The sequence below is a fragment of the Pseudomonas fluorescens genome (assembly GCF_005938625.1).
Taxonomy (GTDB): domain Bacteria; phylum Pseudomonadota; class Gammaproteobacteria; order Pseudomonadales; family Pseudomonadaceae; genus Aquipseudomonas; species Aquipseudomonas fluorescens_BD.
Genome location: NZ_VCNJ01000040.1, coordinates 229,115 through 283,098 on the forward strand (window position 1 = coordinate 229,115; position 53,984 = coordinate 283,098).

Annotated in this window: 49 protein-coding genes and 2 pseudogenes (1 of these 51 cut by a window edge); 29 read left to right on the plus strand and 22 right to left on the minus strand. The window is 59.0% G+C overall.

Annotation, left to right across the window (positions count from 1 at the left end):
• Both yejK and FGA82_RS23330 read left to right on the plus strand, forming a co-directional pair.
• Positions 1-209, plus strand: partial view of a nucleoid-associated protein YejK gene (yejK, locus tag FGA82_RS23325; protein WP_007909053.1) — the 3' end only. Its footprint begins 796 nt before the window's first position; the window shows 209 of its 1,005 coding nt (coding positions 797-1,005); the start codon falls outside the window, past its left edge; the stop codon is at positions 207-209.
• Positions 209-559 (plus strand): glutaredoxin family protein, encoded by a 351-nt coding sequence (locus FGA82_RS23330; RefSeq protein ID WP_034154584.1) that lies wholly within the window; start codon positions 209-211, stop codon positions 557-559. Before yejK ends, FGA82_RS23330 begins: the two co-directional genes overlap by 1 nt.
• A 102-nt stretch (positions 560-661) precedes the next feature.
• On the opposite strand, the gene FGA82_RS23335 is transcribed toward FGA82_RS23330, so the two are convergent.
• Positions 662-1,597: a glutathione S-transferase family protein gene (locus tag FGA82_RS23335; protein ID WP_141128904.1), complete on the minus strand. Its 936-nt coding sequence runs from the start codon at positions 1,595-1,597 to the stop codon at positions 662-664.
• A gap of 536 nt (positions 1,598-2,133) precedes the next feature.
• Between FGA82_RS23335 and FGA82_RS23340 the strand changes: the two genes are divergently transcribed.
• Positions 2,134-2,517: a DUF6124 family protein gene (locus tag FGA82_RS23340; protein ID WP_141128905.1), complete on the plus strand. Its 384-nt coding sequence runs from the start codon at positions 2,134-2,136 to the stop codon at positions 2,515-2,517.
• Between the two features lie 36 nt (positions 2,518-2,553).
• On the opposite strand, the gene FGA82_RS23345 is transcribed toward FGA82_RS23340, so the two are convergent.
• The 6 genes and pseudogenes from FGA82_RS23345 to FGA82_RS23370 form a co-directional block, all read right to left on the minus strand.
• Entirely contained in the window at positions 2,554-2,787 is a 234-nt protein-coding gene (locus FGA82_RS23345) for a hypothetical protein (protein WP_141128906.1), read from the minus strand.
• Between the two features lie 338 nt (positions 2,788-3,125).
• A pseudogene (locus FGA82_RS32565) lies at positions 3,126-3,352 on the minus strand (phage portal protein); the annotation flags it as partial.
• Between the two features lie 8 nt (positions 3,353-3,360).
• Complete coding sequence (locus FGA82_RS23355) at positions 3,361-3,663, minus strand: GIY-YIG nuclease family protein (RefSeq protein WP_141128907.1); 303 nt, start codon at positions 3,661-3,663, stop codon at positions 3,361-3,363.
• 39 nt (positions 3,664-3,702) lie between these two features.
• Positions 3,703-4,173 carry a nuclear transport factor 2 family protein gene (locus FGA82_RS23360; protein ID WP_077571232.1) on the minus strand — a complete coding sequence of 157 codons (471 nt, stop codon included), beginning with the start codon at positions 4,171-4,173 and terminating at the stop codon, positions 3,703-3,705.
• 238 nt (positions 4,174-4,411) lie between these two features.
• Complete coding sequence (locus tag FGA82_RS23365) at positions 4,412-5,716, minus strand: CynX/NimT family MFS transporter (RefSeq protein ID WP_141128908.1); 1,305 nt, start codon at positions 5,714-5,716, stop codon at positions 4,412-4,414.
• On the minus strand, positions 5,706-6,365 hold the full coding sequence (locus tag FGA82_RS23370; RefSeq protein WP_141128909.1) for a FadR/GntR family transcriptional regulator: 660 nt from the start codon (positions 6,363-6,365) through the stop codon (positions 5,706-5,708). Before FGA82_RS23370 ends, FGA82_RS23365 begins: the two co-directional genes overlap by 11 nt.
• A gap of 166 nt (positions 6,366-6,531) precedes the next feature.
• Here FGA82_RS23370 and FGA82_RS23375 point away from each other — a divergent pair, with 166 nt between their 5' ends.
• Both FGA82_RS23375 and FGA82_RS23380 read left to right on the plus strand, forming a co-directional pair.
• A complete protein-coding gene (locus FGA82_RS23375) occupies positions 6,532-6,840 on the plus strand; it encodes a type II toxin-antitoxin system MqsR family toxin (protein ID WP_141128910.1) in 309 nt (102 codons plus the stop codon).
• Positions 6,837-7,322 (plus strand): type II TA system antitoxin MqsA family protein, encoded by a 486-nt coding sequence (locus FGA82_RS23380; RefSeq protein ID WP_141128911.1) that lies wholly within the window; start codon positions 6,837-6,839, stop codon positions 7,320-7,322. Before FGA82_RS23375 ends, FGA82_RS23380 begins: the two co-directional genes overlap by 4 nt.
• 53 nt (positions 7,323-7,375) lie before the next feature.
• Here FGA82_RS23380 and FGA82_RS23385 read toward each other — a convergent pair whose 3' ends face one another.
• The 4 genes from FGA82_RS23385 to FGA82_RS23400 form a co-directional block, all read right to left on the minus strand.
• A complete protein-coding gene (locus FGA82_RS23385; RefSeq protein ID WP_008080191.1) occupies positions 7,376-8,140 on the minus strand; it encodes an amino acid ABC transporter ATP-binding protein in 765 nt (254 codons plus the stop codon).
• A gap of 11 nt (positions 8,141-8,151) precedes the next feature.
• Positions 8,152-9,246 (minus strand): amino acid ABC transporter permease, encoded by a 1,095-nt coding sequence (locus FGA82_RS23390; RefSeq protein ID WP_141128912.1) that lies wholly within the window; start codon positions 9,244-9,246, stop codon positions 8,152-8,154.
• 10 nt (positions 9,247-9,256) lie between these two features.
• Positions 9,257-10,438, minus strand: coding sequence for an amino acid ABC transporter permease (locus FGA82_RS23395; protein WP_141128913.1), 1,182 nt, complete (start codon positions 10,436-10,438; stop codon positions 9,257-9,259).
• A 66-nt stretch (positions 10,439-10,504) separates the two neighbouring features.
• Positions 10,505-11,536: an amino acid ABC transporter substrate-binding protein gene (locus tag FGA82_RS23400; RefSeq protein WP_007914328.1), complete on the minus strand. Its 1,032-nt coding sequence runs from the start codon at positions 11,534-11,536 to the stop codon at positions 10,505-10,507.
• A 468-nt stretch (positions 11,537-12,004) separates the two neighbouring features.
• Between FGA82_RS23400 and FGA82_RS23405 the strand changes: the two genes are divergently transcribed.
• The 5 genes from FGA82_RS23405 (at position 12,005) to FGA82_RS23430 (ending at position 17,319) form a co-directional block, all read left to right on the plus strand.
• Positions 12,005-12,661, plus strand: coding sequence for an alpha/beta hydrolase (locus FGA82_RS23405; protein ID WP_141128914.1), 657 nt, complete (start codon positions 12,005-12,007; stop codon positions 12,659-12,661).
• 97 nt (positions 12,662-12,758) lie between these two features.
• Positions 12,759-14,237, plus strand: coding sequence for an ATP-dependent RNA helicase RhlB (gene rhlB, locus FGA82_RS23410; RefSeq protein WP_141128915.1), 1,479 nt, complete (start codon positions 12,759-12,761; stop codon positions 14,235-14,237).
• Positions 14,238-14,372: 135 nt separating this feature from the next.
• On the plus strand, positions 14,373-15,323 hold the full coding sequence (locus FGA82_RS23415) for an ornithine cyclodeaminase family protein (protein WP_141128916.1): 951 nt from the start codon (positions 14,373-14,375) through the stop codon (positions 15,321-15,323).
• 148 nt (positions 15,324-15,471) lie between these two features.
• Complete coding sequence (locus FGA82_RS23425; RefSeq protein ID WP_141128917.1) at positions 15,472-16,599, plus strand: NAD(P)/FAD-dependent oxidoreductase; 1,128 nt, start codon at positions 15,472-15,474, stop codon at positions 16,597-16,599.
• 93 nt (positions 16,600-16,692) lie between these two features.
• Entirely contained in the window at positions 16,693-17,319 is a 627-nt protein-coding gene (locus FGA82_RS23430; protein WP_141128918.1) for a helix-turn-helix transcriptional regulator, read from the plus strand.
• Positions 17,320-17,429: 110 nt separating this feature from the next.
• Here the strand turns inward: FGA82_RS23430 and FGA82_RS23435 are convergent, their stop codons facing one another.
• The 6 genes from FGA82_RS23435 to FGA82_RS23460 form a co-directional block, all read right to left on the minus strand.
• Entirely contained in the window at positions 17,430-18,206 is a 777-nt protein-coding gene (locus FGA82_RS23435; protein ID WP_141128919.1) for an ABC transporter substrate-binding protein, read from the minus strand.
• Positions 18,207-18,491: 285 nt separating this feature from the next.
• Positions 18,492-18,944, minus strand: coding sequence for a molybdopterin synthase catalytic subunit MoaE (moaE, locus tag FGA82_RS23440; protein WP_038357637.1), 453 nt, complete (start codon positions 18,942-18,944; stop codon positions 18,492-18,494).
• A gap of 3 nt (positions 18,945-18,947) precedes the next feature.
• Positions 18,948-19,190: a MoaD/ThiS family protein gene (locus FGA82_RS23445; protein WP_016985014.1), complete on the minus strand. Its 243-nt coding sequence runs from the start codon at positions 19,188-19,190 to the stop codon at positions 18,948-18,950.
• A complete protein-coding gene (gene moaC, locus FGA82_RS23450; RefSeq protein WP_016985015.1) occupies positions 19,187-19,660 on the minus strand; it encodes a cyclic pyranopterin monophosphate synthase MoaC in 474 nt (157 codons plus the stop codon). Before moaC ends, FGA82_RS23445 begins: the two co-directional genes overlap by 4 nt.
• A gap of 187 nt (positions 19,661-19,847) precedes the next feature.
• Positions 19,848-21,242 (minus strand): PhoH family protein, encoded by a 1,395-nt coding sequence (locus FGA82_RS23455; protein ID WP_141128920.1) that lies wholly within the window; start codon positions 21,240-21,242, stop codon positions 19,848-19,850.
• 337 nt (positions 21,243-21,579) lie between these two features.
• On the minus strand, positions 21,580-22,704 hold the full coding sequence (locus FGA82_RS23460) for a polysaccharide deacetylase family protein (RefSeq protein WP_141128921.1): 1,125 nt from the start codon (positions 22,702-22,704) through the stop codon (positions 21,580-21,582).
• A 275-nt stretch (positions 22,705-22,979) separates the two neighbouring features.
• On the opposite strand from FGA82_RS23460, the gene yaaA reads away from it, so the two are divergent.
• The 13 genes from yaaA (at position 22,980) to FGA82_RS23525 (ending at position 41,210) form a co-directional block, all read left to right on the plus strand.
• Complete coding sequence (gene yaaA, locus FGA82_RS23465; protein WP_141128922.1) at positions 22,980-23,759, plus strand: peroxide stress protein YaaA; 780 nt, start codon at positions 22,980-22,982, stop codon at positions 23,757-23,759.
• 809 nt (positions 23,760-24,568) lie between these two features.
• Positions 24,569-25,885 (plus strand): nucleotide sugar dehydrogenase, encoded by a 1,317-nt coding sequence (locus FGA82_RS23470; RefSeq protein ID WP_008087506.1) that lies wholly within the window; start codon positions 24,569-24,571, stop codon positions 25,883-25,885.
• 178 nt (positions 25,886-26,063) lie between these two features.
• Positions 26,064-27,545 carry a mannuronan synthase gene (alg8, locus tag FGA82_RS23475; protein WP_432767187.1) on the plus strand — a complete coding sequence of 494 codons (1,482 nt, stop codon included), beginning with the start codon at positions 26,064-26,066 and terminating at the stop codon, positions 27,543-27,545.
• A 35-nt stretch (positions 27,546-27,580) separates the two neighbouring features.
• Entirely contained in the window at positions 27,581-28,750 is a 1,170-nt protein-coding gene (locus tag FGA82_RS23480) for an alginate biosynthesis protein Alg44 (protein ID WP_141128924.1), read from the plus strand.
• A gap of 9 nt (positions 28,751-28,759) precedes the next feature.
• Positions 28,760-30,268: an alginate biosynthesis TPR repeat lipoprotein AlgK gene (gene algK / locus FGA82_RS23485; protein WP_283242344.1), complete on the plus strand. Its 1,509-nt coding sequence runs from the start codon at positions 28,760-28,762 to the stop codon at positions 30,266-30,268.
• A complete protein-coding gene (locus tag FGA82_RS23490; protein ID WP_141128925.1) occupies positions 30,265-31,746 on the plus strand; it encodes an alginate export family protein in 1,482 nt (493 codons plus the stop codon). The genes algK and FGA82_RS23490 overlap by 4 nt, the downstream gene beginning before the upstream one ends.
• Positions 31,747-31,772: 26 nt before the next feature.
• The gene (gene algG, locus FGA82_RS23495) at positions 31,773-33,344 is read left to right on the plus strand and encodes a mannuronan 5-epimerase AlgG (protein ID WP_141128926.1); all 1,572 of its coding nucleotides are present in this window, start codon (positions 31,773-31,775) and stop codon (positions 33,342-33,344) included.
• Positions 33,345-33,354: 10 nt separating this feature from the next.
• Positions 33,355-34,815 (plus strand): alginate O-acetyltransferase, encoded by a 1,461-nt coding sequence (locus FGA82_RS23500; RefSeq protein WP_141128927.1) that lies wholly within the window; start codon positions 33,355-33,357, stop codon positions 34,813-34,815.
• An 8-nt stretch (positions 34,816-34,823) separates the two neighbouring features.
• Positions 34,824-35,948, plus strand: coding sequence for a mannuronate-specific alginate lyase (locus FGA82_RS23505; RefSeq protein WP_141128928.1), 1,125 nt, complete (start codon positions 34,824-34,826; stop codon positions 35,946-35,948).
• 285 nt (positions 35,949-36,233) lie between these two features.
• Positions 36,234-37,799: an MBOAT family O-acyltransferase gene (locus tag FGA82_RS23510; RefSeq protein WP_141128929.1), complete on the plus strand. Its 1,566-nt coding sequence runs from the start codon at positions 36,234-36,236 to the stop codon at positions 37,797-37,799.
• Between the two features lie 10 nt (positions 37,800-37,809).
• Positions 37,810-38,985, plus strand: coding sequence for an alginate O-acetyltransferase (locus FGA82_RS23515; RefSeq protein ID WP_141128930.1), 1,176 nt, complete (start codon positions 37,810-37,812; stop codon positions 38,983-38,985).
• Positions 38,986-38,999: 14 nt separating this feature from the next.
• A complete protein-coding gene (locus FGA82_RS23520; protein ID WP_103305188.1) occupies positions 39,000-39,656 on the plus strand; it encodes an alginate O-acetyltransferase AlgF in 657 nt (218 codons plus the stop codon).
• Between the two features lie 102 nt (positions 39,657-39,758).
• Entirely contained in the window at positions 39,759-41,210 is a 1,452-nt protein-coding gene (locus FGA82_RS23525) for a mannose-1-phosphate guanylyltransferase/mannose-6-phosphate isomerase (protein WP_141128931.1), read from the plus strand.
• A 76-nt stretch (positions 41,211-41,286) separates the two neighbouring features.
• Here the strand turns inward: FGA82_RS23525 and FGA82_RS23530 are convergent, their stop codons facing one another.
• A complete protein-coding gene (locus FGA82_RS23530; RefSeq protein WP_249384279.1) occupies positions 41,287-44,031 on the minus strand; it encodes an RHS repeat domain-containing protein in 2,745 nt (914 codons plus the stop codon).
• Positions 44,032-44,213: 182 nt separating this feature from the next.
• Here FGA82_RS23530 and FGA82_RS23535 point away from each other — a divergent pair, with 182 nt between their 5' ends.
• Both FGA82_RS23535 and FGA82_RS23540 read left to right on the plus strand, forming a co-directional pair.
• Complete coding sequence (locus tag FGA82_RS23535) at positions 44,214-44,678, plus strand: hypothetical protein (RefSeq protein WP_007914096.1); 465 nt, start codon at positions 44,214-44,216, stop codon at positions 44,676-44,678.
• Positions 44,679-44,715: 37 nt separating this feature from the next.
• Positions 44,716-45,540 carry an SDR family oxidoreductase gene (locus tag FGA82_RS23540; protein ID WP_141128932.1) on the plus strand — a complete coding sequence of 275 codons (825 nt, stop codon included), beginning with the start codon at positions 44,716-44,718 and terminating at the stop codon, positions 45,538-45,540.
• A 108-nt stretch (positions 45,541-45,648) separates the two neighbouring features.
• Here the strand turns inward: FGA82_RS23540 and FGA82_RS23545 are convergent, their stop codons facing one another.
• The 4 genes from FGA82_RS23545 to FGA82_RS23565 form a co-directional block, all read right to left on the minus strand.
• Complete coding sequence (locus FGA82_RS23545) at positions 45,649-46,515, minus strand: efflux RND transporter periplasmic adaptor subunit (RefSeq protein ID WP_141128933.1); 867 nt, start codon at positions 46,513-46,515, stop codon at positions 45,649-45,651.
• A 10-nt stretch (positions 46,516-46,525) separates the two neighbouring features.
• Positions 46,526-46,726, minus strand: coding sequence for a DUF1656 domain-containing protein (locus FGA82_RS23550; protein WP_007914106.1), 201 nt, complete (start codon positions 46,724-46,726; stop codon positions 46,526-46,528).
• Positions 46,716-48,908 carry an FUSC family protein gene (locus FGA82_RS23555; protein ID WP_141128934.1) on the minus strand — a complete coding sequence of 731 codons (2,193 nt, stop codon included), beginning with the start codon at positions 48,906-48,908 and terminating at the stop codon, positions 46,716-46,718. The genes FGA82_RS23550 and FGA82_RS23555 overlap by 11 nt, the downstream gene beginning before the upstream one ends.
• 137 nt (positions 48,909-49,045) lie before the next feature.
• Positions 49,046-50,545 (minus strand): efflux transporter outer membrane subunit, encoded by a 1,500-nt coding sequence (locus FGA82_RS23565; protein WP_141128935.1) that lies wholly within the window; start codon positions 50,543-50,545, stop codon positions 49,046-49,048.
• Positions 50,546-50,820: 275 nt separating this feature from the next.
• On the opposite strand from FGA82_RS23565, the gene FGA82_RS23570 reads away from it, so the two are divergent.
• The 4 genes and pseudogenes from FGA82_RS23570 to FGA82_RS23585 all read left to right on the plus strand — a co-directional run.
• Complete coding sequence (locus FGA82_RS23570; protein ID WP_007914118.1) at positions 50,821-51,789, plus strand: LysR family transcriptional regulator; 969 nt, start codon at positions 50,821-50,823, stop codon at positions 51,787-51,789.
• A gap of 406 nt (positions 51,790-52,195) precedes the next feature.
• Positions 52,196-52,570: a DUF6124 family protein gene (locus FGA82_RS23575; RefSeq protein ID WP_141128936.1), complete on the plus strand. Its 375-nt coding sequence runs from the start codon at positions 52,196-52,198 to the stop codon at positions 52,568-52,570.
• A 339-nt stretch (positions 52,571-52,909) separates the two neighbouring features.
• Complete coding sequence (locus FGA82_RS23580) at positions 52,910-53,374, plus strand: hypothetical protein (RefSeq protein ID WP_141128937.1); 465 nt, start codon at positions 52,910-52,912, stop codon at positions 53,372-53,374.
• 79 nt (positions 53,375-53,453) lie between these two features.
• Positions 53,454-53,675 (plus strand): annotated as a pseudogene (locus tag FGA82_RS23585) (DUF6124 family protein); the annotation flags it as partial.
• Positions 53,676-53,984 lie beyond the last annotated feature (309 nt).

Sequence of the window (53,984 nt, forward strand, 5' to 3'; positions counted from 1 at the left end):
ACAAGGACTACGGCCTGTCGCCGGAGATTCCTGCAGACAAACGCACCCTCAACCAGTTCCGCCGCTTCACCGGTCGCGCCGAGGGCCTGTCGATCAGCTTTGAAGCTCACCTGCTGGGCTCGAAGATCGAGTACGACGAAGAGGCTGGCACTCTGGTGATCAAGGGCCTCCCGACCTCGCTCACCGATCAGCTGAAGCGCCGTAACTGATGCTCGGCAATGTGCTGAAGAAGGTTGCACTGGTTCTGCTGGTGGTGGTCGTCTATCAGAACTGGGGCAAGATCGAGCGGGTGTTCAACCCGTCGCAGATGGTTGCCGAGCAGACGCGGGCCCAAGCCAATGTCGTGCTCTACGCCACCGACTGGTGCGGCTACTGCAAGCAGACCAAGCGTTTTCTCGACAGCAAGGGGATTCCGTTCAAGGAGTTCGATATCGAGAAGGATGCCGAGGCGCGCAAGGCGTATGAGGCATTGGGTGGACGTGGGATTCCGTTGATTGATGTCAACGGCACGTTAATCCGCGGATTTGACCCGGACGAAATCCTCGCCGCTCTGAAATAACCAATGTGGGAGCGAGCTTGCTCGCGAAGACGGATGATCATTCAACACTGTTGTTGTCTGACACACCTCTTTCGCGAGCAGGCTCGCTCCCACAATTGATCTTTAGCGGGCTTCGATACGGAAACCGAAACGCGGGAAGTGCACATGCACCACGCCGCCGCGCTCGTCCTCACGACGAATGATCAGCTCTTCGCGACCGGCAAACAGCAACTCACCAACCACCGGATCAACACCGTAATCCGTCGCGGCAATCGCCACTTGCTGGCCGGCCTTGAAGCCGTTCGGATCAACGAACTGTTCATCCGGCAATGCCGCCGGCGTCGCATCACGTGCCACCGCAAGCGCCTCTTCCGAGGTCATCTCGCTCGCCGCGCCATGGCCAAAGCCCAGCACTCGGCCCAACCAGGCCGCAACAGCCGGATACTCATCCACCAGCGGCGCGGTGACATGAGTGGCCTTGAGGAACCACAGCGGATGCGCCAGCGCGAAGTCGGCAATCGACGGTTCGCCAAACAGGAAGTCACCCTGCTCGCGCTGCAACTGCTGCTCAAGGCGGGCCATGATCGTCGGCCACTGATGCTTGGCTTGTTCGGCAGACAAACGCGTGGCGCTGCCACCACTGAACAGACCAGCGCGGTCGGCAATAAAAGCTTTGATCGCTTCCGGCGGCAACTTGGCGAAACGCACCGCCACTGATTCCGGCTGAAACACCAGGCTCACCGCATGTTGAAACACCACCGAGTCAGCCCACGTGGCAAAACTGGCGGCGGTGAACTCCTGACCCTCGGGGAAGAACGCCGGCAACGCCTTTTCCTGCTCCAGACGACGCGCGATTAACGATGTGTCGCAATAGATGTCAGCGCCAATCTGCAACACTGGGGTCTTGCGGTAGCCGCCAGTGAGCGCGGTCAGATCCGGTTTCGGCATCACCGGCGAGATGTGCACCGAGCGCCACGACAAGCCTTTGAAGCCCAGCAGCAGACGGGCCTTCTCGGCAAATGGAGAGGTCGGGTAATGGTGGAGAATCAACTCGGACATGCTCGGCTCCGCCGCTCAGATAGTGAGCCAGCAGCTTAGCGTGCATTTGCTTAGCAGCCTACAGATCTGGCTGATGGGAACCAATCAGTCAGATTGATAAGAGCTCTGCCGTGATCGCGTCATCGAAACATGGCGTCAGGGCAATGCCTGACAGATAAAGCCATGGAACTCGTCGGCAGTTACACGCAATATTTCGAGTTCGTTTAAAGACACTCAGTGTTACGCGCAAAGGCCCACAAATTCTTGCGCCGCTGCCTACGCGTACGCCAGAATCCGCCGGCTTGTGCGCCTTGGACTTGCTGCGTAATTTGGAACCGTCACTGATTTCCAGTGATCGAGCTTAGCGGCTTGGTTTCGTTCACTTCCGGTTGCACAAGTATCATCCCGTCAGGCATTCGCCTGCGCTTGATGGTGGCTGTGCGCATGGCACCCTCGGGTGCGCCGGGTTTGGGAGTGACCGGTCCGCTAACTTGCGCATAGCCGCCACCCTTTCGCTTAGCGGCGGGAAGGTTACGGCCTCATCGAGGTACACTCCCATGTTCAAGATAACGCCAAACCCGCCGACCATAGACCCGGCAGCCGTCACCAATCCGACGTCTCCCTACGAATCCCCCGATTCGAGAAAACTCAACGAAGCCGCCGAACGCGCACTCGACCATTATTTAGGCCCACCCACGGCCCGGATCATGGACACCCCCTATCAACCCAACCGTCTCTACATGGCCAACCCGCAATCGGACGCTGAGTCCTTGCTGGTCGACGCGTGCGAAACCTTGGGGTCGGCGAGTGTGATGCTCAATGATTTTGCCGGCCAGTTAGAAGGGCCCCGCCGTAAAACGCTGCAAGGCATAGCGCAAATCGTCATGGTGGCCGAGATGGCAGTCAATCAGGTGGTGGATAAATTAGTGCCCACTGAGTAGCAATATAGAGTGGCGAGAGTTAGCTCTCGCCACTAATTAAAGCAGATCATGAGGCGCCGTATCTATGGCAATTACATCCTCCTGAACATGTTTATCTAGAGCAATTTGAATGACCTTATCGCCATCACAAGTAACTGTCGCAACATTTTTTACGCCATTCAAAACAACCTCAATAATTTTATGATTGGGATAGCGCTTAAGAAAGCGCTCCCTCACCGCAACCTCCGTATCTACAGAGTTATCAATTTCCAAATCTAATGTATAAGACATGTCTTGCTCCTCGATAGTGTTTTCCATGCTACAAGCTTTGACCGCAGCCTGACGAGTCGAAATAATCCCATCCCGCGCAGCTATTCACCACTGTCATACTTGACAGGTATTAAGATCGATTGGAAATAACTGATACCCTGATATAGCAATCATGCTCAAAACTGGATTTATAGGGCTCCGTACAAAGCAACAGCACCGCCCCCCTAAATGACCGAACTCAACTGTTCAAACATATCCCGCTGCTTTTCACGCGCAGGTTTCGCAAGCGATCAAGATTAATTCGAACATTTAATAATGTAATTATTTCAGTGACGGTATATATCGCCACTGAAAATCGACTACATCCAGGCCTGTTTCCAACCTACCTCCCTATCCCTCTTATTGAGCGGCATAAACAACTGGCAGATCGGTCCTATATCAATATTCATATACACTCGATCAATTATCTCGACATCACCAACTCCGGCCGCATTCTCAGGCATGCGCCCGCCAGCGCAGGGTTCATCCGCCACGCCGCGATCACGTCATTGCGCGTGATGTTATTGATGCACTCGAACTGGTCTTTTGTTGCAATCAGTCAGATTGATAAGACGCGACCAGACATTCCTTCGCGCTCTTTCTGAGTTTTTTGATCAAACGTTCCTGGCGCAACGCATCACCTTTATCGCGGCACAGTTCGGTGTAGACCAGCGCCATGGCCGGGCTGGAGAGGAAGAACCGTGCGCCTTTGCCGCTTTGATGCTTGGCGAAACGGCGCACCGGATCGTCGCTGATCCCGCAATACAACGAGCCATTGGCGGCGCGAACGAGGTAGACGAACCAGGATTTGCTCACCGGTTCGGCAACATCGACAGATTTTTCGCTAATGCTGGTCACTTCGGGATCAAGACGTGTAGGAAACAGGCGGCGATCTTATCAGCGACCGGCCTGAAATGCCTTCAGTCCCTTCAGCGCCTGGGCACGAACGGCGTTACGCACCAGCGGCGTCCAGCCGAGCAGCAGGCCTTTGAAACCCAGCGCCTGACGCGACCAGCGCCACAAATCGAAATGGTCGTGGTGCTCGCAGATCTTGCCGTCACGGAAGACGAAACGGGCCTGGATATCGTTGATGACGATGTTGCCGGTCTGGCTGAACAGGTAGGTCGCGACCCAATGCGCGCCGCCGCTGCGCTCATCGGCACGGACGTTGTCGAAGGTCAGCGAGAAATCCTTGGCCCGGGTGGTGAGCATGCGCCACATGTCGCCGGCATCGCGCCCGCGCAGTTCGCCGAAGGCCGGGTCGCTGAACACTACATCATCGGTGTAGCACGCGGCCATGGCTTCGGCGTCGAGGCGCTGGAAGGCCTGGTAGAAGCGGGTGATCAACGCGGCGTGGGCTTCGCTCATGGGCAATCTCCAAAATAGGTACAGATTGCCAGCACGATAATCTGCAATGCGCAGAAACACTATCGGCATTCGCCCAGCGAATACCACGCAAGATCTTCAAGGCGCCCCAAAAACTGTGGGAGCGAGCTTGCTCGCGAAGAGGCCGGCACATTCAACATGATCTGTGCCTGAACCACCGTCTTCGCGAGCAAGCTCGCTCCCACATTGGATATCACTGCCCCCAAAAAAGGGTTACGCGTCAGATCTTCTCGCTTTGCACTTGCACGTACAGCGCGCGCCCGGCACCGAGGCCAGCAATGATCGCGCCTGTGCCAATGATGCCGAAGATCCAGCCCACTGCATTCCAGCCCCCGGTCCAGTCATGCACCACACCGACCGCGAACGGCCCCATCGACGCCAGCGTATAACCGAAGCCCTGAGACATGCTCGACAGGTTCGCCGCGACATGGGAATCCCGCGAACGCAGCACAATCAACGTCAGCGCCAGACTGAACGTACCGCCCTGCCCCAGACCCAGCAGAATCGCCCAGCCCCACAAACCTTCGATCGGCGCATACAGGCAGCCGAACAGACCGCCAAGGGTCAGCGCCATGACCACAACGATGGCCAGACGTTGATCCTTGCCGCGAGTGGCCAGCCATGGTGCGGCCAGCGAGCTGGCAAGTTGAATGATCACCGAACCGGACAACACCAAACCGGCCTGGGTTGGCGTCAGGCCACGACCGATCAGGATCGACGGCAACCAGCCGAACACGATGTAGGCCAGCGATGATTGCAGGCCCATGTACAAGGTCACCTGCCAGGCCAGCGGATCACGCAGCAGACCGCGCACGCGATAGGCGACGTTGTGCGCGCCATGTTTCTGCCCGACTTGCGGCAGCCAGAACACCGCTGCAATCAGCGCTGGAATCACCCAGAAACCCAGGCCCATCGTCCAGCTGCCACCAAAATGCTCGCTCAACGGCACGCTGGAACCCGCTGCCATCGCCGCGCCCAGGCACAACGCCATGGTGTAGACACCGGTCATGGTGCCGGCGTGTTTGGCGAAGTCGCGCTTGACGATCCCGGGTAGCAGAACACCGATGATGCCGATGCTCGCGCCGCCCAATACGCTGCCAGCGAACAGCCCGATCTCGCCAAAGTTGCTGCGCAAAATGATCCCGCCAGCCAGTGTCAGCAGAATCCCAAGCACTACACGTTCAGCACCGAAACGCCGCGCCAGAATCGGCGCCAGCGGGGCGAACAAGCCGAGGCACAGCACCGGCAGCGTGGTCAGCAGACCGGCCTGAGCCGCCGACAAGCCGAGGCTTTTCGACACGTCACTGAGCAGCGGTGCCATGCTCGACAGCGCCGGGCGCAAATTCAGCGCGACCAGAATCAAGCCGAGCAGCAACAACCACGGCCGGCGCACCAGCGGATGGCTCTGTTGCACTTGCTCGTCGTCGGCCTCGGCGTCGATCAGCAGTTCTTCGAGCTCTGCCGTACGTTTCGGGGTTGTGGATATCTCACTGCGGGACATGGACTTCTCGGTTTCAAGGTTCATTGATCAATTGCCTCGATAAGGCTTTGGCCCGTTCCGGGTCGCGTTGCTCGACCGCATCGAGCAACTCGATGTGCAGGTCGAACACTTCCTGACGGCGCGGGACGATGTTCAGGGTCTGGCGCAATTGCGCGCCGACGATGCTGGAGAAATAGCGATACAGCTCGCTGAGGGTCGGGTTGTGCGCGGCGTCGACCAGACGCCGATGGAACACCAGATCGCAGGCGATGTAGGTGTCGAGGTCGCCGTGGTAATGGCTGCCGCTGGTGCCGAGGGCATCACGCAATGCGACGAGGTCTTCTTCGGTACGACGTAACGCCGCCAGTCCGATGGCCTCGACTTCGAGGATGTGGCGGGTTTCCCGCGCCTGTTCCAGCGAGCATTGCGACAGCGCTTTCAGGGTATCCATCGGATCGACCACTGCGCGCAGGTAACTGCCGTCGCCCTGACGAATCTCGATCAGCCCGGAAAACGCCAGTACGCGCATGGCTTCGCGCACGGTATTGCGGCTGATGCCCAGTTCGGCGCAGAGCTCGGGCTCGGTCGGCAAACGCTCGCCGACCTGCCAGGCACCGCTGTTGATGCGCTGACGGAGTTGATCCAAGGCCTGATCGACCAGGGATCGTTTGATGAGTGGAGAAATGTCTGACATAGGATTCGCCCTTTCATCCAATCATAGGATGAATTTTCTGACATGTTAGTCAGACCCGTGTAGGACGGCAACCACCTAGGGTCAATCGGAGACACATGAAGCGGTATTTTCGATTGGTCAAAATTACCCTTTAAGGGTAATTTCAGGGACAGGGTTTTGGTTTCTTATGGAAAAGAACACACCCCATTACGACTTGGCGGTGATCAAGGCGGATGTCAGGCGACTTGGCTGGAGGGCTTTCACGCACACGGCAAGAAAAACGGGCACTGCACTCAAACTCACTCTCGAAGAGATGCAAGAAATCGTTCTCAAACTGCAGCGCGGCATGTTGTACAAATCGATGACGACTTATGACGATCACCGTATTTGGCAAGACGTCTATCACATCCAATCACATGGTTTGGAGATTTACATCAAGGTGTCATATCACTACGACAGGCGCCCACCCGTGATCTCTTTGGAGAACCATTCATGAATACGCAGCAGTGTGTCAGTTGCGGCGCCCCGGAAGGCATGGTGCATTTCAAGGGTCGAGGCGAAACCGTGAGCGCCAAGGGAATGGAGCGTCGGATCGACGATTTGTCGGGCTGGGAGTGCCAGAAGTGCGGTGAGGTCGAATTGGACGTTGAGTGCGGGCAGCGGTATTCCGATGCATGCGATGAACTCGTTATCGCCTGCAGAAAAATGGTAGGTGACGAAATGAAAAAAATCCGTCGCAAACTGCAGCTGACGCAAAAGGAAACTGTGCAATTACTTTCAGGGGGCGGGCACAACGCATTTTCACGATACGAACGCGGCGAGGTGCTTCCGCCGAAAGCATTGATGCTGCTCATGCGTCTGCTGGATCGCTATCCACACTTGCTTGCCGACGCGAGAGTCTTGGCCGAAGGGGCTGATTTAAGAGGCGCTTTCAAGTTCACTGAGCACAAAGAACAAGAACCTCTCACCACCTCCTGACCCATAAAAAAACAAACCCGGCACAAGGCCGGGTTCGTTTTACTCACAAACCATCAATGCAAAATCTGACTCAAGAACAACTTCGTCCGCTCATTCTGCGGATTATCGAAGAAGTCATTCGGCGCCGCCTGCTCAACGATTTCACCCTTGTCCATGAAGATCACGCGGTTCGCCACGGTACGGGCAAAGCCCATCTCGTGAGTCACGCAAAGCATGGTCATGCCGTCTTCCGCCAGACCGATCATGGTGTCCAGAACCTCTTTCACCATCTCCGGATCGAGTGCTGAAGTCGGCTCATCGAACAGCATGATTTTCGGCTTCATGCACAGGGCGCGGGCGATCGCTACACGCTGCTGCTGACCACCGGACAGTTGCCCCGGAAACTTGTGCGCCTGCTCCGGAATGCGTACGCGTTCCAGGTAATGCATGGCGATTTCCTCAGCCTTGCGCTTGGGCATCTTGCGTACCCACATCGGCGCCAGGGTGCAGTTCTGCAAGATGGTCAGGTGCGGGAACAGGTTGAAGTGCTGGAACACCATGCCGACTTCACGGCGGATCGCTTCGATCTGCTTGAGGTCGTTGGTCAGTTCCACGCCATCGACGACGATGCGGCCCTGTTGGTGTTCTTCCAGACGATTGAGGCAACGAATCGTCGTCGACTTGCCGGAACCCGACGGGCCGCACAGGACGATACGCTCGCCCTGTTTGACATTGAGGTTGATGTCTTTGAGCACGTGGAACTGGCCGTACCACTTGTTGACGCCCTGCATCTGAATAATGCCTTCAGGACCTACAGGCTTTTTGATTGCTTCACTCATTTACACAACTCCTAACGCTTGTGGCCAGTGTCGAGCTTGCGTTCCAGATGCATGGAATAGCGCGACATACCAAAACAGAAAATCCAGAACACCAGGGCGGCGAACACATAGCCTTCGGTGGCCATGCCCAGCCATTTCGGATCGGCAGCGGCTTGCTTGACGCTGTTGAGCAGGTCAAAGAGGCCGATGATGATCACAAGGCTGGTGTCCTTGAACAGCGCAATGAAGGTGTTGACGATGCCGGGGATCACCAGCTTCAGGGCTTGCGGCAGGATCACCAGGCCCATCGAACGCCAGTAACCGAGGCCCATCGCCGCAGCCGCTTCGTACTGACCTTTAGGGATCGCTTGCAGACCGCCGCGCACCACTTCGGCCACATAGGCCGACTGGAACAGGATCACGCCGATCAGCGCCCGCAGCAGCTTGTCGAAGTTCATGCCTTCCGGCAGGAACAGCGGCAGCATCACCGAAGACATGAACAGCACCGTGATCAACGGCACGCCGCGCCAGAACTCGATAAAGGTCACGCAGACCACACGAATCGCCGGCATGTTCGAACGACGAACCAGCGCCAGCACAATCCCCAGCGGCAAGGCACCGGCGATGCCGACAGTGGCGATCACCAGGGTCAGCATCAGGCCGCCCCACTGACTGGTCGCGACATTGCTCAGACCGAAACCGCCGTGCAACAGGGTGAAAGCAATGATCGGGTACAGCACCAGAAAGCTCAGCCCGTAGATCGCTTTACGCGGCACACGCGAGATGAACAATGGCGCTGCGCCGATCACCGCCAGCCACACGGTCAGGTCGACACGCCAGCGCAGCTCCGTCGGGTAGTAGCCGTACATGAACTGGCCGAAACGCTGCTGAATGAACACCCAGCAGGCGCCGTCCTTGGTGCAGTCGGCGCGGGTGGTGCCGACCCAGTTGGCATCGACAATCGCCCAACTGAGGATCGGTGGCACCACCAGGTAGATCAGGTAAAACGCAAACAGCGTCAGCAGGGTATTGAGCCAGCTGGAGAACATGTTCGCGCGCATCCACGCCACCACGCCGATGCTGCTGTTCGGTGGGGGCATGTCGGGTTTGAAAGTATGAGTACTCATGCGCTTTTCCTTACCGCTCGATCAGCGCAATGCGCTTGTTGTACCAGTTCATCAGCAGGGAAATGCTGATACTGATCGCCAGGTACACGCTCATGGTGATGGCAATCACCTCGATCGCCTGACCGGTCTGGTTGAGCACGGTGCCAGCGAACAGCGAAACCATTTCCGGGTAACCGATACCGGCCGCCAGCGAAGAGTTTTTCGCCAGGTTGAGATATTGGCTCGTCAGCGGTGGAATGATCACGCGCAGGGCTTGCGGGATGATCACCTTGCGCAGGGTCGGGCCGTTGCGCAGGCCGAGCGAACGCGCCGCTTCAGTCTGGCCGTGGCTGACCGATTTGATCCCGGAACGCACGATCTCGGCGATGAACGCCGCGGTGTAAACGGTCAGGGCCAGGGTCAGAGCGAGCAGTTCCGGGATCAGCACCCAGCCGCCGACGAAGTTGAAGCCTGAAAGCTTCGGCATTTCCCAATGCAGCGGTGCGCCGAAGATCAGTGCGCACAACGCCGGGATCACCAGCAAAATCGCCAGGCCCACCCAGAACTTGTGGAACGGCACGCCGGTTTCTTCGAAGCGCTTGTTGGCCCAGCGCGTCATCAACACGATGCCGACAATGGCCACTGCGACGCTGATCACGAACGCCCAGAAACCGTCGGCAGCCAGCGCGGCCGGCATGTTCAGGCCACGGCTGCTGACGAAGAAAGTGTCGCCGAAATTGTGGCTGTTGCGCGGCCCCGGCATGGTCAGGAATACCGCGAAATACCAGAACAGAATCTGCAGCAGCGGCGGAATGTTGCGGAACACTTCCACATACACGGTCGCCAGTTTGCTGATGATCCAGTTTTGCGACAGCCGCGCCACACCGATGATGAAACCGAGGATCGTCGCCAGAATCACGCCGATCACTGTCACCAACAAGGTATTGAGAAGACCGATGACGAAGACGCGGGCATAGCTGTCCGCTTCGGTGTAGTCGATCAGGTGTTGAGCGATGCCGAACCCGGCACTGCGCTCCAGAAAGCCGAAACCGGAGGTAATGCCCCGGTGCTGAAGGTTGGTTTGCGTGTTGTCGAACAAGTACCAGCCCAGCGAGACCACCGCCACAACGGTGATGATCTGGAATAGCCACGCACGCACTCGTGGATCGCTGAGGCTGAACCTCTGCTTTGGTGCGCCGATTGAATTTTGCATGAAGTGCCCCGGAAGAAATGGAACAAGAACATCACCCGGCGGTTGGCCCGCCGGGCGATAGAACCATTAGCGCACTGGTGGTGCGTACTGAATGCCGCCGTTGTTCCACAGGGCGTTCAAGCCGCGGTCGATTTCCAGCGGAGTGCTCTTGCCGAGGTTTTTCTCGAAGATTTCGCCGTAGTTGCCGACTTGTTTGACGATCTGCACAACCCAGTCTTTCGGCAGTTTCAGGTCTTTGCCGTACTCGCCGTCAGCACCGAGCATACGGGCGACGTCCGGGTTCTTGGTCGACTTGGCTTCAGCTTCGACGTTCTTCGACGTGATGCCGGCTTCTTCGGTGTTGAGCAGCGCGTAGCCAACCCAACGGACGATGGCCAGCCACTCGTCGTCGCCGTTACGTACGACCGGGCCCAGTGGTTCTTTGGAAATGGTTTCCGGCAGCACCACGTAGTCCTTCGGCGAGGCCAGCTTGCTGCGCTGGGCGAACAGCTGGGACTTGTCGGAGGTCAGCACGTCGCAACGACCGGATTCCAGCGATTTGGCGCTTTCATCGGAGGTGTCGAAAGTGATCGGGGTGTATTTCAGACCGTTGCCACGGAAGTAGTCGGAAACGTTCAGCTCGGTGGTGGTACCGGCCTGGATGCAGATGGTTGCACCGTCCAGCTCTTTGGCACTCTTCACGCCCAGCTTGTTGTTCACCAGGAAGCCGATGCCGTCGTAGTAGGTAATGAAGCCCGGGAATTTCAGGCCCATGCCCGCGTCGCGGGAGCTGGTCATGGTGGTGTTGCGCGACAGGATGTCGATCTCGCCCGATTGCAGCGCGGTGAAGCGCTCCTTGGCGTTCAACTGACTGAATTTGACCTTGGTCGCGTCGCCGAATACGGCAGCGGCCACAGCGCGGCAGACGTCAGCGTCGATCCCGAGGATCTTGCCGGTCGCGTCCGGTACCGAGAAGCCCGGCAGACCGTCGCTCACGCCACACTGCACGAAACCTTTCTTCTGCACTGCATCCAGGGTTGCACCCGCCTGAGCGAACCCGCTGACACCGAGTACTGTTGCTGCAGTCACGATGGCCAGGGTGGATTTCAACATCTTCATTCAAACCTCCAGTTTTGCTCTTGTTGTGTCGGAGCTTGAGTCCAGTCGCACCCTTTTGAGGCGTTGTTGACCCGTGTTGGCTTTTTTTGGGGTCAACCGACGTAAGACCTTCGCTATGAGTCTAGTAGGAGAAAATCCACATCATGGACAACTCACTTCTCACCAATCGGCCGAACGGGCTGTAGCCCTTTCACGTTCGCTGCGCCCGTAGCGGCCATTGGCGAACATCCATCACCGGATTCTTTGCAATCCCGTCGCGGGTCGTACACTGATAGTGTTACCGCCACGCGTAGGACGCTTCGTACAGAACCTTTCATAGCAAAGCCCGTACCACACCTGTCGCGGAATCGATTCGGCGACAGGTCAATAGCAAAACTTGTAACCTTGCGACATCTTCTTAACGGATCAACCCGACGCGCACTCGAATCACGCACTTATTGAGAGCGCCCGCACATTTTTGGAGCAGACATGACCGAGCCCTTGATTCTTCAGCCTGTTAAGCCCGCAGACGCCTGCGTGATCTGGCTGCACGGCCTCGGCGCCGACCGCTACGACTTCCTGCCGGTCGCCGAGGCGTTGCAGGAAAGCCTGCTGAGCACGCGCTTCGTCCTGCCGCAGGCACCGACTCGTCCAGTGACGATAAATGGCGGATATGCCATGCCCAGCTGGTACGACATTAAAGCCATGAGCCCGGCGCGAGCGATCGACCGTGATGAGCTGGAAGCGTCGGCGGATCGCATCATTGAATTGATCGAAAACGAGCGCGCCAGCGGAATAGACGCCTCGCGAATTTTCCTCGCCGGGTTTTCCCAGGGTGGCGCCGTGGTGTTGCACACCGCATTTGTGAAATGGCAGGGGCCGTTGGGCGGTGTGCTGGCGTTGTCGACGTATGCGCCGACCTTCAGTGATGAGATGCAGCTTTCAGCCAGTCAGCAGCGGATTCCCGCGATATGCCTGCACGGCCAGTTCGATGGCGTGGTGCAGAACTCGATGGGACGCAGTGCCTATGAGCATTTGGTGAAGCATGGTGTCACCGTGACATGGCAGGAGTACCCAATGGAGCACGAAGTGTTACCCGAGGAAATTCGCGACATCGGTGTCTGGTTGAGCGAACGCCTGCGCTAAGTATCGAGATTAAAATCGCCCTTTGATCCCTCCCCCTACGCCGCGCCCGTTTCTTGCATTACACTGGCCGGCGTACATTCCTTAACCAATTGATGAGATGACCGTGCTCAAAGCACTCAAGAAGATGTTCGGTAAAAGCGAGGCTGAGCAGCTCGCGCCAGTTCCCAGTGCGCCGTCGCACGCCCCCGGTCATCGCAGCGATGCCCCACAGGCCGACCGCCCCTCTCACGTAGCGGCACCGAAACACGAACCAAAACCCGCACCGGCCGCGCCAGTTGCCGCCGAGCCTGCCCCCAGCGAAGCGCCGAAACCGGCCAGACCGCGCCGCGAACCGAAGCCCAAGGCACCAGTCATCCCGTGGAAACTCGAAGATTTCGTCGTCGAGCCACAGGAAGGCAAAACCCGCTTCCATGATTTCAAACTGTCGCCAGAACTGATGCACGCCATTCAGGATCTGGGCTTCCCGTATTGCACGCCGATCCAGGCACAGGTGCTGGGCTTCACCCTCGCCGGCAAAGACGCCATTGGCCGCGCGCAGACCGGCACCGGCAAAACCGCCGCGTTCCTGATCTCGATCATCACCCAACTGCTGCAAACGCCGCCGCCGAAAGAACGCTACATGGGCGAACCCCGTGCGCTGATCATCGCGCCGACCCGTGAGCTGGTGGTGCAGATCGCCAAGGACGCCGCTGACCTGACCAAGTACACCGGCCTCAACGTCATGACGTTCGTTGGCGGCATGGACTTCGACAAGCAACTCAAGCACCTCGAAGCGCGCCACTGCGACATTCTTGTTGCGACCCCGGGCCGTCTGCTCGACTTCAACCAGCGCGGCGACGTGCATCTGGACATGGTCGAAGTGATGGTGCTGGACGAAGCCGACCGCATGCTCGACATGGGTTTCATCCCGCAAGTGCGGCAGATCATTCGCCAGACCCCGCCGAAGTCCGAGCGCCAGACCCTGCTGTTCTCCGCGACCTTCACCGAAGACGTGATGAACCTCGCCAAGCAGTGGACTACCGACCCGTCGATCGTCGAGATCGAGTCGCAGAACGTGGCCAACGAAAACGTCGAGCAGCACATCTACGCGGTGGCCGGTGCCGACAAATACAAACTGCTCTACAACCTGGTCAACGATAACGGCTGGGAGCGGGTCATCGTATTTGCCAACCGCAAGGACGAAGTGCGTCGTATCGAAGAACGTCTGGTGCGCGACGGCATCAACGCCGCGCAACTGTCCGGCGATGTGCCGCAACACAAGCGCATCAAAACCCTGGAAGGTTTCCGCGAAGGCAAGATTCGCGTGCTGGTCGCCACCGATGTAGCCGGTCGCGGCATCCACATCGACGGCATCAGCCACGTAATCAACTTCACCCTGCCGGAAGTTCCCGACGACTACGTGCACCGCATCGGCCGGACCGGTCGTGCCGGCGCCGATGGCGTGTCGATCAGCTTCGCCGGTGAGGACGACTCCTACCAGTTGCCGTCCATCGAAGAGAAGCTCGGTCGCAAGATCAGCTGTGAAACGCCGCCAACGCATCTGTTGCGTGCGGTTGAGCGCAAGCGTCCGCAGTAAGCGACGTTTAGCAGAAAAGCGCAGCCGGCAACGGACTGCGCTTTTTTTTGCCCGGCATTTGATCAGGTGCTTGCGAGAGAAAACTAAAAGTCCATAATGGACAAATTAGTTTAGATCTAGACTCCGGAGCCTGACATGTCCGATACACCCTACGTGATAGACCAGCATCGGGCCCGCGAGTTGTTGGTGCGCATCGATGTGCCGCAGATCCTGCGCAAGCTGTTTCGCGACCTTGCCGCGGGAAATGCCGTGCAGCCTGCGCAACAACTGGTGGAATTCCCGCAGGGTGCCGGCGACTTCATCAACTATCTGGGCGTGCTGGCTGAAGACGGCGTGTACGGCATGAAGACCTCGCCGTACATCGTTCGCGAGCAAGGTGCGCTGGTGACGGCGTGGACGCTGCTGATGTCGATGAAAACCGGCCAACCGCTGCTGCTCTGCGATGCCGGTGAACTGACCACCGCGCGCACCGCTGCGACCACTGCCGTGGCGGTCGACGCCCTCGCGCCGCTGAATGCCACGCGACTGGCGATCATCGGCAGCGGCAAGGTTGCGCAGGCGCATCTGCATTACGTGAAGTCTCTGCGTGACTGGCAGAGCATCAGTTTGTATTCGCCAAGTCTGTCCGCCGACGCGCAAACCCAGGCACTGTTGAAAGCCATCACGCCCAATCTGAAGATCGCTGACAGCAGTGATGCGGCCATCGCCGAGGCTGATGTGATCATGCTGTGCACCTCGTCCGCCGGCCCGGTCATCGATCCTGCCGCATTGAGCAAACCGGCCCTGATCACCTCGATCAGCACCAACGCCCCGCGCGCCCACGAAGTACCACCGCAGAGCCTCAACGACATGCAGGTGTGGTGCGACTATCGTCTGACCACGCCGGGGTCGGCGGGGGAGATGTTGATCGCCGCAGAACAGCATGGCTGGAGCAAGGATTCGATTGTCGGCGATCTCGCCGACTTGCTCAGCGAGAAAGTCCAGCGGCCCGATTACGATCGTCACGTGTTCTTCCGTTCAATCGGCCTTGGCCTGGAAGACATTGCCCTGGCCAATGCGGTTTATCTCCTCCATCACCAGAATTAAGCCTGATGCAATCCATGTGGGAGCGAGCTTGCTCGCGAATGCGGTCTGACATTCACCGAATGTGTTGACTGATAGATCGCTTTCGCGAGCAAGCTCGCTCCCACAGGGATTGCGTGTATTTTCATATTTCGAGCATCAGGAGACCTTCATGAGCCAGGCAGATTTCATCATCATCGGCGGCGGGATTGCCGGCGCTTCCAGCGGTTTCTGGCTGTCGCCTCACGGCAAAGTGATCGTACTCGAACGCGAATCGCACCCGGCCTATCACTCCACCGGCCGCTCTGCTGCGCTGTTCACCGCCGCGTACGGCACGCCGCAAGTGCGCGCACTGACCCAGGCCAGCCGGGCGTTTTTCGACAACCCGCCCAGCGGTTTCTGCGAACACCCGCTGCTGACCCCGCGCGGCGAAATGACCGTCGACTTCAGCGGTGACGCCGCCGAACTGAACAACCAATACCTCAGTGCCAAAGCCACAGTCCCTGAGATGCAGTTGCTCACTGCCGATGAAGCCTGTGCGCGACTGCCGATCCTGCGCCGGGAAAAAGTCCACGGCGCGATCTACGATCCGAGCGCCAGCGACATCGATACCGACGCCTTGCATCAGGGCTACCTGCGCGGAATCCGCCGTAACCACGGCGAAGTGCGCACCGATTGCGAAGTGCTCGGCCTGAACCGCGACACCGACGGCCTATGGCACGTTCAAACCAACGGCCAGACCTTCAGTGCACCGGTAATCATCAATGCCGCCGGGGCCTGGGCCGACAAGATCGGTGCACTGGCCGGCGCCAGGCCGTTGGGTTTGCAACCGAAACGCCGCGCCGCTTTTATCTTCGCCGGGCCCGAAGGCGTCGACATTCATCACTGGCCGATGCTGGTCAGCCTCGACGAATCCTTCTATATGAAGCCTGACGCCGGCATGTTCCTCGGTTCACCGGCCAACGCCGACCCGGTCGAACCCCACGACGTGCAGCCGGAAGAACTGGACATCGCCATGGGCATTTACCAGATCGAGGAAGCCACCACGCTGACCATCCGCCGTCCAACCCGCACGTGGGCCGGGCTGCGCAGTTTCGTCGGCGACGGTGATCTTCTCAGCGGTTTCGATCCGCAGGTGCCGGGATTGTTCTGGGTCGCCGCACAGGGTGGTTACGGCATTCAGACTTCGCCGGCGATGGGCCAGGCCAGCGCGGCGTTGGTGCGTGGCGAGCCACTGCCCGAGCACTTGCGCAACTTCGGGCTGAGCAGCGCCATGCTCTCGCCTGCCCGCCTCGCCTGATCGTCCACCCGGATGACGCGCCCAACGGATTGCGGCACACTCGCAGCGCCTCCTGATCACGGGGGCGTTGACGCTGCCTGGAGCTCCACTGTCATGACCGCCCCTGAATTCGACCCGGCCCTGGATAACTTCCGCGCCATCGCCGACGCCATCGCCACGCTGTTCTATCCGCACGCCGAAGTGGTGCTGCACGACTTGCGCACGCAGAAGGTCGACTACATTGCCAACAACCTGTCCAAACGCGAGATCGGCGACGACTCGTCACTGGAAGACATGCTCAGCGAGGATGTCGCCGAGCGGAACATCGGCCCGTACGAAAAGCTCAATTGGGATGGCCAGAAGATCCGTAGCCTGAGCAGCGTCCTGCGCGACAGCGAAGGCCTGCCGCTGGCGGTGCTGTGCATCAATCTGAATATTTCGTTGTTCGAGAACGCCAAGGCTGCGCTGGACCTGTTCCTCTCGCCGAGCAAGCTGATCCCGCAACCGGATTCACTGTTTCGTGATGACTGGCAGGAGCGCATCAACACTTTCCTTCACGCCTGGCTGCGCGAGCGGCAGCTGAGCCTGAACCTGCTGACCCGCGATCACAAACGTGAACTGGTGCTGGCGCTGCACGCCGAAGGCGCGTTCAAGGGCAAGAGCGCCTCGAACTATGTGGCCAATGTGCTGAACATGGGGCGGGCGACGGTGTACAAACATTTGAAGGAAATGAAGGGCTAGAGATCTTCATCGATAGTTCCGGCCTCTTCGGGAGCAAGCTCGCTCCCACAATGGATTTCTGAACACCGCAGATCCAATGTGGGAGCGAGCTTGCTCGCGAATGCGATTGATCAGTCGCCGTAAATGTCGGACTTGAAATACTTCTCGGAAATCTTCTGATATTCGCCACTCGCGCGAATGCCGTCGATGGCGCCATTCAACTGGCTGACCAGTTCGACATTGCCTTTGCGCACCGCAATTCCCGCGCCCTCGCCCACGTACTTCGGATCCTTCAACTCAGGCCCGACAAACGCATACCCCTTGCCACGCGGCATCGACAAAAAGTCATTCAATGGAATGGTGTCGGCAAAAATCGCATCCAGCCGCCCTGCCGCCAAATCCATGTAGATCTCTTCGTTGTTGCTGTAGCGCTTGACGTTGATGCCCTTCGGCTCGAACACCTCGGTGGCGTAACGATCAGTGGTGGTCGCGCGCTGCACGCCGACGTTCTTGCCCTTCAGGCTGGCGTATTGATCGTCAACGCTGGCGCCTTCTTTCATCACCAGCCTCGACGAAGTGAAGTAGTACTTGTGGGTGAAATCCACCGACTTCTTGCGGTCTTCGTTGATGGTCATCGACGACAGGGCCATGTCGATTTTCTTCACCTTCAGCGAGGGAATCAGACCATCGAACTCACCTTCGACCCACACGCACTTGACCTTCATCTGCGCGCACAGGGCATTGCCGATGTCGTAGTCGAAACCGACGATTTCGCCCTTGTCGGTTTTCGAGGCGAACGGTGGGTAGGCGGCTTCAATGCCAATGCGCAGGGTTTGCTCGGCGGCGAACACGCTGGCGCAGGACAACAGGCTCAGGGCCAGACCGGTGATGAGGGGGAGTTTCTTCATGTTCGTTCTCTCGCGGGTTGTTGTTGGTTTGGCAAGATGAAGAAGAGCAGCTGGTAGCGGGGAGCTACGAGCGGCAAGACTGAAGCTGTTTTTGTACTTTGAATTCCATATTGGACTTATATGTACAAGCCGTCAATCCGCGAGAAGAGAGTGTCTGGAAGGCTTTTGCTGTTGCAGATGGCCCCTTCGCGAGCAAGCTCGCTCCCACATTGGATTTGTGAACGACACAGATCCAATGTGGGAGCGAGCTTGCTCGCGAAGGCTTACTGAAGGGCGCTACAGGAATTACTTCTTCCAGCGATCCGCCGCGGCATGATCACTGTCCCGCCCCTCAACCCAACGCGGCCCGTCGCTGGTGTTTTCTTTCTTCCAGAACGGTGCGCGGGTTTTCAGGTAGTCCATGACGAAGGCGCAGGCATCGAACGCGGCCTGGCGATGGGCGCTGGCGGCGCCGACAAAGACGATCGGTTCGCCCGGTTCCAGCGCGCCGATGCGGTGCAGCACTTCCAGCTTCAACAACGGCCAGCGCTGCTCGGCCTCGATGGCAATCTTGCCCAGCGCTTTTTCGGTCATGCCCGGATAGTGTTCAAGAAACATCCCCGCCACATCCAGCCCATCGTTGAAGTCGCGCACGTAGCCGACAAAACTCACCACTGCACCGACGCCGACATTGGCCGCGTGCATTGCATTGACTTCAGCGCCCGGATCGAACGGCGTGGCCTGCACGCGAATCGCCATGGTTCAGCCCCCGGTCACTGTGGGAAAAAACGCTACTTCGTCGCCATCGACCACTGGTTCATCGAGCTGGCAAAGGTCTTCATTGCGTGCGCACATCAGGTTCTGTTCGCTCAGCACTTCGGCGCCGTCGCGCTGTGCCAACAACGCACGCACATCATCGACGGTGGCGAAATCACCTTCAACCTTGACCGAATCCACACCCAGCGCTTCACGGTAACGGGCAAAAAACTTCACGGTCAGGTTCATGGCTGCTCCGCCTGAAAGTGCCCGCTCTTGCCACCGACCTTCTCCAGCAGGCGCACGCTTTCGATGGTCATGCCGCGATCGACGGCTTTGCACATATCGTAGATGGTCAGGGCGGCAACGCTGGCGGCGGTCAGCGCCTCCATCTCGACGCCGGTCTGCCCGGACAATTTGCAGCGGGCGACGATGCGCACGGTGTCTTCGCCATCCGCGCTGAGTTCGACTTTGACACCCGTCAGCATCAGCGGATGGCAGAGGGGAATCAGATCGCTGGTTTTCTTCGCCGCTTGGATGCCGGCAATGCGCGCCACGGCGAACACGTCACCCTTGGGATGGCCGCCGCTGACGATCATCTGCAGCGTTTCGGGGAGCATGCGCACCAGCGCTTGGGCCGTCGCTTCACGGAACGTCACGGCTTTTTCGGTGACGTCGACCATGTTGGCGCGACCTTGGGAATCGAGATGAGTCAGCACGGGGGCCTCCTTGAGGCAGCTGCGAGCGGCAAGCTACAAGCGGCAAGTGAAAAGCGCAGTAGTCTGCAGGTATGGAATGGCAGCATTTAAGCAGTTGCAAGCATTAAGCGGCAAGCTACAAGGGCATGAGAGAAACACTCTCTACGCTTGTATCTTGCCGCTTATAGCTTGGAGCTATTAGCTGCTTTTAGAGATGGGTTTCGGCGTATTCGGCCAGAATCGAGCGAGGCACCCCTTGCAGGGTGATGTGCACACCGTTGGGGAAGTCCTTGAAGCGTTCGGTCAGGTAGGTCAGCCCGGAGCTGGTCGCGGACAGGTAAGGGGTGTCGATCTGTGCGAGGTTGCCCAGGCACACCACTTTCGAACCGGCACCGGCACGGGTGATGATGGTTTTCATCTGGTGCGGCGTGAGGTTCTGGCATTCGTCGATCAGGATCAGGCTTTGCTGGAAGCTGCGACCGCGAATGTAGTTGAGCGATTTGAACTGCAACGGCACTTTGCTGAGGATGTAGTCGACGCTGCCATGGGTGTTTTCGTCATCCATGTGCAAGGCTTCGAGGTTGTCGGTGATGGCGCCCAGCCAAGGCTCCATTTTTTCCGCTTCGGTGCCGGGCAGGAAGCCGATTTCCTGGTCCAGGCCTTGCACACTGCGGGTGGCAATGATTCGGCGATAACGCTTGCTGACCATGGTCTGCTCGATCGCAGCGGCCAGCGCCAGAATGGTTTTACCGGAACCGGCGGCACCCGACAGATTGACCAGATGAATGTCCGGATCGAGCAACGCGTACAGCGCCAGACTCTGGTAAATGTCGCGCGGCTTGAGCCCCCACGCTTCTTGATGCAGCAGCGGTTCCTGATGCAGGTCGAGGATCAGCAGTTTGGCCTCATCAATCTCCTTGATCCAGCCGACAAAGCCCTGTTCATCAATGATGAACTCGTTGATGTGCACCGCCGGCAGGTTGTCGATCAGTTGCACTTGATGCCAGGTGCGGCCGTGATCCTGACGGGTTTCGACCTTGCTCACGCGGTCCCAGAAAGAGCCGGTCATGTTGTGGTAGCCGTTGGGCAGCAGGGACACGTCATCGACCAATTGGTCGGTGCTGTAATCCTCGGCATCGATGCCGCAGGCGCGCGCCTTGAGGCGCATGTTGATGTCTTTGGTGACCAACACCACAGGCTTTTTCGGGTCGCGGGTGTGCAGGTCGATCAGTTGGTTGATGATTTTGTTGTCGTTCAGATGCTCCGGCAGAATCAGGTTCGATTCGGCCTGCTTGCTCATCAGAATTGACAGCAAGCCCTTCGGCCCGCCTTTACCGCGCTGGATCGGCACGCCCAGTTCGACATCTTCCGGAGAAGCATCGCCCAAGGTCTTGTCGATCAGCCGGATGGCCTGACGGCATTCGGCGGCAACGCTGTGATGCCCGCTCTTGAGCTTGTCCAGCTCTTCAAGCACGGTCATCGGGATCGCGACGTGGTGTTCTTCGAAATTCAGCAGGGCATTTGGATCGTGAATCAATACGTTGGTATCGAGTACATAAAGGATTGGCTGGTTGGAGGAAGGGCTACGTCCGTGATCATCCATACTCGGTCACCTTTGTCAGAGCCAGTAGACGCAATACCTGGGCGGTGCTGCGCCTCGAAGTGACTGCCGAAATCTAACCTGCGGAGATTCAAGTGACTGCAAACAAACGGGTCTTGGAAGACGCCACCTGTGTTGCAGGTTTCGGCGGTCTGTCTTCGTAATACTCCAAAACCGATGACATAAAAAAGTACTTTGACGGTTTTTTTAAGTTTATTTTGCAGAGTGACGAAAAGCCCTTGGCGGACAGCCCAGACCCCGCTAAAGTCGGAAGTCCGCCTGCACCGAATCCTGCAAAAAAATCGCCCCAGGCCCAATGTTTACGGGCTTTCAGCGTTTCTCAGCGAAACGCGTCCTGACAGTCTTCCCAACCGATGCCGCTTTGCGCGGTTTGCGTGATCAACCACGGCAACGAGGTCTTCACCGCGTCCTGTTTCATGTTGAAATTGATCACACCGTGACGCCACAACAGCATCAGGGTCAGAACCCGCTGCGCGCTCGCTGAGCCCTTGAGTTTGCCGGCGCCGTCCTGGGCATCGATGTCCCACAGCGCCACTTGCAGGCCCTGAGTGTTGAAGAAACCTTGCGCATCGCTGCGGCGCTGACCTTCCGGCGGACGGAACAGCGGCACGTAGTTTTCCGGCAATTTGTTCTTCACCAGATCAGCGCTGCGCCGCACCGAATCCTGCCAGTCCTGCCAGTGGCTGTGGGAGCGGAACTCCCAACCCTGCACACCGACGCACTGTTTGGAGAAGCTCGCCTGCAGGCTGCTGACCGAACGATCAGCCAGCCGCGCCTGAATATCCTTGCCCAACACGAAGAACGTGCCGTTCAGGTTCGCCTTGCGCAGGTATTCGGTGAGCCAACCGGTGTTGTCCGGTTGCAGGTTGGCGGCGCTGTCGAAGGTCAGCAGAAACAGCCGGTCGTGCATCTCGTCACCGTTGCGCTCGTAGTCGCCGAAACGATCGAATTCGTTGCTGGTCTGCGGCGACAGCGCAGCCTTGCGCATCAACTCGTCCAGATACTGCACATGGAAGATCCGGCTCGGTTCGGCCCATTTGGTGTAATAACTGTCGTCGCTGACCACGAACTTGGCGGCTTGCTCACGCAGGGTCGGCAGATCTTCGACGAGGAAGCAGAACGAGGCGTCCTGATCGCAGCTTTGCTGGGCGTAGTTGTAGTTCGCCAACAAGCGCTGCCAAAGACGTTGACGCAGGCTGTTGACCGCGTCGATGTTGATCGTGCGCAGGCCCAGACGCTGAGCCAACGCGGCTTCGTCCATCGATTCGGTACCCAGCAGAACACGGGCGAACATGAGGATTTCCGCCCGGGACGCCACATCAAACAGCGTCGGGTTGCTGAGCTGCTCTGGCCAAGTGCTGCGATCCAGCGTCGCCACATCGCCCGGCGCCGCCACGGCACCAAAGCTCAACAGCCACGCGGTGAATAAAAGAACAATGCGCAAAAGGGATGTCTCCATAACAAAACCCGCGCGGCACTATAGCTGATCCCACACGATTCCCCTTAGCCACGGATGATCGTTCCCACGCTCTGCGTGGTAACGCCTCCCCGGACGCTCCGCGTCCAGGTTCGACGGTGACGCAGAGCGTCACGGGCGGCGTTCCCACGCAGAGCGTGGGAACGATCATCGCCAAGCCGTCGATCACCTATGGGCTTGATAGCTGGAGTCAACTCGGACAACCCCCTAGAATCGCCCCCACGATTAAAGGAGACGACTTCATGCTGATGGTGATTTCCCCCGCCAAGACCCTCGATTACGAAACACCGCCGGCGACCCAGCGCTTCACCCAGCCGCAATATCTCGACCACTCTCAGGAACTGATCCTGCAACTGCGCGACCTGACGCCGGCGCAGATCAGCGAACTGATGCACGTGTCCGACAAGATCGGCGGGCTCAACGCCGCGCGCTTCGGCAGCTGGACACCCGCCTTCACTCCGGAAAACGCCAAGCAGGCGCTGCTCGCGTTCAAGGGTGACGTCTACACCGGTCTCGACGCACAGTCCTTCAGCGAAGCCAACTTCGACTACGCGCAAAAACACCTGCGCATGCTCTCCGGCCTCTATGGCCTGCTGCGCCCCCTCGACCTGATGCAACCGTATCGCCTGGAAATGGGTACCAAACTGGCCAACGTCCGGGGCAAGGACTTGTACGCTTTCTGGGGCACGCGCATCAGCGAATGGCTGAACGAAGCGCTGGTCGATCAGGGCGACGACGTGCTGCTCAACCTCGCTTCCAACGAATACTTCTCGGCGGTCAAACGCACGGCTTTGAACGCACGGATCATCAACACCGAGTTCAAGGATCAGAAGAACGGTCAGTACAAGATCATCAGTTTCTACGCGAAGAAGGCTCGTGGTCTGATGAGCCGCTTCGTGATCCAGGAAAAAATCAACGATCCGGCTCTGCTCAAGCAGTTCGATGTGCAGGGTTATCGCTACAGCGCCGAGCACTCAAAACCGGACAATCTGGTGTTTTTGCGCGACCACGCCCCCGAATAAAGCATGCCCAATGCACGACTCTTTATATAAAGAGTCGTGCAGCTCGCACGATGTCAAAAAACCCTCGCGACAATTCGCCATTTTAATGGCGCCAGAAATTCTTCCCTGTCTTTTCTAAGATTAGTTTCACTCGACACTGATCATTTTTTTCAGTAGTGGCACCTAAATTTTTTCGTGGTAGTGGCACAAAACTATCTAACGCGATTATCGCCCTATAAATAAAGGGCGAAATGGAAAGTGCTATCAAATTGAGACCAGTGCCATCTTTGGCAATATTTCAAGAAATTTCAGATGGTGCGATGAGTGGACTGGAACTATGTCCAAATGCGTAGCTCATACCACCGGTAACGATTCTCGCCGAGTTTGTACGAGATAACTTACGCAGAGCAGATAGCCATGTAACCAAGTTGTCACAGCAACTTGCCTAGATGACTAACTAGTCTCAAAACAGACGATGGACAGGAGATACGCAGCATTTATATCCCCTACAAGGCCATGGCCGCGCCCTTATAAACGTGCTCACCTGAGCACCCAACCGCTTGATTTACGGGACTTTAATCCTGCCATCGAGCGCGCAAGACGATTGCACAAGAGTCTTCCACAAGGAAGATCGGCTGCATAACAGGGCAAGTCATAACAACAAGGCCTGGTTGCGCACATCTTGAGTGCACTTATTTAGACACTCGAAACTTAGTATGCCTGCACACGGCATTGTGGCGCCTGTAAGCCGCACTTTCGAGTGCACTAATGAACGCTGAACACCATTAACTCCGGCCTTCTAAGGCCTGATATATACAGAGGTAATTGCGATGCGCATCAGCATATTTGGTTTGGGTTACGTTGGCGCAGTATGTGCCGGTTGCCTGTCTGCACGGGGCCATGACGTGGTTGGCGTCGATGTTGCCAAAGACAAGATCGACATGATCAACGCCGGCAAGTCGCCGATTGTTGAACCGGGCCTGGGCGAACTTCTGCAACAGGGTATCCAGACCGGTCGTCTGCGTGGCACGACCAACTTCGCCGAAGCGATTCGTGACACTGACCTGTCGATGATCTGCGTCGGTACGCCGAGCAAAAAGAACGGCGACCTCGAACTGAACTACATCGAAGCGGTATGCCGCGAGATCGGTTTTGTTCTGCGTGAAAAGACCACCCGCCATACCATCGTCGTACGCAGCACCGTACTGCCGGGCACTGTTGCCAACGTGGTGATCCCGATTCTCGAAGACTGCTCGGGCAAAAAGGCTGGCGTCGACTTCGGCGTTGCGGTCAACCCGGAATTCCTGCGTGAATCCACCGCCATCGCCGACTACGACCTGCCACCGATGACCGTCATCGGCGAGTTCGACAAGGCCTCGGGCGACGTTCTGCAATCGCTGTACGAAGAACTCGATGCACCGATCATCCGCAAGGACATCGCCGTTGCCGAGATGATCAAGTACACCTGCAACGTCTGGCACGCGACCAAAGTGACCTTCGCCAACGAGATCGGCAACATCGCCAAAGCGGTCGGCGTCGATGGCCGTGAAGTGATGGAAGTGGTCTGCCAGGACAAGACTCTCAACCTGTCCCAGTACTACATGCGCCCGGGCTTCGCCTTCGGCGGTTCGTGCCTGCCCAAAGACGTGCGCGCCCTGACCTACCGCGCCGGTTCGCTGGACGTCGAAGCGCCGCTGCTCAACTCGCTGATGCGCAGCAACGAATCGCAAGTGCAGAACGCCTTCGACATCGTTGAAAGCCACGACAAACGCAAAGTCGCCCTGCTCGGTTTGAGCTTCAAGGCCGGTACCGACGACCTGCGCGAAAGCCCGCTGGTCGAGCTGGCCGAGATGCTGATCGGCAAGGGTTACGACCTGAGCATCTACGACAGCAACGTCGAGTACGCCCGTGTTCACGGCGCGAACAAGGACTACATCGAGTCGAAAATCCCCCACGTATCGTCCCTGCTCAACGCGGACTTCGATTCGGTGATCGACAACTCCGACGTGATCATCCTCGGCAACCGCGACGAGAAATTCCGCGCGCTGGCCCAGCAAGCGCCGCACGGCAAACAGGTCATCGACCTGGTCGGCTTCATGGCCAAAGCCACCGACGCTGGCACCCGTACCGAAGGCATCTGCTGGTAAAGCAGCCCTGTAGGAGCTGTCGAGTGAAACGAGGCTGCGATCTTTTCGGGAACACCAAAATCCCAAGCGAAAGATCAAAAGATCGCAGCCTTCGGCAGCTCCTACATGTCCTTGCAAGTTTTTGTAAGCCTGCCTTAACCCCATCGGGCCCGCCCCGAGATAGAGACGGATGCAGATTATGCACAGGCTAAAACACGGCCTACTTCAGGCCGCCGGTTGGCTGTTTTACCTAAGTTTGTTGATGGGCCTGGCCTTGATGCTGCCCACGTCCACATTCGACTCCGAGTCGAAGGACTTCATTTTCCTGATTGGCGCCGTGGGTATCTGGCGCTACTCGATGGGTGCAACGCACTTTGTGCGCGGCATGATTTTTCTCTACATCGTTTACCCGCACCTGCGCCGCAAAGTGCGCAAGCTGGGTAAAGCGGCGGACCCGTCGCATGTGTTCCTGATGGTCACCAGTTTCCGTATCGACGCGCTGACCACAGCGCAGGTCTACAGCTCGGTGATCCGCGAAGCCATCGACTGCGAACTGCCGACCACCGTGGTCTGCTCGATCGTGGAAATGTCCGATGAGTTGCTGGTCAAGGCGCTGTGGGCACGGATGAATCCGCCAGAACGTGTGAAGCTCGACTTCGTGCGCATTCCCGGCACCGGCAAACGTGATGGCCTGGCCTATGGTTTCCGCGCGATCTCCCGTCACTTGCCGGACGACCGTGCTGTGGTTGCCGTGATCGATGGCGACACCGTGCTCGGTGAAGGCACCGTGCGCAAGACCGTGCCGTGGTTCCAGCTGTTCGGCAACGTCGGCGGCCTGACCACCAACGAATTCTGCGAAGTGCGCGGCGGCTACATCATGAGCGAATGGCACAAGCTGCGTTTCGCCCAGCGCCACATCAACATGTGCTCGATGGCCCTGTCCAAACGCGTACTGACCATGACCGGCCGTATGTCGGTATTCAAAGCGTCTGTGGTCACCAACCCGGAATTCATCGCCGACGTGGAAAGCGACTCACTGCAACACTGGCGTCTGGGCCGTTTCAAGTTTTTGACCGGCGACGACAAGTCGAGCTGGTTCAGCCTGATGCGCCTCGGCTACGACACCTTCTACGTGCCTGACGCGGCGATCAACACCGTTGAACACCCGCCGGAGAAGAGCTTCATCAAGGCCAGCCGCAAACTGATGTTCCGTTGGTACGGCAACAACCTGCGGCAGAACTCGCGAGCGCTGGGCCTGGGTGTGAAACGCCTCGGCGCCTTCACTTCGGTGGTGCTGTTCGACCAGCGCGTATCGATGTGGACCTCCTTGCTCGGCCTGACCGTGGCGCTCATCGCCAGCTTCAAATACGGCACCGCGTTCATCCTGGTTTACCTGCTGTGGATCGGCATCACACGCCTGATCCTGACGTTGCTGTTGTCGTGTTCCGGTCACCGGATCGGCCCGGCTTATCCAGCGATTCTCTATTACAACCAGATCGTTGGTGCGCTGGTGAAGATCTACGTGTTCTTCCGCCTCGACCAACAATCCTGGACTCGCCAACCCACTTCCCTGACCCGTGATCTCGCCAGCTTTCAACGTTGGTTCAACACCTGGTCGTCTCGGACCATGACCTTCTCCGCCGGCAGCATTTTTGTCGCCGTGCTGCTGATGATGGTCTGACCCGCCCCTATTGAATTAACAAGGAAATCGCCCCTATGAATACCGCCGTCAACGCCAACGTAGTGCATGAATCCGAAGCCCAGCGCCAACACGCCCGTGTGAAAATCCCGGCCAAACTGCGCTTCTTCGGCCCCGACCGGACACCGGTTGAAGCGCGGGTCATCGACCTGTCGGCCGGTGGTCTGGCGTTCAACGCCGGGCAACTGCCGCTGACCATCGGCGAGGTGTACAAGGCGCGTCTGCAATTCGTCATCGACAACCTCGGCCTGGCGATGGACGTTGAACTGCAAGTGCGTTCCTTCGACCGCCAGACCGGCCGCGCTGGCTGCCAGTTCCAGAACCTCGAGCAGCAGGACATTTCCACCCTGCGCCACTTGATCACTTCGCACCTGGCCGGCGACATCGTCAGCATCGGCGAAGTGCTGGCGACCCTGCAGCGCGACAACTTCACCAAGGCGCGCAAGGTCAAGGACGGCGGCTCCGGCATGACCCCGTTCGGCCGTCTGAAAGCCGTGACGTTCAGCGCCGGTATTTTTGCAGTCGGCCTGGTGGCAGCGGGTTTCATTTTCAAATCGGTGTATGGCATGTACTTCGTCAGCCACGCGCAGGCCGGTCTGGTCAGCGTGCCGGGGATGAACATCACCATGCCGCGCGACGGCACCGTGCAGAGCCTGATCAAGTCCGACGGCGTCGCCGCGAAAGGCGCGCCACTGGCGACCTTCAGCACCAGCATGCTCGACGTGCTCAAGGGCCATCTGGAAGAAGATCAACTGTCCCCGGCCAAGGTTGAAGAACTGTTCGGCAAGCAAATGACCGGCACCCTGACTTCGCCGTGCGATTGCACCGTGGCTCAGCAACTGGTGGCTGACGGTCAATACGCGAGCAAGGGCGACGTGATTTTCCAGTTGGTACCGCGCAACACCCAGGCCAACGTTGATGCGCGCTTCTCTTATCGCCAGTTCGGCGACGTGCGCCCGGGTACTCCGGTGAGCTTCCAGATCGCCGGCGAAGACAAGACCCGCACCGGCAAGATTGTCAGCAGCACCAGCCTGAAAAGCGAAGACCTGTCCTCCGACATCCGCGTGCAGATCAAACCTGACGAGCCGCTCGACAGCAGCCTCGCCGGTCGCCCGGTGGAAGTGAACAGCGACCGTGGTCCGAACCTGAACTGGCTGATCGACAAAGCCATGGCTGCCGGTCTTTAAGTCGAGGACATGCCTGTGACTACTCCACCCATCCTGAAAACACCGCGATCCCTGTGGGAGCTGGCTTGCCAGCGATTGGATCAGCGCGGTGTGTCTGATGTACCGCATCGCCTGCATCGCGAGCAGGCTCACTCCTACATGGGCACGGTGTGTGCCTTGGCTTTGGCAGTCAGTCTCGCCGGTTGCGCCGGCCTGCCCGATCAGCGTCTGGCCAACGAAGCGCTCAAGCGGGGCGACACCGCCACCGCCGCGCAGAACTATCAGCAACTGGCCGATCTGGGTTACAGCGAAGCGCAAGTCGGCCTCGCCGACATCCAGGTCGACAGCCGCGACCCTGAGCAAATGAAACAGGCCGAAGCGACTTACCGCGCCGCCGCCAGTGTTTCGCCGCGTGCCCAGGCACGCTTGGGTCGCCTGCTGGTGGCCAAACCGGGTTCCACCGAAGCCGAGCATCAGGAAGCCGAAAGCCTGCTAAAAAAAGCCGCTGCCAATGGCGAAGGCAATACGTTGATCCCGCTGGCGATGCTCTATCTGCAATACCCGCACAGTTTCCCGAATATCAACGCTCAGCAGCAGATCGATCAGTGGCGCAAATCCGGTTACCCGGAAGCGGGTCTGGCGCAAGTGCTGCTTTATCGCACCCAAGGCACCTACGACCAGCACCTGGATGACGTGGAAAAGATCTGCAAAGCCGCGATCAACACCACCGACATCTGCTACGTCGAACTGGCCACCGTTTACCAGAAACGCGCGCAGCCAGAGCAACAAGCCGAGTTGATCAAGCAGATGCAGGCCGGTTACAGCCGTGGCACCGTCACCGCCCAGCGCGTCGATTCCGTGGCCCGTGTACTGGCCGATTCGACCCTGGGCAAGACCGACGAAAAAACCGCGCAGTCGCTGCTCGAGCCGATCGCTCCGGGCTACCCGGCATCGTGGGTGACCCTCGCGCAATTGCTTTACGACTACCCGGAACTGGGCGACGTCGACCAGATGATGAAGTACCTCGACAACGGCCGCGCCGCTGACCAGCCGCGCGCCGAACTGTTGCTGGGCAAGCTCTACTACGAAGGCAAAATGGTTCCGGCCGACGCCAAAGTCGCCGAAGAACATTTCCAGAAAGCCGTTGGCCGCGAAGTCGCCGCCGACTACTACCTCGGCCAGATCTATCGCCGTGGTTACCTGGGCAAGGTCTATCCGCAGAAGGCCCTCGATCACTTGCTGACCGCTGCGCGCAACGGCCAGAACAGCGCCGACTTCGCCATCGCCCAACTGTTCTCCCAAGGCAAAGGCACCAAGCCCGACCCGCTTAATGCCTACGTCTTCAGCCAATTGGCCAAGGCGCAAAACACCCCGCAAGCCGATGAGCTGGCGACCACCCTCGCCGCGCAACTGCCGCCCGAGCGTCTCGCCGAAGCCCAGCGTCTGCTGCAACAGGAGCAAGCCAGCCGTGGCGCTCTGAACCAGAACACGCTGCAACTGCACGCCCTGCAAGAAGAAGACGGCGAGGAAAAATTATGAAGTTGAATCCATTCGTGAAGGCCGGCATTGGCCTTTCGTTCGCGCTGATCTGGTCTTGCCCGACACTGGCCGCGATGACTGAAACCAAGAACTTTGGCCTCGAAGTGAAAGTCACCGGTCAGTCCGAAGATGACCGCGACCTCGGCACCGCCAAGGGCGGCGACGTCAACGGTGTCGGCCTCGACCTGCGTCCGTGGATCTACGGCGAAAGCGGCGCGTGGAGCGCCTACGCCATGGGTCAGGCCGTGACCTCGACCGACATCATCGAAACCGACACCCTGCAACAATCCGACGGTGAACAAGCCACCGACAACGGTGATCGCAAAACCAAGAAAAACTACTTGGCGATGCGCGAGTTCTGGGTCGGTTACAGCGGCCTCACCCCGTACCCGGGCGAAATGCTCAAGTTCGGTCGCCAGCGCCTGCGCAATGACGACGGCCAATGGCGCGACACCAACATCGAAGCGCTGAACTGGACCTTCGACACCACCCTGCTGCGCGCCAACGCCGGTGTCGCCGAACGCTTCAGCGAATACCGCACTGACCTCAAAGAGCTGGCGCCGAAAGACAAGGATCGCCTGCACGCCTACGCCGATGCCGCTTACCAGTGGACGCCGGGCAACTGGGTCGGCATTCGCGGTCACCACACCCATGATGACGGCAAACTCGATTACGCCGAACCGGGCGTCCCGCGTGATTCGCTGGATAAAACCGAGAACGGCGACATCAGCTGGCTCGGCCTGACCGCCGACAGCGACGCCTACAACTGGCGCAACACCAACACCGTCAACTACTGGGGCAGCATCACCGGCATGAGCGGCGACCGCGACACGGTCAACGCGCTGAATGCCGACGGCTCGCGCCCGGCGCAAGCCAAGCGCAGTGATGACGTCAACGGCTGGGCCACTGACATCGGTGTGCGTCTGCGCCTCGATCCGCAATGGCAAGTCGGCGGTGCCTATGCCCGCGCCAGCGCCGATTACGAGCAAAACGGTCTAGAGAGCAACCGCTCCAACTACACCGGTACGCGCTCGCGGGTTCACCGTTTCGGCGAAGCGTTCCGTGGCGAAATGAACAACATGCAGACCGCGACCCTGTTCGGTTCGTGGATGGTCAACGACGAGTACGACGCCAGCCTGATCTACCACAAGTTCTGGCGTGTCGACGGCAACAAGCCGGTCGGCAGCAACGGCATCAACGCCGTGGAAAACAACACCGACGACGCCACCGGCGCGATCCTTTCCAGCACTTCGCTGCCGCTTGAAGACGGCAACAAGGACTTGGGTCAGGAGATGGACCTGGTCGTCACCAAGTACTTCAAGCAAGGCCTGTTGCCGGCGGCGCTGAGCCAGTCGATCGACGAGCCTTCGGCCCTGGTGCGCTTCCGTGGCGGTGTGTTCAAGCCGGGCGATGCCTACGGCAAGCAGGTTGATTCGTACATGCACCGCGCGTTCATCGACGTGATCTGGCGCTTCTGATGCAAACCGCCAAGGGAGTGCCCGACATGATCAGCACCAGGATAGGCTCACTCAGCCTGCTGGCCGGCGCGATGCTGCTGGCCAGCGCTGGCGCCTTCGCCAACGTGGAGCCGGCCAAGCCTGCGACCACGGCCAAGGAGCTGCAACAAGCCAAGACCTACACCGTCAGCAGCGCACCCACCGAGGCGCTGAATCTGGCCGCGCCGAAACTGCCCGACCTTTCCGGCTTCACCGCCGAGGCCGCCGCCGCGAAGATCAACCGCAGCAAACCGGGCAAGATCAGCGTGCGCCGGATGATGCAGGAAGACGCGCTGAAGGATTTCATCGGCGGCGACAACAAGATGGCCGAATGGGTGGTGCGTCAGCACGGCATCCCGCAGGCGATCTTCGTCGATGACGGCTACATCAACCTCAAGGATCTGGCGCAGAAACTGCCCAAGCAGTATTTCAGCGAAACCTCGCCGGGCGTGTATTTGTCGAAGCTGCCGATCGTTGTCGGTCGTAAAGGCATCCTCGAAATCGATGGCCAGACCCAGGAATTGCGCCTGTCGCAAGAGGCCGGTTCGTTCCTGGTCAACGACGGTCAGTTGTTCGTGCGCGATACCAAGATCACTGGCTGGCGCGAGAAGGAAAACGGCCCGGCGACCTTCCGTTCGCCGAAGGAATTCCGTCCGTTCCTGCTCGCTTGGGGTGGCACCGAGACCTACATCGTCAACAGCAAGATGGCCAGCTTCGGTTACGCCAACAGTAAGTCCTACGGCGTGAGTATTTCCCAATACACGCCGAACATGGCCAAGGTCCTCAAGCGTCCCGAGCCGACTGGCTGGATCGTCGGTTCCGAGTTCTCCGACATGTGGTACGGCTTCTACTGCTACGAGACCCGCGACTTCGTAGTCAAGGGCAACACCTACAAAGACAACATCGTTTACGGCATCGACCCGCACGACCGTTCCCATGGCCTGATCATTGCCGAGAACACCGTGCACGCCACGAAGAAGAAGCACGGGATCATTATTTCCCGTGAGGTCAACGACAGCTTCATCTTCAACAACAAAAGCTTCGACAACCACCTCTCGGGCCTGGTGATCGACCGTAACAGCGTCAACAACATCATTGCCTACAACGAGATCTACAAGAACCACACCGACGGCATCACCCTCTACGAGTCCGCCGACAACCTGCTGTGGGGCAACAAGGTCATCAGCAACAAGCGCCACGGCATCCGCATTCGTAACAGCGTGAACATCCGCCTCTACGAAAACGTCGCCATGGCCAACGGTCTGACCGGCGTCTACGGCCACATCAAGGACCTCACCGACACCGACCGTGACATCAAGCTCGACCCGTTCGATGCGCAGGTGTCGCTGATCGTCGTTGGCGGTGAGCTTGCGGCCAATGGCAGCGGCCCGCTGTCGATCGATTCACCGTTGAGTGTCGAGCTGTATCGCGTGTCGATGCTGGCGCCGACCAAATCCAGCGGCATCAGCTTCAACGGCATCCTCGGCGAGCGCCAGGATGAAATTCTCGACCTGCTGGTGCGCCAGCAGAAAGCCGTGCTGATCGACCCTGTCGAACGCCAGACCGAAATGCAGGACTGAGGATAATTTTATGCACCCACACTTGATCAGATTACTCAGCCTGTCGGCCCTGACCGTGGGCATTCTCGCGGCCAGCAACGGCGCCCGTGCCGATGAAGGCGCCGCTGCCACGCCGCCAAAATTCAGCGCCGAACCGTGCTGTAACCTGTGCCCGGCGGCCCATGACGCGAAGAACTACACCACGCGTTACCAGCAGAACTTCACCACGTTGGTGCAGGCGCAAGGCGACTGGCTGTTCCGGACTCAGGAAGATTTGCGCACCGAGTTCAACACCACCCCGGCCGGCTACAAGCGTCTGCAACAGCTGCACGATGCGTTCAAAGCCAAAGGCGTCGAACTGGTGATCGTCTACCAGCCGACCCGTGGCCTGGTGAACCGCAACAAGCTCAATCCGCAGGAAAAAGCCGCGTTCGATTACGAGAAAGCGCTGGGCAACTACAAGACCATGCTCGGCCGTTTCGCCAAGATGGGTTACGTCGTGCCGGACCTGTCACCGCTGACCAACGAATCGCTGCCAGACACCCTGCCCGCCCACGATTTCTACTTCCGTGGCGACCAGCACTGGACGCCATACGGTGCACAGCGCACGGCGAAAATCGTCGCCGAAAAGGTCAAGCAGATCCCGGCCTTCGCCGACGTGCCCAAGCGTGAATTCGAGACCAAGCGCTCCGGGCGCATGGGCAAGACCGGCACCCTGCACAACATGGCCGGGCAACTGTGCGGCACCAGTTACGCGATCCAGTACATGGACCAGTTCACCACCGAGCCTAAGGGCGAAGCTGGCGACGGCGACCTGTTCGGCGATTCCGGCAATCCGCAAATCACCCTCGTCGGTACTTCGCACAGCGGCAAGAACTACAACTTCGCCGGCTTCCTCGAAGAAGCCATCGGCGCTGACATTCTCAACGTCGCCTTCCCTGGCGGCGGTCTGGAAGGTTCGATGTTGCAGTACCTGGGCAGCGACGAATTCCAGAAGACCCCGCCGAAAATTCTCATCTGGGAATTCTCGCCGCTGTACCGCCTCGACCAGGAAACCATCTATCGCCAGATGATGTCTCTTCTCGACAACGGCTGCGAAGGCAAAGATGCACAGATGACCGCGAGCACCACGCTCAAGCCGGGCAGCAAACAAGAACTGCTGGTCAACAGCAAGAACCTGAACCTGCAGAACAGCAGCCATCAGGTCGACATCCGCTTCGCCGACCCTTCGGTGAAAACCCTGCAAGCCACCCTCTGGTACATGAACGGTCGCCACGAGGACATCAAGATCGAGAAACCGGAAACCTCCGACACCGACGGTCGTTTCGCCTTTGAGCTGCGCACGGACGAAGACTGGGCCTCGCAAAACCTGCTGGCGGTCGAAGTCCAGGGCCCGGAAGCGGGTACCGCGCCACAGAAAGTCGAAGCGAAAATCTGCAAACGCAACGTATTCCCGGGCGCTGGGCAACAAACCGCTCAGGTCGGGCAATGAGGTCTGCTATGCGAAATCCGAAATTGAAATCTTTATTGGCACCCACCCTGTTGAGCCTGGCGATGTTCGCCGGAGCGACTCAGGCCGCCGCGCCATTGCGTCCACCGCAGGGTTACTTTGCGCCTGTGGACAAATTCAAGACTGGCGACAACAGCGAAGGCTGCGATGCGATGCCGGCGCCGTACACCGGGCCGCTGCAATTTCGCAGCAAATACGAAGGCTCGGACAAGGCGCGTTCGACCCTGAACGTGCAGTCGGAAAAAGCCTTTCGCGACACCACCAAAGACATCACCACGCTGGAACGCGGCACCGCCAAACGGGTGATGCAGTTCATGCGCGACGGTCGTCCGGAGCAACTTGATTGCACGCTGAACTGGCTGACCGCGTGGGCCAAAGCCGATGCGTTGATGTCGAAAGACTTCAACCACACCGGCAAGTCGATGCGCAAATGGGCGCTGGGCAGCATGGCCTCTTCGTACATTCGCCTGAAATTCTCCGACTCGCATCCGCTGGCGCAGCATCAGCAGGAAGCGCAGTTGATCGAAGCGTGGTTCAGCAAAATGGCCGATCAGGTGGTCAGCGACTGGGACAACCTGCCGCTGGAAAAAACCAACAACCATTCCTACTGGGCCGCATGGTCGGTGATGGCGACCTCGGTCGCGACCAACCGCCGCGACCTGTTTGACTGGGCGGTGAAGGAATACAAGGTCGGCGCCAATCAAGTCGATGCCGACGGTTACCTGCCGAACGAACTCAAGCGCCAGCAACGCGCGCTCGCCTATCACAACTACGCCCTGCCGCCGCTGGCGATGATCGCCAGTTTCGCCCAGGTCAACGGGGTTGATTTGCGTCAGGAGAACAACGCTGCGCTGAAGCGTCTGGGTGATCGGGTGTTGTCCGGGGTGAAAGACCCGGATGAATTCGAGAAGAAGAACGGCAAAGAGCAGGACATGACCGACCTCAAAGAGGACATGAAGTTCGCCTGGCTAGAACCGTTCTGCACGCTCTACACCTGTGCGCCGGATGTGATCGAGAAGAAGCACGGCATGCAGCCGTTCAAGACTTTCCGCCTCGGCGGCGACCTGACCAAGGTCTACGACCCGTCCCATGAAAAGGGCAACAAGGGTTCTTGAAAGGCGAAAAGCAAAAGCCCCTCACCCTAACCCTCTCCCAGAGGGAGAGGGGACTGACCGAGGTGGCTGTACGAGTTACGCCGAAATGAAATATCGAGTCGATCTCCATTTCTGAAAACCATGGAGATCAGGCTCCCTCTCCCTCCGGGAGAGGGCGGGGGGTGAGGGGCGCGGTCTGACGGCCAGCTCCGACCTCAAGCAAGCATTGTGTCACCCCTCCACTACCACGGGGGGGTTGGGGGGGCTTCGGCCCTTGACTGTTGGTTCAAACATGGAGAGATCGGGATGGTATTTTCATCCAACGTGTTCCTGTTTCTGTTCTTGCCGATCTTTCTCGGCTTGTACTACTTGAGCGGGCAACGCTATCGCAACCTGCTGCTGCTGATCGCCAGCTACGTGTTCTATGCCTGGTGGCGTGTGGACTTCCTCGCGCTGTTCGCCGCCGTCACATTGTGGAACTACTGGATCGGCCTCAAAGTCGGTGCCGCCGGTGTCAGAACCAAACCGGCGCAGCGCTGGCTGTTGCTCGGTGTCGCAGTCGACCTGTGCATCCTCGGCTACTTCAAGTACGCCAACTTCGGCGTCGACAGCATCAACGCGATGATGACGTCGGTCGGTCTGTCGCCGTTCATCCTCACTCACGTGCTGCTGCCGATCGGTATCTCGTTCTACATTTTCGAATCGATCAGCTACATCATCGACGTGTATCGCGGCGACACCCCGGCCACGCGCAACCTGATCGACTTCGCGGCGTTCGTGGCGATTTTCCCGCACTTGATTGCCGGCCCGGTCCTGCGTTTCCGCGACCTCGCCGACCAGTTCAACAACCGCACGCACACCCTCGACAAGTTCTCCGAGGGCTGCACGAGGTTCATGCAGGGTTTCATCAAAAAGGTCTTCATCGCTGACACCCTCGCGGTGGTCGCTGACCATTGCTTCGCGCTGCAAAACCCGACCACGGGTGATGCCTGGCTCGGCGCGCTGGCCTACACCGCGCAGCTGTATTTCGACTTCTCCGGTTACAGCGACATGGCCATCGGTCTGGGCTTGATGATGGGTTTCCGCTTCATGGAAAACTTCAAACAGCCGTACATCAGCCAGTCGATCACCGAGTTCTGGCGCCGCTGGCACATCAGCCTGTCGACCTGGCTGCGCGACTATCTGTACATCACCCTCGGCGGTAACCGTAAAGGCACGCTGATGACCTATCGCAACCTGTTCCTGACCATGCTCCTCGGTGGTCTGTGGCACGGCGCGAACATCACTTACATCGTCTGGGGCGCCTGGCACGGCATGTGGCTGGCGATTGAAAAAGCGCTGGGGCTGAACACCTCGCCGCGCAGTCTCAACCCGATCCGCTGGGCGCTGACCTTCCTGCTGGTGGTCATGGGCTGGGTGATCTTCCGCGCCGAGAACCTGCATGTCGCCGGCCGTATGTACGGCGCAATGTTCAGCTTCGGCGACTGGTCGCTGTCGGAACTCAATCAGGCCAGCCTCACCGGTCTGCAAGTGGCGACCCTCGTCGTGGCGTACGTGACGCTGGCCTTCTTCGGTCTGCGCGATCTGTACACCAACCAGCCGCCGGCCAAGATCAAACCTGAAGTCAACGTTGAGGCCAACGGCCCTGCCACTGCGACTCCGGGAATGATCAAAGCAGCGCCAGGCGAAAACCCGGCAAGCATCCACGAGCCTGGCTACACCGTCGGCGTCGAAGCCCAGGTGCAACCGGCCTACTGGAGCGCGGACTGGTCGCGCTATGTGATGCGCGGCTTGATCCTGCTGCTGTTCATCGCCTCGATTCTCAAACTTTCGGCGCAAAGCTTCTCGCCGTTCCTTTACTTCCAGTTCTGAGGGATCTGACATGACCCGCTCATTACGCATCTTCTACATCGCCCTGTTCCTGGTGACCCTGTTGGTCCTCGGTGTGTGGTCGGTTCGCAGCTTCTTTGGCTTCAGCACCAATGCCGAGGCAACGGTGCTCAACGGCCGCTGGACCAAGGCTGTGGAAACGCACTACGACGATGAATTCCCGATCAAGCGTCTGGGCACCAACCTCTGGGCCGCGCTGGATTTCAAACTGTTCAACGAAGGTCGTCCGGGCGTGGTGCTCGGTCGCGATCAGTGGTTGTACAGCGATGAGGAATTCAACCCGATCGTCAACGAAGAGCTGAACCTGCAAGGCAACTACGCGCTGGTCGAAGGCGTGCGCCAGACCCTGAAAGAGAAAGGCGTGAAACTGGTGATGGCGATCGTGCCGGCCAAGGTTCGTCTGTACCCGGAGCATCTGGGTGAAGTGAAACCGGCGAGCATCCACGAAAATCTCTATCAGGATTTCCATGCTCGTGTAGCCGCCGACAAGATCCTCGCCCCTGACCTGCTCAAGCCGTTCCAACAGGCCAAGCAGAGCGGTCAGCAAGTGTTCCTGCGCACTGACACGCACTGGACGCCTGAAGGCGCCGAGATCGCTGCCAACACGCTGGCGAAAACCATCGCCGACAAGTTCCCGCTCAGCGGCGAGCCGCAGCGCTTCGTCACTACGCCAGCGGAGAAGGTTACGCACAAGGGCGATCTGCGCTTGTTCCTGCCGCTCGATCCGCTGTTTGAAAACCTGATGCCGGCGCAAGAGCCGCTGCAAAAGCGCAACACCGTCGCGGCTGGCGATCAGCCTGCCGGTGACGACGCGCTGTTCGCCAGCAATGAAGTGCCGGTGGCACTGGTCGGCACCAGCTACAGCGCCAACCCCAACTGGAACTTCGTCGGTGCGCTGAAACAAGCGCTGCACAGCGACGTGGTGAGCTACGCCGAAGACGGCCACGGCCCGATCCTGCCGATGCTCAGCTACCTGAAAAGCGATGACTTCAAGAACAGCCCGCCACAGGTGCTGATCTGGGAGTTTCCTGAACGATATCTGCCTGTGAACAACGAAATCGGCGACGCCGACCCGCAGTGGGTCGCAGAGCTCAAACAAGCCGGTGCTCGCCAACAAAACGTAGCCATCAACACTAAATCCGAGACGCCCGATCGGGCGCAAAACTGAAAGAGAGGTACACCATGACTTTCACTACTACTCCTCGTCGTCTCGCAAAACGCATTGCACTGGTTGCAGGTCTGAGCGTGTTGTCGGTTCAGGCTTTCGCCGGTGGCGACGCTGCGCTCTACGGCCCGACCGCACCGAAAGGCTCGACCTTCGTGCGTATCTACAACGCCAGCAACGCAGAAGTCAGCGCGACTGTCGGCAGCACCAACCTGAGCGACGTTGCGCCACTGGCCAGCAGCGACTTCAGCTTCATGCCGGGCGGTGATTACAGCGCCAAGGTCGGCAGCCAGACCCTGCCGGTGAAATTGGCTGGTGATCACTACTACACCCTGGTCAACAACGCTTCCGGCGCGCCGCAACTGATCGAAGAGCCGCCGTTCAAGAACAAGCAGAAATCCCTGGTACGCGTGCAGAACCTCAGCGACAAGCCGCTGACCCTGAAGACCGCCGACGGCAAGACCGACGTGGTGCCGAACGTGGCCGCCAAGGGCCGTGGCGAACGTGAAATCAACCCAGTGAAAGTCAGCCTGGCGCTGTACGAAGGTGACAAGAAAGTCGGCGACGTGAAACCGGTCGCCCTGGAGCGCGGTGAAGCCGCAGTGCTGTACGTCACCGGCAGCGGCAGCAGCCTGTCGCCAGTCTGGGTGAAACGCCCGGTATCGACTCGCTAAACGCTCGAGCTATCAGCTACAAGCCTCAAGCTGCAAGTAAAGCGCTTCTAACTCGCCGCTTGCAGCTTGCAGCTCTCAACTGCATTTTATGGAGTAAACAATATGATTCCGGTGATCTTGTCAGGTGGTAGCGGTTCGCGTCTCTGGCCGCTTTCGCGTAAGCAGTTCCCTAAGCAATTCCTCGCCCTGACCGGCGAACACACGCTGTTCCAGCAGACCCTCGAGCGCCTGGTGTTCGAAGGCATGGACACCCCGATCGTGGTCTGCAACAAGGATCACCGCTTTATCGTCAACGAGCAGCTGAGCAACCGCAATCTGGAAGTGCAGCGCATCCTCATGGAACCGTTCGGTCGCAACACCGCGCCGGCCGTGGCACTGACCGCGATGATGCTGGTCAATGAAGGTCGTGACGAGTTGATGCTGGTGCTGCCGGCCGACCACGTGCTGGAAGATCAGAAAGCGCTGCAACGCGCTCTGGCCCTGGCCACCGTCGCTGCCGAAAACGGCGAAATGGTCCTGTTCGGCGTGCCGGCGACCAAACCGGAAACCGGTTACGGCTACATCAAATCCACCGGTGATTCGCTGCTGCCCGAAGGCGTCAGCCGCGTCTCGCACTTCGTCGAAAAACCTGACGTCAAACGTGCCACCGAGTACGTGCAGTCCGGCGGCTACTACTGGAACAGCGGCATGTTCCTGTTCCGCGCCAGCCGCTTCCTCGAAGAGCTGAAAAAGCACGATCCGGACATCTACGACACCTGCCTGTTGACCCTTGAGCGCAGCGAGCAGGATGCCGACACCGTGACGCTGGACGAAGCCACCTTCGCCTGCTGCCCGGACAATTCCATCGACTACTCCGTCATGGAAAAAACCCAGCGCGCCTGCGTGGTGCCGCTGACCGCCGGCTGGAGCGATGTCGGTTGCTGGTCGTCGCTGTGGGAAGTCAACGAGAAAGACGCCAACGGCAACGTCACCAAAGGCGACGTGGTCATCCAGGACAGCAAGAACTGCATGATCCACGGCAACGGCAAACTGGTGTCGGTGATCGGTCTGGAAAACATCGTCGTGGTCGAAACCAAAGACGCCATGATGATTGCCCACAAAGACAAGGTTCAGGGCGTCAAGCAAATGGTCAACACGCTCAACGAGCAGGGCCGCAGCGAAACCCAGAACCACTGCGAGGTTTATCGTCCGTGGGGTTCGTATGACTCGGTGGACATGGGCGGGCGTTTCCAGGTCAAGCACATTTCGGTAAAACCGGGCGCATGCCTGTCGCTGCAGATGCACCACCACCGCGCCGAACACTGGATCGTGGTCAGCGGCACCGCTGAAGTGACCTGCGATGAAAACGTGTTCCTGCTCTGCGAGAACCAGTCGACCTACATCCCGATCGCCTCGGTGCATCGCCTGCGCAACCCGGGCAAGATCCCGCTGGAAATCATCGAAGTCCAGTCGGGCTCGTACCTGGGTGAAGACGATATCGAGCGCTTCGAAGACATCTACGGCCGCTCCACACCGATCGAACGCGGCGTGTCGGTGAAGACCATCGCGCAGTAACGTCCGTTAAAAAAGAAGCCCCCGTCCAGCCCGTTGCGTCCCCTATCCGCAGTGGGTTGGGCGGGGGCTTTTTTACTTAACCGTAATGTGAGCCTCGACGCGGACGATCAAGATATTCGTCATCGTTTACTGAATCATCGTTCGCATGAACGATCTGTAGCGGTGGCGGCTTAAAGGCGACGGCCAATAACTGTTGTGCCCATTCACTTGGCGCCGCCGACGCCTCTGAAAACAGCGATTGCTGAGGCAAAGTGAATGTTTGCTGAAATGATTGAAAAGATATCTGCGCATTATCCCCCGGGACGTTCATCGCCACATTGGCCGGCGTATTCAACATCCTGTACTGCACACGCGTCTGCGCTTCCGAGATTTCCATGACGTTACCCATCGCGGTACTGGCTGCACCGAGTAATTGGGCCGCGGGATGGGCTGCATGCATCAACAGTTGTCCACCGGTCTTGAAGGTCTTCGCCACAGCATCGCGCCTGCCGGCAAGAACCTGCGGGTCTTCGGTCGGACTGTTGAAGGCAACCGACATCGGGCCCATTATCCGACTGGTGTTCTGCTCCCCGATAATCTTGCTCATGCCCGCAGAGAGCAGCTCACCGGAGTGATAAAGAATGGGCCCTGATGGCGATGCGGTCTGTGTTCTGACCGCCGCCCTCACATGGGCTTCATGGGTATTGAGCAGAGAGTCGCTTTTGGCTCCCAGCTTTGCCAATTCATCGGGAATGGCCTTACGGTAGGCCTGTACTTTGGGGTCATTACTGGCTTCAAAATAGTTTCGCACCGGCTGCATTCCGGCAGCTTGCAGCGGATTGACCAGTTTTTGCTCGGCAAGCTCGTGATAAACCCGATCACCGTTTTTGTTGCCTGGCTTGCGCCCGTCCCCGTCGGTATACACGATGGGGTTGTTGCGCATTGCCCGATAACGGTTATGCCCGTCTATGGCACCGGCAGGATCAGGATTCAACCAGCGTTGCAACCACGGCATGTAATAACGGAAACCATAGTAGTACAGACCCGTTGCATCGCGCTCCTTGCCCGAGTAACGCACGGTTTTGTAACTGATGTCGCTTTCCTCACTCCACGCGGTCGCACCGAATGGATAGAAATGCTCGCGGCTGATCAGTTGCGCATCTGCCGTCAGTTCCAGACTGATCGATCCCAGATGATCATTGAAACTGTAGCGATACTGATCGTTAACGCCTGCCGGCGGCGGGCTCTCCCAGTGCAGGACGCGAATACTGTTCAGGCCGGTCTGCACCGTGATGACCTGTAATGCCTCACCGGTGCCGCTGTCCGTGCGCAATTCCAGTGCTGGCAGATAACGCACCTGCGAGACCACGCTACGAGCATGGGTCTGCAACGTACGCATCTTGCTCACGCGCTCGCCGTTACCGTTGTAGAAAAATATTTCACCATCATCCGCGCGCGTATCGCGCCGCACTGCCGTCACCGATTGCAGCTGATTACGTAGATTCCACTGCAACCGCCGCCCTTGGTCCAGCAGCAGTAAATTGCCGCGAGCGTCGAATGCAGCGGCAATCTCTACCTCATCGGGCGGCACGCCATTACGCCACGGCAGGCAACAATTACTGTAGCGGGCAGCCTGCAGATCATGACCTGGGCTTTGTGCCCCCACGTGGATCAACTTGAGCAAATTGCCGCCAGCGTCATAACGGTAACGTTGCGAGTAATTGGCGATCTCTGTCGGGCCGCCATCACCCGCCCCCGCCTCCCAGCCGCTGGCCTCGCTCAGCTGGTAGAGGCTGTCGTAGGTGAAGCGGCTGATCGGTTCGATACGCTGGTTGGCGAAGTAGCGCACGGGCAGCGCCCGGTCTTCGATGCTCAGCACATTGCCTGTCCGGTCGTATTGGTACAGCAGATGCTGCAAGACCACGCCCTGAGCGGTTTCGGCGTGACGCATCATCAGACGCCCATCCTCTTGACGGTAGGTCAGCGTTGTCAGCACGCCATTGCCTGCCAGTTCCTGCGTGACCTGCCCTTCTGCGTTGTAGTGAATATCGCTGACCATCGCCCGCCGCTTGGTCGGATGGTTCAACTGCAGGTGGCGAGCGCGCAAGCGTCCATCGAGGGTCAGCACACTGTCATGTCGGTTACCCTTCGCATCGATCTGCTCGAGCACCGCACCGAGGGGCCCGAAACGCCAATGAGTCATTGCGCCCTCACCGGGTTCGAGCAAACGCTGGCGCTCATCGATTGGCTCAGGCCAGTCCGGGGAGACGGCTTCAAGAGTGAAATGCCGGGTATTTTCAACGTTCTCCCCAGTGATCGCGAAGGCTTCGAACAGCACGTTTCCCGCCGGGTCATCGTGACGAATCAATTGGCCAAGCTGATTACGCGCCTGATCGGCATCACCCGGCTGACCATATCCAAAACGCTCAGCGCAACGGCGTGGTTGCAGCTCGCCAGCTTCGAACACCGCCGTCGGCCGCAGTAACAGGTCATGCACAATGTCCCGGCGGGTGCCTCGGCTGTCCCAATCCATCAATGTCTCTGAACCCAGACCGAACAGACTGATCTGCACCCCGGCGTCGACGTTGTTCGAGCGCAGAACCTGCCCGTTCAATGTGTAAACCGCGCTCAGGTTTGGCGGTGCCAGCGGATCATCGCTTTGCTGCGCCCATAATCGCGGGTCCCACTGTGTCACTGCGCGACCTGCCGCGTCGTGAGCCGTGCGATGGATGCGCGGTTCAGGTGCCAGATTAGCGTCGCAACGCCAGTAATCGACCCTGCGAACGGCCAGCCCGCGTGGATCGTTCACTGCCAGCACCGGTGTTTTGCTGAACATGCCCATGTAACTCACCCTGCACGATAACCGCGTCCTCTGCGCCTGCAATGATCTGAGCAGACGCGTAGAGATGTGCCTACTGTCAGAAATTACAGTTCCGACCAACGGTTAAATCCCGTGCGCAACGAATGTCCATTCCGCTGGGCCTTCGGTAGGATGGTGCGCACGAACTCACGGAGCGTTCCAACATGTTCATCGGCATTCTGCTGGTCATCACCTGGTTGATCCTGCTGTTGCGCTACCCGGCCAAGGCCTTGCCGGTTTCAGTGGCGGCGGCGATTGGCCTGGGTTTTGTGGCCATGTGGGTGGTGTGGCTGGACAACCGCGAGATCAAACAACTGGCGCGCCTTGAGATGCGTATCGCTTACGCTCCGGAGCAATGCCCGGCCGATCGTCCGCTGCAACTGAAAATGAAAAACGCCAACGACGTGCCCCTGACCGAACTGCGCTGGCGCATCGCAGCCTATGCGCCGGGCGATACGGTTAATCTGGCCGACAACCAATACACCGCGCCACGCTATCGTGGCCCCGGCGAACTGCAGGCCGGCGGCGACTGGGAAGACTGCCTGCCCATGCCGCCGCTGCGCCCCGGTTATCGCCCGCAAACCCTGGAGTTTCGCGCCGAGCGCTTGCAGGGTAGTTTCTCCGACTGATCCTCCCTTCCCCACTTTTTTGCACAAGGAATGCGCCATGCCCGTTGCGTTGATTACCGGTTGTTCCAGCGGCATCGGCCGCGCCCTCGCCGATGCGTTCAAAGTCGCTGGTTTCGAAGTCTGGGCCAGTGCGCGCAAGGCTGAAGACCTGGCGTTACTGGCGTCTGCCGGGTTCACCGCCGTGCAACTCGACGTCAATGACAGCGCGGCGCTGGAGCAACTTGGCGAGCGGATCAACCAGCAACACGGCGGCCTCGATGTGCTGATCAACAACGCGGGGTACGGCGCCATGGGGCCGCTGCTCGATGGCGGCGTTGCGGCGATGCAACGGCAGTTCGAAACCAATGTGTTTTCGATCGTTGGCGTCACCCGCGCGCTGTTCCCGGTGCTGCGCCGGGCCAAAGGATTGGTGGTGAATATCGGCAGTGTTTCCGGCGTATTGGTCACACCGTTTGCCGGTGCTTACTGCGCCTCGAAAGCAGCGGTACATGCCTTGAGCGATGCGCTGCGCATGGAACTGGCACCGTTCGGTATTCGCGTGATGGAAGTGCAGCCGGGGGCGATCCAGTCGAGTTTTGCCAAGAACGCCGGGCATGAAGCCGAGCAGGTGATCAATGAACAATCTCCATGGTTTCCGCTGCGTGAGGGCATTCGCGCGCGGGCCAAGGCGTCGCAGGACAAGCCGACGCCGGCCAACGAGTTTGCCGCTGAGTTACTCAAGGCTGTGCAGCAGAGCAGGCCGCCACGGTTGATCCGCATTGGTAACGGCAGCCGCGCGTTGCCGTTGCTGGCGACGTTGTTGCCCAAGGGCTTGCTGGAATCGACGTTGATGAAGCGCTTCGGGCTGCGCGAGCGGCTCTGAGACCGCGCCGACGCCATCGCGAGCAGGCCCACTCCTACAGGGGATCTTCGGTGTGACACAGATCCGATGCAGGAGTGAGCCTGCTCGCGATGCAGACGACTCGGTCCATCAGTTATCCACAGCGCTCTGATCCACCACGACCGTGCAAGTAATCCCCGCAGCCAGCAACACTCCCTCCGGTACTTCATCAATGTGAATCCTTACCGGCACTCGCTGCGCCAACCGCACCCAGTTGAACGTCGGATTCACATCGGCGATCAGTTCGCGGCTCTCCGGGTTGTCGCGGTCGTAGATGCCGCGCGAAATACTTTCCACATGGCCCTTGAGCACTTCGCCGCTCATCAACTGCATGTCGGCTTTGTCACCCACTTTGACGTGGGGCAGTTTGGTCTCTTCGAAGAAGCCATAGACCCAGAACGAGTTCATGTCGACGACGGCCATTTTCGCCTCGCCGATGCGCGCGTAGTCACCGCGATGCACGTTGAGGTTGGTCACATAACCGTCGACCGCCGCGCGCACTTCGGTGCGTTTGAGGTTGAGTTCGGCGGCCTCCAGTTGCGCTTGCGCATGTTGGTAATCGGCCAGCGCGGCGTCGGCGATATTGCTGGCGTCGTCGCGGTTTTCCTTAGAGATCACCAGGTTGTCGAGGTCGGCACGGCGGTGGGCGTTGACCTTGCGCATCTCCCAGGTCGACTTGCGCGAAGCCACCAGCGACTGCGCCTGTTTGACCGCGATGCGGTAGTGCTCCGGGTCGATCTGCATGAGCAAGTCGCCCTTCTTCACCAGTTGGTTGTCGCGCACCGGCACATCGATGACTTCACCGGTAACGTCGGCGGCGACATTGATGATGTCGGCACGCACCCGGCCATCGCGGGTCCACGGCGTGTTCATGTAGTGCTCCCACAACGTGCGGCCGATCCACAGCGCCAGGGCAAGCACCAGCAGGGTCGCGAGCAGGCTGAAAAACTTTTTCATCAAGATAGTCTCAACGGTAGACAGTCAGCGCCATGGCGCCGAACAGACAGGTAAACAGACTCAAACGCAACAGCGCCGGGTGCCAGAAGAAGCGGTACAGATCAAACCCGGACAGGAATCGATCCACCGCCCAGGCCAGTGCCGCAGCGATGAAAAACATCAAGGTCATGGTCGGCATGTACACGCCGTGGAAGGCGATTTCACGAGGCATGGGCAAGTCCTTCGGGCTTGGCGACGGCGTAGGCAGCGAGAGGTGATTGCGGGTCGAGCAGCGAAGTGCGGATGAAGTGCAGATAGCTCTTCACCCGACGCAACGCCGAGGTGTCGAAGTGTGGGGCGAACGGTTCGTCAGTGGCCGCTACGCGACTGATCGCATGGTCGACCGCGACCAGTGCGCGTTCGAGATTGCTGGAGTTCGGTTGCAGAAACAGCCGCACCAGCGCGCGGCCCATCACGCGGATCGCCTGGCGCCACGGCTGCGATTCGGCATAGGCCGGGTGCACCGGCAAAATCGCCTGCTCCTTGCGCAACTCGATGATCGCGTGACCGACTTCGAGCACCACAAACATCCAGCGCAGCAGACTTTTCTGCACCTTCGGCTGACCCGCCGCGAGCCCGTAGGCCTGATGCAGCAAATCTCGGGTGCGGCTCTCGAAACTCGAGGCCAGACCTTTGAGTTTGCCGCTGATCGCGTAGACCACTTGGCCGCGCAGATCCTGCTCCAGGCGCTTCCACAGCCAGCGACTGTTCGGCGGCAGAATAATCGCCCCGGCAGCGGCACAGACCAGCATGCCCATGACCATGGCGATGTAGTCGTTGATGAAGGTGTAAGGGTTGTAGATCGTCAGGTTGTCCGGCACCGAACCGGTACTGAAGAAGATCAACAAACCGAGGCCGACACCGGCGAATTGCGGACGTGATGTGAGGAACGAGCCGAGCACGATCACCGGCGCGAGCATCACGCACAGCAGTGGAAAACCGTCGATCCACGGGAAGATGAAAAACATCTCGACGAAGCCGATCAGCGCGCCGAGCAAGGTGCCGCAAGCCATTTGGAATGCCATGCGTTTCGGATTTGGTGTGGCGGCGGAGAGGCCCACGGTGGCAGCGGCGATCAGGGTCATGGTCGCGCCGCTTGGCCATGCGGTGGCAACCCAGTAACTGCCCAGCACGATGAGAATGAACGAAGCGCGAATGCCCGACGCAGCGGCGGCCCACCAGTTGGTTTGCGGGGTGAAAGGTTCGTCCCAGCGCTCGCGTTCGTGGCGGTGATCGGCCAGGGAAGCGTGGGTCTGTGCATAACTGTGCAGATCGTCGACGAAGCGGTAGAGCAATTCGTAGGCGGTGTGGAAATCCAGTTGTTCGGCGTCGCTTGGATCGGTGTCCTGAAAGATCGCACGCAGGCTGCGCACGCGGGCGGGCAAGCCTTCCTTGTAGCTCGCCAATGCCGTCGCCAAACGGCCGGCATCAGGGCTGGTCAGGGCGCGGCCACTGAAGCCGTCGAGCACTTCGGCCAAGTCCTGCAAGCCCGGTCTGATAGCTGCAACAACGTGCTCTTCACCGTTGCCGCGCAAGCGTTCGAGCAATTGGTGCAGGGCGTTGAAGCGCGTGGTGATGCCCATGAACTCGCTGTTCAAGCGGCTCAGGCGACCATTGCGCCGACGCATGTGCGGGTCTTCGAACACGGTGACGCTGCGCAAGCCTTCAAGGCCCACGGCTTCAGCGATAAAGCGCACGTTGCTGGCTTCGAAGGCGTCCGCTTTGCTACGTCCGCGCAGGCCATCGGTGACGAACAGCGCAAATACACCGAAGCGCTGATACAAGGCGTTGCGCATGGCCGCGCTGGCGGTTTGCGGGAGGATCGCGGCGCTGATCAGCGTCGAGCAGAGAATCCCCAGCGAGATCTCCAGCACTCGCCACACTGCTGCCATGAACGCGCCGTCCGGGTGCGCCAGCGCCGGTAATCCGACCATCGCTGCGGTGTAACCGGCGAGGACAAAACCGTAGGCGCGGAAGTTGCGGCAACGTGCGGCGCCGGCCGAGCAGATGCCGACCCAGATCGCCAGCGAGCCGAGGAACAGTTCAGTGTTCTGCGCAAACAACGCGATCAGCGTGACCATCATCGCCGACCCGGCCAGCGTCCCGAGGAAGCGATAGAAACTCTTGGCAAACACCTGGCCGCTCTGCGGCTGCATGACGATGAACACGGTGATCATCGCCGTGCGCGGTTGCGGCAATTCCAGGCGCATGGCCAGCCACAGGGTGAGGAACGCGGCGAGCAACACCTTGAAGATATAGACCCAGGTCACGCCATCGCTGCGCGCCCAGTCGAAAAAACCACGGCGCCATTCCAGGGAGTAGAGCCAGCGTAGAGGTGCGGGCAAGGGAGTCATGAGTTCTGCTCAAAAAAATCGGGTCGGACCGGGACCCTGTGGGAGCGAGCTTGCTCGCGAATGCGGTGAGTCAGTCAACCAATGTGCTGGCTGACACGCCCTCTTCGCGAGCAAGCTCGCTCCCACAGGTTGTGTGTTCAACGCAGGAGCGCCGGGGTTTTCGGCGCTTGGGTTTTCTCGGCCGTCGGCACGTCGTTGCCGGCACCCAGCCCTCCACCCAGCGCAGTCACCAGTTCGGCATGTGCACTGAGCCGCGCCGCCTGCACCTGCTGCTGCACCTGCTGCTGTTTGAACAGCAAGGTCTGCGCATTGAGCACGTTGAGGTAGTCGGTAAGGCCGCGCTGGTAAGCGATCATCGCGATGTCGTAAGTCTTCTGCGCCGTGGCCACCGACTCGGCGGCAAAACCCTGCTGCTTGTCCATCGACTCACGGCGGATCAACTGGTCGGAGATGTTCTTCAGCGCATTCACCAGCGTCTGGTTGTAATGCGCCACGGCAATGTCATAACCGGCGGAAGCCTCGCCCAATTCGGAGCGCAAACGCCCTCCGTCAAAGATCGGCAGCGAGATCGCCGGGCCGACGTTGTAGTTGAGTTTCTTGCCGGTCAAAAACTCCAGCGCGCCACCGCCGGTGGCCATGTAGCCGAGGCTGCCGACCAGATCGACGTTGGGGTAAAAACCGGCGTGCGCCACATCGATACCGCGCGCCTGCGCCGCGACCTGCCAGCGACTGGCGACCACATCCGGACGCTGGCCGAGCAGTTCGGCGGGCAATGCCGACGGCAGTTTCAGCGCAGCACCGAGGGACAGCGTCGGACGCTGCAACAGCGCCCCCTCCCCCGGCCCTTTACCCGCCAGCGCTGCAAGTTGATTGCGACTGAGGGCAATCTCCTCATCCAGTGCATCGATTTGCCGATGGGTTTCCGGCAACGGTGTTTCCGCCTGACTGACTTCGAAGTGCGTGCCGATCCCGCCGTTCAAACGTTTCTGCGCCAGATCGAGAATCTGCTGTTGCTGTTTGAGCGTCGCCGCGACGATGTCGCGTTGCGCGTAATGCAGCGACAGTTCGATGTAGGCGCGGACGATGTTGTTCTGCAATTCCAGCTGCGCCAGTCGCGCCTCAGCGGCGCTCATGTGCGCCAGATCCACCGCCCGCTCACTGGCATTGCTTTCACGACCCCAGAGGTCGAGCGCGTAGCTGAAACCCAGCGCGGCGTTGTTGTCCCAGGTGGTGGTGTTGGCCAGCTCGCCGGGGCCATAGAACTGATCGGTCGGCCAGTTGTGGCGTTTGAGGGTCGACTCGCCGTTGATCTGCAACGACTCGGCGGCTTCGGCGACACCGGCCATGGCTTTGGCCTGGCGCACTCGCGCGGCGGCCATGGCCATGGTCGGGCTACCTTGCACGGCGAGGTCGATCCAGCGATTGAGTTGCGGGTCACCGTAGGCTTGCCACCATTGCGCGGTGGGCCAATTGGCGTCACGGGCGGCATGGGCGATGGCGTCGTCGGTGGCCAGTGAATTGGCTTCCAATGCCTTGCCCTGCGGGGCAATTCCTTCGGTTGAGATGCAGCCGCCAAGACCCAGGGTAAAAGCCAGAACACTGAGCGGCAAAAGCGCTCTGTTGATGCGACGCGGCACAGCTGCGAATTCCTGAGAGAGGGGTAGATCGAGGACCCGTGCAGGAGCTGCCGCAGGCTGCGATCTTTTGATCTTGATTCCCTTAAAACAAAATCAAAAGATCGCAGCCTTCGGCAGCGCCTACCGGGATCGGCGCAATTCTAGGGGGCGCCCTCAATGGCGATAAGCTGGGAATTCTGTGAATCTTTGTTACGGTTAACGAGATAATCCCTTGGTCGGGGGTCTCGCCCCTGAAACTTCGTGTCACAATTTGCCATCTCCCTTGAGAGCACCCCATGGACACTTTGCAAAACATGCGCGCCTTCAGTTGCGTGGCCGAAGCCGGCAGCTTCACCGCCGCCGCCGTGCAACTCGACACCACCACCGCCAACGTTTCGCGCGCGGTCTCCAACCTGGAAGCCCACCTGCAAACCCGCTTGCTCAACCGCACCACCCGGCGCATCGCCCTCACCGAGGCAGGCAAACGCTACCTGCTGCGCTGCGAGCAGATTCTCGCCTACGTCGAAGAGGCCGAAGCCGAGGCCAGCGACGCCCACGCGCGCCCGGCCGGGCAATTGAAAGTGCACACCATGACCGGCATCGGTCAGCACTTCGTCATCGACGCGATCGCCCGCTACCGCAAGACCCACCCGGACGTGACCTTCGACCTGACCCTGGCCAACCGCGTACCGGACCTGCTCGACGAGGGCTACGACGTGTCCATCGTGCTCGCCAGCGAACTGCCGGACTCCGGCTTCGTCTCGCAACGCCTGGGCATCACCTACAGCATCGTCTGCGCCTCGCCGGCCTACGTGAAAGCCAACGGCGCCGCGCAAAAACCCAGCGACCTGCTCAACCACGCCTGCCTGCGCCTGGTCAGCCCGGTGATCCCCCTGGAGAAATGGGCCTTCGACGGCCCGGAAGGCCAGGAAATGGTCACCATCAACAGCTCGCCATTTTTGGTGAACTCCGCCGACGCGATGAAAACCGCGATCACCAGCGGCATGGGTGTTGGCGTGTTGCCGGTGTATGCGGCGATCGAAGGTTTGCGTAACGGCACACTGGTGCGGGTCATGCCGAACTACCGCTCGCAAGAACTGAACCTGTATGCGATCTACCCGTCGCGGCAATATCTGGATGCGAAGATCAAGACATGGGTTGAGTATTTGCGCGGGTCATTGCCGGAAATTCTCGCGGCGCATCAGGCGGAATTGGCCGCTTACGAATTAAGCGGCAGCCTCGCCGGCGCGCGCGTCGCCAACTGATTTTCAACACACCACGAAACCTGTAGGAGCTGCCGCAGGCTGCGATCTTTTGATCTTGATGTTTAAAAACCAACAGATCGCGGCCTACGGCAGAGCCTACAGAAACGGGTATTTCACGGATGTTTCCGACAGGTTTTGACGGTTGCCCGTCGGAAGTGCGCTGGCTAGGATTTGGGTGTCGCTGACGCATCAGCGACCGGGTCTGGAAAACCCGCAGGATCACAGCACATGACATAATGCCGCGCTTTTTCGGCGCCGAAGTTTTGTTATGGCGGCTGTACGTGGGAGACCTTCGGGTCTGCCGGGTTTGATCCTTTGCCGGTTTTTCCAGTCCGCGTACAGCTGCCACCCCTTTCGCCTGGAAAACGAAACATGGCAGCTCCATTTTCTTAAAAGGATATTTGCCATGATCAAACACAGTCCCAATCCGCCCGAAGCGGAGAACACCACCCCCTACGAATTCCCCGGCTCAAAGAAATTCCACGAAGCCGCCGAACGCGCCCTCGATCACTACCTCAAACCCAACGCACTCACCCTGCGCTTCCACAAACCCAGCACCATGTTCCAGGTCGCCCCCGAACAGGACAGCGAAAGCCTGCTGGTCCACGCCTGCGAATCACTGGCACAAGCCAGCCTGATGACCAGCGACATCGCAGCCTACATCGACCTGCCGCAACGACGGACGATTCTGGCGATTCAGCAGATCATCATGCTCGCCGAACTGGCCGTGAACCGCGTGCTGGATAACCACGAAATCCCCCAATCCCCGGCACACAACTAAAAGCCCCTCACCCTAACCCTCTCCCAAAGGGAGAGGGGACTGACCGAGGTGTTTGCGAGAAGTACGCCGACGTGCGATACCGAGTCGCACTCAGATTTTGAAAGGCTCACAAATCGGCTCCCTCTCCCTTGAATGATGCCGGATGACGGCCTGACACAATTAAGCATTGTCCAATGGCCGCAAACCTGAAGTGGGCAATCAAGTTCCAAAAATCATCTTCCGATTAATTTTTAATAGCCAATCGATATAGGAGACCTGTCAGATCTGACAGTGCCCATTTTATCGCTTTAGCCGAACAATGGATGTCGTCACACCAACCTAGCCTTGAAGGAGCAAGACATGTCCATTAAAGATCTGGAACTCGACAAACTTAAGAAATCAGGTGAAGGCACTGTAATTGCCAAACTAAACAAAGAATATGTCACCGACAAGTTCGAAGGAAAACCCGACCATTTTATTACCGATAACAAGATAGTCGCGCTAAAAGCAACTTACCAAAAATCCTCTACCACCTCATTCACTATCAATCTCACTTTTGACGCAAACATTAAGCCTGGAAGGCATGAATTCAGCACGAAGCACTTTCCCTCTCCATTCAGATTTTCATATACGTCAGGCTCACATACAAAAGGCTATACAAGCGCAAAAAATGCAGGGTTTATTGTTGTAGAAGAGTTCAACATTGCCAAAGGCATTTTCAAGGCAGCCTTCAACTTCAGTTTTGTAGATTTCGACACAAATGAGCTGCATCAAGTTCATGATGGTCAGATTGATGTCGAAGGACTTGAAACTATCGAGGTGTAAAGGTAGGTCGCAAAGTCTGACCCAAGTGCAGGCACAAGCAGGTATCAGCCAATGTTGATACCGCTTCCCCAAAGCCACCGTGTTTCAGATCTCCCCCGAACAGTACAGCGAAAGCCTGCTGGTCCACGCCTGCGAATCACTGGCACAAGCCAGCCTGATGACCAGCGACATCGCCGCCTACATCGACCTGCCGCAACGATGGACGATCCTGGCGATTCAGCAGATCATCATGCTTGCCGAACTGGCCGTGAACCGCGTGCTGGATAACCACGAAATCCCCCAATCCCCGGCACACAACTAAAAGCCCCTCACCCTAGCCCTCTCCCGGAGGGAGAGGGGACTGATTGAGGTGTTTGGGGGAAGTACGCCGACGTGCGCTACCGCGTTGATCTCAGGCTTAGAAAAGCACACAAATCGGCTCCCTCTCCCTCGGGAGAGGGCTGGGGTGAGGGGCAAATCCACCACAAATCCAAAGCCGACCACGCCCCGCTCTTCACCACTCAATAGGCCGAGTGTCAGCTCGCCTGCTCTTGATCTTGATCTTGATCTTGATCCACGGGCGACGTCGGAAGGCTGAGTGGAGGGATTAATCCGGGGGTGGGAGCGCAGC

Coding starts and splice junctions, on each gene's coding strand:
- FGA82_RS23360 (WP_077571232.1), bottom strand. CDS start 4,173: ATGAGCGAAGCCCACGCCGCGTTGATCACCCGCTTCTACCAGGCCTTC.
- FGA82_RS23330 (WP_034154584.1), top strand. CDS start 209: ATGCTCGGCAATGTGCTGAAGAAGGTTGCACTGGTTCTGCTGGTGGTG.
- FGA82_RS23575 (WP_141128936.1), top strand. CDS start 52,196: ATGATCAAACACAGTCCCAATCCGCCCGAAGCGGAGAACACCACCCCC.
- FGA82_RS23470 (WP_008087506.1), top strand. CDS start 24,569: ATGCGCATCAGCATATTTGGTTTGGGTTACGTTGGCGCAGTATGTGCC.
- FGA82_RS23510 (WP_141128929.1), top strand. CDS start 36,234: ATGGTATTTTCATCCAACGTGTTCCTGTTTCTGTTCTTGCCGATCTTT.
- FGA82_RS23400 (WP_007914328.1), bottom strand. CDS start 11,536: ATGAAGATGTTGAAATCCACCCTGGCCATCGTGACTGCAGCAACAGTA.
- FGA82_RS23500 (WP_141128927.1), top strand. CDS start 33,355: ATGCACCCACACTTGATCAGATTACTCAGCCTGTCGGCCCTGACCGTG.
- FGA82_RS23535 (WP_007914096.1), top strand. CDS start 44,214: ATGTTCATCGGCATTCTGCTGGTCATCACCTGGTTGATCCTGCTGTTG.
- FGA82_RS23455 (WP_141128920.1), bottom strand. CDS start 21,242: ATGGATGATCACGGACGTAGCCCTTCCTCCAACCAGCCAATCCTTTAT.
- FGA82_RS23390 (WP_141128912.1), bottom strand. CDS start 9,246: ATGAGTACTCATACTTTCAAACCCGACATGCCCCCACCGAACAGCAGC.
- FGA82_RS23540 (WP_141128932.1), top strand. CDS start 44,716: ATGCCCGTTGCGTTGATTACCGGTTGTTCCAGCGGCATCGGCCGCGCC.
- FGA82_RS23520 (WP_103305188.1), top strand. CDS start 39,000: ATGACTTTCACTACTACTCCTCGTCGTCTCGCAAAACGCATTGCACTG.
- FGA82_RS23550 (WP_007914106.1), bottom strand. CDS start 46,726: ATGCCTCGTGAAATCGCCTTCCACGGCGTGTACATGCCGACCATGACC.
- FGA82_RS23335 (WP_141128904.1), bottom strand. CDS start 1,597: ATGTCCGAGTTGATTCTCCACCATTACCCGACCTCTCCATTTGCCGAG.
- FGA82_RS23365 (WP_141128908.1), bottom strand. CDS start 5,716: ATGAACCTTGAAACCGAGAAGTCCATGTCCCGCAGTGAGATATCCACA.
- FGA82_RS23435 (WP_141128919.1), bottom strand. CDS start 18,206: ATGAAGAAACTCCCCCTCATCACCGGTCTGGCCCTGAGCCTGTTGTCC.
- FGA82_RS23425 (WP_141128917.1), top strand. CDS start 15,472: ATGAGCCAGGCAGATTTCATCATCATCGGCGGCGGGATTGCCGGCGCT.
- FGA82_RS23385 (WP_008080191.1), bottom strand. CDS start 8,140: ATGAGTGAAGCAATCAAAAAGCCTGTAGGTCCTGAAGGCATTATTCAG.
- algG (WP_141128926.1), top strand. CDS start 31,773: ATGATCAGCACCAGGATAGGCTCACTCAGCCTGCTGGCCGGCGCGATG.
- FGA82_RS23555 (WP_141128934.1), bottom strand. CDS start 48,908: ATGACTCCCTTGCCCGCACCTCTACGCTGGCTCTACTCCCTGGAATGG.
- alg8 (WP_432767187.1), top strand. CDS start 26,064: ATGCACAGGCTAAAACACGGCCTACTTCAGGCCGCCGGTTGGCTGTTT.
- algK (WP_283242344.1), top strand. CDS start 28,760: ATGCCTGTGACTACTCCACCCATCCTGAAAACACCGCGATCCCTGTGG.
- yaaA (WP_141128922.1), top strand. CDS start 22,980: ATGCTGATGGTGATTTCCCCCGCCAAGACCCTCGATTACGAAACACCG.
- FGA82_RS23430 (WP_141128918.1), top strand. CDS start 16,693: ATGACCGCCCCTGAATTCGACCCGGCCCTGGATAACTTCCGCGCCATC.
- FGA82_RS23515 (WP_141128930.1), top strand. CDS start 37,810: ATGACCCGCTCATTACGCATCTTCTACATCGCCCTGTTCCTGGTGACC.
- FGA82_RS23505 (WP_141128928.1), top strand. CDS start 34,824: ATGCGAAATCCGAAATTGAAATCTTTATTGGCACCCACCCTGTTGAGC.
- FGA82_RS23370 (WP_141128909.1), bottom strand. CDS start 6,365: ATGTCAGACATTTCTCCACTCATCAAACGATCCCTGGTCGATCAGGCC.
- moaE (WP_038357637.1), bottom strand. CDS start 18,944: ATGGCGATTCGCGTGCAGGCCACGCCGTTCGATCCGGGCGCTGAAGTC.
- FGA82_RS23345 (WP_141128906.1), bottom strand. CDS start 2,787: ATGTCTTATACATTAGATTTGGAAATTGATAACTCTGTAGATACGGAG.
- FGA82_RS23445 (WP_016985014.1), bottom strand. CDS start 19,190: ATGAACCTGACCGTGAAGTTTTTTGCCCGTTACCGTGAAGCGCTGGGT.
- FGA82_RS23415 (WP_141128916.1), top strand. CDS start 14,373: ATGTCCGATACACCCTACGTGATAGACCAGCATCGGGCCCGCGAGTTG.
- FGA82_RS23570 (WP_007914118.1), top strand. CDS start 50,821: ATGGACACTTTGCAAAACATGCGCGCCTTCAGTTGCGTGGCCGAAGCC.
- FGA82_RS23580 (WP_141128937.1), top strand. CDS start 52,910: ATGTCCATTAAAGATCTGGAACTCGACAAACTTAAGAAATCAGGTGAA.
- FGA82_RS23530 (WP_249384279.1), bottom strand. CDS start 44,031: ATGGGCATGTTCAGCAAAACACCGGTGCTGGCAGTGAACGATCCACGC.
- FGA82_RS23375 (WP_141128910.1), top strand. CDS start 6,532: ATGGAAAAGAACACACCCCATTACGACTTGGCGGTGATCAAGGCGGAT.
- FGA82_RS23480 (WP_141128924.1), top strand. CDS start 27,581: ATGAATACCGCCGTCAACGCCAACGTAGTGCATGAATCCGAAGCCCAG.
- FGA82_RS23545 (WP_141128933.1), bottom strand. CDS start 46,515: ATGAAAAAGTTTTTCAGCCTGCTCGCGACCCTGCTGGTGCTTGCCCTG.
- rhlB (WP_141128915.1), top strand. CDS start 12,759: ATGACCGTGCTCAAAGCACTCAAGAAGATGTTCGGTAAAAGCGAGGCT.
- FGA82_RS23490 (WP_141128925.1), top strand. CDS start 30,265: ATGAAGTTGAATCCATTCGTGAAGGCCGGCATTGGCCTTTCGTTCGCG.
- FGA82_RS23405 (WP_141128914.1), top strand. CDS start 12,005: ATGACCGAGCCCTTGATTCTTCAGCCTGTTAAGCCCGCAGACGCCTGC.
- FGA82_RS23395 (WP_141128913.1), bottom strand. CDS start 10,438: ATGCAAAATTCAATCGGCGCACCAAAGCAGAGGTTCAGCCTCAGCGAT.
- FGA82_RS23525 (WP_141128931.1), top strand. CDS start 39,759: ATGATTCCGGTGATCTTGTCAGGTGGTAGCGGTTCGCGTCTCTGGCCG.
- FGA82_RS23340 (WP_141128905.1), top strand. CDS start 2,134: ATGTTCAAGATAACGCCAAACCCGCCGACCATAGACCCGGCAGCCGTC.
- FGA82_RS23380 (WP_141128911.1), top strand. CDS start 6,837: ATGAATACGCAGCAGTGTGTCAGTTGCGGCGCCCCGGAAGGCATGGTG.